The sequence below is a fragment of the Joostella atrarenae genome, from assembly GCF_021764745.1.
GTDB lineage: Bacteria > Bacteroidota > Bacteroidia > Flavobacteriales > Flavobacteriaceae > Galbibacter > Galbibacter atrarenae.
The window spans coordinates 980,413-1,037,898 of sequence record NZ_JAETXX010000001.1; the positions used below are offsets into that span (position 1 = coordinate 980,413).

The window sequence follows — 57,486 nt, forward strand, 5'->3', positions numbered from 1 at the left end:
ATACAACCTATGCTGTTTATTTATATCAGCCGGAAACAAATACTTTTATTAAGACTCCTGCTTTTACAGGCCCTTCAATGGCGCCATATATATTAATAGATAAAGATAACAGATCTGCTATTTATACTTCTAGTACAGGAAATAATAATTACAGTGCACGAATTATAAGAATAGGAGACAAAGGTGAAATTTTGTACAAAGAAACTTATTGGAGTACAAATTCAAATGATAAAATTTCTATCCATTATCAAAAAACACAGAATAGTGCCGTCGTTGAAAAAAGTGATGATATTGCAAAAGGTAAAGTTTGGAATAAGGGCGACTTTAAGAACGAATTTTTAAGCTGGATTAGAGAGCAAATTATAAAATAAAATGCTTGCCATATTAATAGCTAATATGACAAGCATTAACACAAAACAGCTTATATTCACATTTATTATAGACCCTATAAATGGAGTTTCATAAAAGAAACTATTATTAATTTCTTCTGATTTTTATTTTAAGCTATTAGCAATAATATAAGACGCTAACGTCCAACCAAAGACCTTATCTTTTCCGTCGCTAATAGGAGTTCCAGTTTCAATATTATATGAAAACGCTATGATTTCACTCTTATGGAATGCTGTTTCAATCATTTTATTCCATTTTTCTGATTCTTTTTCTAATAGACTTCGATATGCAAAGTTTTTAAGCCCTAATAGATAAATAATTTGCTCAGGAGCTTTTACAATAAAGCTATTAAGATCATAATGCAATCCGTTTTTACTAAGATGCTCTTTTTCTAATTTCTTAACAATTACATCAGCACGATTCTCATCTACAGCTTTTGCCCATAAAGCATAAATATTATCTGCCCTTCCAGGATTCAAATATTCATTCTTATATTCATCATAATCACAATAAGATTGTTTTTCATCGTTCCATAGATAACGATCCATTTCTTCTTTTCTCTGTCTAGCTTTAGCTCTCCATTTTTCTGGCGTATGTTCAACATCTTCGACAGTAACCAATCCTTTTTCAGTATGAGCTTCAATAAAATGAGCTATATCCATTTCTGTTTTATATAACATCATATTTAGGCGTACTTCAATAACATGCGGTAATTGAAGTGAGAAACTTAACGATTGCTTGTCTGCAGAATCAATATTAGGGTAAGTGTTTAAGTGACTAGTTTCACATAAGCATTCAATAGTTTGCCACCTACGGTCATATTCTAAAATAGAACGTTGGATATGAATTTTCAGGAAGTTTCTGCGTTCTTCTTCACTTTCCATACGTTCTGCAATAGCTCTTACCATAGAAGTGTAAAGAGGCAAGGCAGGAATGTGTTGGTGGTAGCTTCTATTGGTTGCTTTTAGTGAATGTACATGTCCAATCATGTAAGAAATATTGCTCAATATTTGCTTGGCAAGTGTGAAGTTACCTTCTTCAACTAATGCTAGGATATGAAAATATGAAGCCGATACATCAAGCTCTGTGTAAGGGCCACCAAGAGAAATATATGGAGTTCCGCTAACACCTTTATCATTATTAATTAATACAGAACCTACAATACCTGGTTTGTTTTTAACCGAAGCTACAAATGAAGCTGTAGGATTGATAGGCATTTTTTCAACATGAAAGTTCAATTCTGTCTCTTGAGATTCTTTTTTATAGAAATCATAGGCAAAATTGTCATTTTCTTCTATATATATAGTATTGGTTTTGTCTTTTACTTTCGTGTCTTTAAATAGATTTAAATACCCATTTTTATCCGTAGTAACTGTTAATTCGTTCCAAAGGGATGCTATTATCTTTTTTGAAATTCCCGAGCTTTTTTCCATTTCTTATTATTGAATTAAATTCGATGTAAAATAGAAAATAAACTCTTTATAAAAAAGTTAGTTGAGTTAAATTAAAATGTGGGGTAGAATTTACCTGAATAAAATGGTGATAAAGAATACAACAAAATTATTGAATGAGTGAAAAAGGACGCTATACCAAAATCCATTTTTAATACGAATATATCCTAAAACTATTCCGTCTAAGAATTGAGGAAAAACAATAAGTGGGATGAAAAATAGATCGGAGTTCGATAATTCATAATTAAAAACATGAAGGAATGCAAATAGTACTACAGAGGCGTAATAAATCCATTTAAAGTGTAGCTTCCAATATTTTTCAATAGCTGTTTTACGGATAATAAAATAGAATATAACTCCAATAATAAGACTTATCCCAATGGAAATGTATATAGAATTGCTATCATCTAAAAAAGAAATTTTAGAGCGTAATGCTCTTAAAATATAATAGGAAAAAAAGCTTATGGAGGTTGATAAAAATAGTGGATTGTATCTTAATGATAATCTAAAAATAAGTTCTTCAACCAAAGGCCCAAATAGAACGATAAGAAAAAATATTTCTGTTTTAGAATGCGTTGCTATTAATTCCTGAATGGAATCATTTTTTATAGTGAGAACAAGACTTAAAAAGAATAAAACTGTAAAAGCCAAAATCATTTTAATAGCATACAATGCTGCTAATTCTTTTATTATTACAAAGAAGCTCTTTCCGTGTTCTTTTTTAAGATTAGGATCTTTAATAAAATTCCAAAGATTAAGAAATAAATTTTCTGAAGCGATTGAATCTGAGACTTCCGTATTGTTTTCCATTTAGAAATCTTCTATTTAATTCTTTATCGTCTGTAATTCTTCGGTAGTATTTATCACCTCTTTATTATAAACTAACTTCCAACCCAATGTATTTGTTAGCACATAAAACCTCGATAATTCGCTCATCAATCGGTTTTCTGCATTGCTTTTTAGATTAGAATTATCAACTCTTTTTCCGATAGCTATATTCACCTGATTTTTAATTTTATTAAAATCGTTCGCATTAAACGGATTTAAATAATCTCCAGAAATGTCGTAGTATTTTAAATCTGGATTAATTTTAATTTCAGGCTCAGGAATGTCAGTAATAAAAAGGGTTTTATTTTCTTGATCTACATTGAAATTTATCTTGCTAAGATCGTAGGCAACAGTTACATCTGCGTTTACTACAACCAATGCTTTTTTTTCAGTAGTTAATAAATTAGCAAATATTTTTTCTGACTGTTTGTAATTAAAAACTTGAGAGAAATGTCCTTCCGTAACAACCAACTTGCTTACATTTTTTATCTCTTGCTGAATTAAAGCAGTGTTCTCTTTTAGGTATTTAGAACGTTCATCATACCTTTTGTAAAGTTGATACGTCCATAAAATGAGTAAGGTGATGATAATTCCGAAAAGAACCTTTCGCATGTTAGAATTTTATATGTGGATGTTTTTCTGAAAGATACATAATTTTCTGTTGAAGCTTTTCCTGAAACTTTTTAAATTCTTCACTTTCAGGATTAAAAGGACGATGCGATAATCCACTTTGAATTTTTTCAACTTCTTTCATAGTGCTTTCAGAAGCATTAGAAATCCAAGTCTGCTGAAACTTATCCCAAATATAGTTAATCGCTGTATTATTGGGGTGAATCATGTCTTCCGCATAAAAGCGATAATCGCGTAGTTCGTCCATCATAATCTCGTAAGACGGAAAGTAGGCAATAGAATTCTCTCGAGCTATTGTTTGATGAATTGCAGTTATTAAGTGCGATTTGCTTCGCTGATTCTCTATAAAACCATCTTTTAAATGCCGAACAGGGGAGACTGTAAATACAACTGTTGCTTTGGAGTTTATTTCTTTTAAAAGACTAATAATTCTTTCAAGGCTATCTTCAATTTCAGCTACTCCAAGAAGTTCTTTAGTAAAGTTTTTTTGAGGAACTTTATGGCAATTGGCAACTAATTTTTTTGATTTTTCATAGCGATATCCCCAAGCAGTTCCAAGCGTGAAAATGATATGCGATGCTTGCTTAAGAAATGTATGAGTATTCTTTAAAAGGGAGTTGAGGTCGTTTAATATATTCTCTTTGGAAGGATTGCTTAATATAGAATGCACTTCAAAGCAATGCCAGCGCTCATTAAAGAAAAATATGTCTTCTTTTGTAAATTCGTTACTGCTAACAATTCTAGTAATTAAATTTTCTATCGCTTTCGGATGAAAAATTATTCCAAACGGATTTATAAGCGAATCGAATTTATAATAATCGAGTTTACTTCCTATGTTTTCCACAAAACAAGACCCCATTAAAAACACTTTAGCCTTATAATCTATAGCGTCTTTCTGTGGCTTTAATGGGATCTGAGTTTGTAGTTTCATGTAATTATTTCTTTTCAATAAGTCCAGCTCTCCTTAAAAGAGCATCTGGTTGTGGCTCTTTTCCTCTAAAGCGTTTGTATAATTCCATAGGATTGTCTGTTCCTCCTTGTGAAAGTACATTGTCTTTAAACTTACGCGCTACTTCTTTGCTAAAAATTCCTTTTTCCTTAAAGAATTCAAAAGCATCGGCATCTAAAACTTCCGCCCATTTATAGCTGTAATATCCTGCAGAATATCCTCCTTGGAAAATATGAGAAAATGCGGTGCTCATACATGTTTCTGGAGTCTCTGGATACAGGCTTGTAATTTCAAAAACTTTATTTTCATGAGTTTTTATATCCTCAATATCGCTAGGATCAATACCGTGCCAGCTCATATCTAGCATTCCGAAACTTAATTGGCGTAGGGTTTGCATCCCCTCCATAAAAGTGGCAGATTCTTTTATTTTTTCTACATATTCCATCGGAATCACTTCATTAGTTTCGTAGTGTCTAGCAAAAATCTCTAGCGCTTCTTTTTCATAACACCAGTTTTCTAATACCTGACTAGGTAATTCTACAAAATCCCAATAAACACTCGTTCCGCTCAAGCTTGGGTATGTTGTATTAGCTAGCATGCCATGTAATGCATGTCCAAATTCATGGAATAACGTGGTCACCTCGTTAAAAGTTAATAAAGATGGTTTTGATCCAGTTGGTTTGGTGAAGTTACATACAATAGAAATATGTGGTCTAGAATTGTCTCCATTTCTCTGCCATTGCGATTTGTAAACAGTCATCCAAGCGCCATTTCTTTTTCCTGGGCGAGGGTGGAAATCGGCATAAAAAATAGCAGTTAATTCACCATTTTCATCCAATACTTTATACGTTTTTACATCTTTATGGTATTTATCGATCTCTTGAGTTTGTTCGAATTGTAAACCATATAATCTTTCTGCAATAGTAAAAACACCACCGATAACATTTTCCAATTTAAAGTATGGTTTTAGCTTTTCATCATCTAAGTTAAAAAGCTTTTGCTTTAATTTTTCAGTATAAAAAGCACTATCCCATTTTTGAAGTTTATCAAGGTTATCTTCTTCTTTAGCAAAACTTTCTAGTTGCTTAAATTCTCTTTCAGCAGCAGGCTTTGCTTTCTCTAAAAGTTCTTCTAAAAAGGAATTTACTTTTTCTGGTGTTTTTGCCATGCGCTCTTCCAAAATAAAATGAGCATGAGTTTTATAGTCTAATAATTCTGCTCTCTGTTGGCGCAAACGAACAATTTGTTTTACATGCTCACGATTGTCGTGTTCATTTCCTTGAAAAGCTCTACTTCCAAAGGCAAGTGACATTTTTTTACGCAACTCACGATTTTCTGCATAAGTCATTAAAGGAATGTAGCTAGGATAATTTAATGTAAAAACCCATCCTTCTTTTTCACGAGATTTTGCTTCATCGGCAGCAGCTTCTAAAGCACTTTCTGGAAGCCCTTTTAACTCTTCTTTGTCCGTTATATGAAGTTCAAACGCATTAGTCTCTGCAAGAACATTCTCTCCAAATTTTAAGCTCAGTTGCGATAATTTCTTGTCGATATCTCTTAAAATTGCTTTTTTATCTTCAGGGAGATTTGCTCCATTTCTAGAAAAACTTTTGTAGTTTTTCTCTAAAAGCATTTTCTGTTCTTTATTTAGCGAAAGGTTTTCTCTATTATCCCAAACTGATTTTACTCTTTTAAAAAGAGCTTCGTTTAAACGGATGTCATTTCCGAATTCTGATAATAGCGGAGATATTTCTTGTGCTAATTTCTGAATCTCATCATTAGTTTCTGCGCTATTCAGATTAAAAAAGATTGATGTAATTCTGTCCAATTGAGCTCCCGAAAATTCCAAAGCTTCAATTGTATTTTGAAAATCAGGAGCATTTTTATCTGCTGTTATAGCATCAATTTCTTCTTTTGTTTTTTTTATCTCCTCTTTAATTGCAGGAAGGAAATCTTCATTTTTAATAGAAGAAAAGGGTGCTGTTTGATAAGGGGTATTAAATGTATGTGTAAGCAAATTTGCCATGTTTTATTTTTTATAATGTAATTGAATTACAAAGTAAGAAACTTTCTCTAGAATAGAGAAAGCGCTTAAAGAATGATTAACATTTTTAAGCGCTTTTTATAATGTAATGTTTTTATTAGTGCTTTATTGTTTTACACTTTCTGCACCTTTAATAACTTTCTCTTTTAAAGATTCTTTATAAGCGACAATCTTATCTTGAATAGATAAATCTGCGGATCCTATAATCTGAGCAGCTAAAATACCTGCATTTTTTGCGCCATTTAATGCAACTGTAGCTACAGGAACACCGCCAGGCATTTGCAAGATAGAAAGTACAGAATCCCATCCGTCGATAGAATTACTACTTTTTACAGGAACTCCAATTACAGGAAGAGGCGATAGAGAAGCCACCATTCCTGGAAGATGTGCAGCACCACCAGCACCTGCAATAATTGCAGAAATACCATTTTTATGTGCATTTTTTCCAAATTCGTACATTTTTTCTGGCGTACGGTGCGCAGAAACAATATCTACAGTTACTTCAACTCCTAATTCTTTTAAAACGTCTATTGCGTCTTGCATTACTGGGAGGTCGCTTGTGCTTCCCATGATAACTGCTACTTTTGCCATGCTTTTGTTATATGAAATTATTAAAAATACTCTTGATTTCTGTTTTAATATTATGATTGGCTAAACTAAAAGTAGCTAGATTATAAAGTTTAAACAGGGTATCAAAAATATATTATTCGCTTATTACCTTAATACTTTTCTTTACTTCTTCCGCAATAACTCTTGCTTTAGTCACATCTTCATTTACAATAGTTACGTGTCCCATTTTTCGGAATGGACGTGTTTCACGTTTTCCGTAAATATGAGGTGTTACACCTTCCATCGCCATTATTTTTTCAATATTCTTATAGACAACGGCACCAGTATAATTTTCATCGCCAACTAAATTTACCATTATTCCAGCAACCTTACTTTCTGTGTTTCCTAAAGGAAGACCTAGAATAGCACGAATTTGTTGTTCAAATTGATTAGTGTAGCTAGCTTCGATGCTATAATGACCGCTATTGTGTGGTCTTGGAGCTACTTCGTTTACAAGAATTTTATCATCCTCAGTTTGGAACATCTCTACTGCAAGAAGTCCAACATGTTCGTATGCTTCAGAAACTTTTAATGCAATTTCTTGTGCTTTATCAGCTACCTTTTTATCAATCCTTGCTGGGCAGATTACATATTCAACCTGATTGGCTTCTGGATGAAATTCCATCTCTACAACTGGATATGTTTTTACATTTCCATGAGGATCACGAGCAACAATAACAGCCAACTCATTTTTAAAAGGAATCATCTTTTCTGCAATGCATTCTCCATTTGGTAATCCTTCTATATCAGCAAAAGATCTAATTACTTTTACCCCTTGTCCGTCATAACCAAAACGAGCACTTTTCCATACAAAAGGAAAGGATAACGACTCATTTTTTATAGCATTCTCCATTTCATCAGAATAAGCAAAACGAGTAAACTCTGCGGTTGGAATATTATGATCTATGTAAAATAATTTTTGCGTTGCCTTATTGTTTATAGTCTTAAGGGTTTTTGCAGATGGATAAACGGTAATCCCTTCTTTTTCTAACTGCTGAAGGGCATCAACGTTTACATTTTCAATTTCAAAAGTAAGCACATCAACTTTTTTACCGAATTCATATACGGTATCATAATCCATTAAATCCCCTTGAAAAAACTCATTACATGCAATCTTACATGGAGCTTCATTACTTGGATCCAGCACAATAGTTTGAATATCGTACTTACGAGTTTCATAAAGCATCATTTTACCAAGTTGACCTCCGCCTAAAATACCGAGTTTAAAATCAGATGAAAAATAGTTCATGTTGTAATTTTTTTAAAACTGAATGTTTCTGCTTCCAATTGCAAATACTACAATTTGATTTTGCAAAAGTATGGCTAAATATGAAATCTACATAATAAATCAAAGTTCAGGATGACTATTTATCTATTCAAAAGGAAATCAATTGGAATACTTTTAGCCTTCAGGATAAATAGATTCAAAATTAATAATTAGTTTAAAGGGAAGTGGACTTGTTTGTAGCGTAAAAATTACAGCAATTTGAAACTAATTATTTGTTTGTTAACGTACAAAAGGAGGTTTTTTTTGTGAAAATTGCTTATTTATTGCCGAAAACGACTAAATTTAAAGGAAAACAAAAATCTAAATGGTATCTTTGCCTCTTTAAAATTTTTTAGAATTGATTAAGCTTCACGATAAATATTTTGAACCTTTTATTTCTGCTGAAGAAATAGATGCAGCCATTAAAAAAATGGTAGAAAAGGTAAAGGCGGACTTTAAGGATGAGACACCTATTTTTATATGTGTTCTTAATGGAGCTTTTATGTTTGCTTCTGATTTTATTAAGAAATATGACCAAGACTGTGAGATTTCATTTGTAAAAATGAGTTCTTATCAAGGGATGTCTTCAACAGGAATTGTGAAAACACTTATTGATGTTCCTGATACAGTAGAAAATCGTAGTGTTGTAATTTTAGAAGACGTTATCGATACAGGAAATACGGTGAAAGAATTAGTGTCGATATTTTCAAGAATAAATGTGAAGAGGTTTAAAATTGCATCAATGTTTTACAAGCCAGAAATATATAGTGGTGAGTATAATATTGATTATGTTGGAATTGAAATTCCAGACAAGTTTATTGTGGGTTATGGGCTTGATTATGATGAATTAGGAAGAAATTTACCAGAAGTATATAAAATAAAAGAATAACTATATGATCAATTTAGTGCTGTTCGGAAAACCAGGAGCAGGTAAGGGTACACAAGCTAATTTTTTAAAAGAGAAATACAACTTAAAGCATATATCTACCGGCGATGTTTTCAGATTCAACATCAAAAATGGTACTGAATTAGGTACATTGGCAAAATCTTATATTGACAAAGGGGAATTGGTTCCCGATGAAGTAACCATTAATATGCTTAAAGCTGAAGTGGAGAAAAACCCAGAAGCTAGTGGTTTTATTTTTGATGGCTTTCCTAGAACAAATGCTCAAGCAGAAGCTTTGGATCATTTGATGGAAGAGAAAGACATGAAAATACATGCTACTATTGCTTTAGAAGCAGATGATGAAGTGCTTATAAAACGTTTATTAGAGCGTGGAAAAGTAAGCGGAAGAAGTGATGATCAAGACGAGAGTAAAATTAGAAATCGTTTTGATGAGTACAATGAAAAAACAGCTCCTTTAATGGAGTATTATAAGGAACAAAATAAGTTTCATAGCGTAAACGGAATTGGAACTATTGAAGACATAACAGAGCGATTGAGTAAAGTTATTGCAACTCTTTAAGCGGGTTGATTTGTTTTTAAATAATTTATTACATCAAAAATAAACTCTAATTGGGTTTATAAAGCTTTATAAATAATAAGCGCTCTCTGAATTTAAGAATGATGGGAGCGTATTTTTTTGAAAAAGAATGTTGGAGGATTTTCAGAGTATAATTATTCAACAATAAAAAACATATTTAAATGACAGAAGGAAATTTTACAGATTATGTAAAGATTAAGGTGACATCTGGAAAAGGAGGGCAAGGTTCTGCTCACCTACGCAGGGAAAAATATGTAGCCTTTGGAGGGCCAGATGGAGGAGATGGAGGCCGTGGAGGTCACGTTATTATTATTGGTGATAAAAACCTATGGACTCTTTTTCATTTTAAATTTAAAAGACATTATCAAGCTGGTCATGGCGAACATGGTAGTAAGCAAACAAGTACAGGAGCAGATGGTGCAGATGTTTATATGCGCGTGCCTCTAGGAACTCAGGTTAAAGACCCTGAAACCAATGAAGTATTGTTTGAAATTACCGAAGATGGAGAAGAAAAAGTTGTAGCCAAAGGAGGTAAAGGAGGTTTAGGAAATTCACATTTTAAATCTTCTACCAATCAGACGCCACGTTATGCTCAACCTGGAATGCCAGGAGAAGAAGTAGAGGTTCTATTAGAATTAAAACTTCTTGCTGATGTTGGTTTAGTAGGATTTCCTAATGCTGGGAAATCTACACTACTTTCTGTAATTACTTCAGCAAAACCAAAAATTGCTAACTACGAGTTTACAACATTAAAACCTAATCTAGGGATTGTAGAATATCGTGATTATAGAACCTTTGTAATGGCAGATATTCCTGGTATTATTGAAGGAGCAGCAGAAGGAAAAGGTTTGGGGCATTATTTTTTACGTCATATAGAACGTAATTCTACATTGCTTTTTCTAATTCCTGCGGATGCTAAAGATATTTATAAGGAGTATGAAATTCTTTTAAATGAATTGCAAAAATATAATCCAGAACTGCTAGATAAAGAGCGACTTGTTGCGATTTCTAAATCTGATATGTTGGATGAGGAGTTAAAAGCGGAAATGAAAGTTGAGCTTGATAAAATATTCGTAGATGTTGAGTATATGTTTATCTCTTCGGTAGCCCAACAGGGAATCCAACCGCTTAAAGATAAACTTTGGGATATGTTGAATAAAAATGAGGATGCTTAATAATGATTTATTTTGCTTAATTTTAGCAAAAAATAAACATTATGTATCCCAAATATATAAGCCTTCTTTGTTGTTTACTTCTTGTTTCTTGCACAAGCGTGCAGGTTGCTTATGATTACGACAAGAAGGTTGATTTCTCTCAATTTAAAAGTTATGACTATTTTCCAAATATGGAAAGTGGCTTAAGTGATTTAGATACCAAAAGATTGTTTCGTAACATAGATAGTTTGTTGCAATCTCGTGGTTATAAATATTCTTCAACACCAGATATTTATATCAATATAAAAACTTCAAATAGACCGAAGCCAAGCAATAGCTCTGTAGGTATAGGAATTGGGGGAACTGGTAGGAATATTGGCGGAGGTGTTTCTGTTGGGGTTCCTTTAGGAGGAAACGAATCGTATCGTGAAATAATTTTTGATATCGTAGATGCCGATGAAGATGAACTGGTATGGCAAGCGGTAAGTGAAGGTACAGTCTCAGAGCAAATGACTCCAGAAATGCGTAATGCAAAGCTAAAAGAGGTTGTAGAAAAAGTATTTTCTAGCTATCCTCCGAAACAGAAATAATCAGTTTTAATGAATGCTTTTTGTAAACCTATTATTACTATTTTAATGTTGATTGGTTATTGCCTTTCAGCACAGAATATAGCTTTAGAGCAGGCAAATACTTTCATCAAAGAAAATAAGATTACAGAAGCGGAACAAGTTCTTCTTTCAGCCTATAAAAAAAAACCTACTCCAATTATTACAGAACGTTTAGGAGATGTTTATGGAATAGAAAAGAAATGGGATGATGCTGCTACCTATTATAAGATACTTGTAGATGAGTATCCTAAAAAGGCAAATTACCATTATAAGTATGGGGGAGTGCTCGGAATGATTTCCTTAGAAAATAAAATAAGAGCATTGTCTCTTTTGGGAGATGTTAAAAAGCATTTCGAAATTGCTGCTAATTTAGATGATGAGCATCTTGGTGTCCGTTGGGCATCGATCGATTTATATTTAAAGCTTCCAGGGATTTTGGGTGGCAGTAACGATAAAGCCTATAAATACTCCAAAGAATTGGAAGCTATTGCGCCTATAGAAGGATATCTTTCTCGAGGGTTTATAGAAGAAGAACGCAATAATAAAGAGCTCGCTGCAACTTATTATAAAAGAGGCTTGGATGTTGTTTCTCAAAATACGTATCCTGATAAAAATTACAGGAGACAAGATATCCATTATCAAATCGGAAAATTAGCTGCTCAATATAACTACAAAGTGAATAGTGGAATCTCACATTTATTAATCTTTGAGAATTTATATACACCAGAGAGTACGATTCCTTTGGAGGATGTATATTATCAATTGGCAGTTTTATATAGATATCAGAAAAATAAAGAGAAGGCAAATTATTATATCGACAAAGCCATTAAAATACATCCAAATTCAAAAGATTTTAATTCAGAAAAGGAAAACATTAATGGCCTTTAGTTCTTTTATTTACGATTGATGGTTCAATTAATATATTCCTAAGAAGGTTTGTCTATAGCAAATTGTCCTTTTATCTTTACAGTCTGAATACGTTTTAAAAATTACAACATTGAAAATACATTTCATTGCCATTGGCGGAAGTGCGATGCACAACCTGGCACTTGCTTTACATAATAAAGGATATATCATTACAGGAAGTGACGATGTAATATTTGAGCCTTCTAAATCGCGATTAGAAGCTAAAAATATCGCTCCTGAAACTTTTGGGTGGTTTCCAGAAAAGATAACAGCAGATTTAGATGCCGTTATTTTGGGAATGCATGCAAAGGCAGATAATCCTGAGTTGGCTAAAGCAAAGGAAATGGGCTTAAAAATATATTCTTATCCTGAGTTTATCTTTGAGCAAAGTAAGTATAAAACCAGAGTTGTAATTGGAGGAAGTCATGGGAAAACAACCATAACTTCTATGATTCTTCATGTTTTACATTATCATGATATTGATGTAGATTATATGGTGGGCGCACAGCTTGAAGGTTTTGATACGATGGTGAAGTTGACTGAAGAGAATGATTTTATTGTCTTAGAAGGTGATGAATATTTATCTTCTCCAATTGATAGACGTCCTAAATTTCATTTATATCAGCCAAATATTGCATTATTAAGTGGGATAGCTTGGGATCATATTAATGTATTTCCAACGTTCGAAAACTATGTGGAACAGTTTAAGATTTTTATTGATTCTATTGTTGAAGGTGGAAGCGTTACCTATAATGAAGAAGATGCAGAGGTGGTGAAAGTTGTAGAAGCTTCTGAAAATCAGATTCGTAAGATCTCGTATGCAACACCTGAATATACGGTTGAAGACGGTCAAACTTATCTGGAAACTCCAGAGGGAGCAATGCCGATTGAAGTATTTGGGAAACATAATTTAAACAACTTAGCGGGAGCAAAATGGATTTGCCAACATATGGGAGTCGATGAAGATGATTTCTATGAAGCTATTGCAAGTTTTAAAGGAGCTTCAAAACGCTTAGATAAGTTGGCAGAAAATGGTAACCGTGTTATTTATAAAGATTTTGCGCATGCGCCAAGTAAGGTTGGAGCTACATTAACAGCGGTTCGAGAACAATTTCCAACCCGTAAAGTTATTGCTTGCCTTGAGCTACATACTTACAGTAGTTTAAATGCTACTTTTTTGAAGGAATATAAAGGGACTTTAGATAATGCAGATGAAGCCGTGGTTTTTTTCTCTCCAGAAGCAGTGAAAATTAAGCAGCTAGAAGCGGTTTCTGCTTCTCAAATCGAAGACGCTTTTAATCGTGAAGATCTTATTGTTTACACCAATCCAGATGAGTTTAAAGAGTATTTATTTAAGCTGAAGTTAGATAATTCTGCATTGCTATTAATGAGTAGTGGGAATTATGGTGGTCTTGACTTTGAGGAAGTTAAAAGTTTAGTGGATTAGAGGTTTTTTATTTCTGAACTTCTTAAGTTCGGTTTTTATTATAGTTTCTTTTCTGTAGCGTTCTAATTTGCTAAAAGTAACGTTGTCTATTATAATTCGTTATATTTAGATGATGAAAGAAAAATCCACTTCATTTTCGATTAAAAACTGGAGCATAACAGATCGTCCTCGAGAAAAATTACTTGCAACAGGTAAACAAATTCTGTCTGATGCTGAGTTAATAGCTATATTAATAGGGAGTGGAAGTAGAGATGAAAGTGCTGTCCAATTATCCAAACGGATATTAGCTTCCGTAGATAATAATCTAAATAAATTGGGGAGGCTTAGCGTAGGTCAACTTATAAAGTTTAAAGGCATTGGAGAAGCTAAAGCCATTAGTATTGTTGCTTGTTTAGAATTGGGAAGGAGAAGACGGGGAGAGGATATTCCAGAAATAAAGAAGATAAAAAGTAGTAAGCATGTTTTTGAATTGATGCAACCAAAAATAGGGGAGCTTGAACATGAAGAATTTTGGATTTTATATGTGAATAATTCAAATTCTGTTATCAAAACACTACAACTTAGTAAAGGTGGAATTACAGGAACCTTAGTCGATGTAAGATTAGCACTTAAGCAAGCCTTAGAGCTTAATGCAACTGCTATGATATTGGCACATAATCATCCTTCTGGTGGATTGAAACCAAGTAATGCCGATAAAGAAATAACGAATAAAATTAAAAATGCTGGAGCGGGGATGGATATTAAGCTCTTAGACCATCTTATTGTAACTGAAAAATCTTACTTTAGCTTTGCAGACGAAGGAATTTTATAAAAATGCTATTAGTTTACACGTATAAAATTACACCTAGGTTAACATATATCATGCGGCACATTTTTTCCAAAATGATGCTGATAGATATTAGTATGACAACCAAAGTAGAGGATTTTATTGCTCATAAAGGGCCTAAGATTACCTATACAAAACAACCACTACAAAGTGAGTTTTTTGTAAAGAGTAATGAGTTGCTTTTTGAGCAAGGAATTTCTGATGTAGAAATTAATATTCAGAAGTGGGATGGTGTTCCATGCTTTTTTCCTACCAACGATAAATGTGCATTACCATTCGATATATTTGCTGCTAGTTTTTATTTATTAAGTAGGTACGAAGAGTACCTACCTCATGTAAAAGATGAACATGGGAGGTTTCCTGTGGAAGAGAGTTTGGCATATCAAGAGAATTTTTTAGAAATTCCTGTAATAGATATTTGGGTAAAGAAATTAAAAGAGGCTTTACAGGAGCGTTATCCAGAAATGCATTTTCCTAAAAAGAGTTATAAGCAAACTTCAATCATGGATATTTCGGTTGCTTATGCCTATTTAAAAAAAGGGTTTGTACGTACTCTTGGAGGTACTTTATTAGACTTATTTCATTTTAGAATTAGAAGAGTTGTAGAAAGATATTTAGTTCTTTTACGTTTTAGAAGAGATCCTTTAGATTTTTTTGATCAAGTAACAGCGCTTCATAAGAAATATGATGTGCCAGCAATATTTTTCTTTTTGATGGCAGATTATTCTGCTTACGATAAGAACATATCGGTTATAAATCCTCAATTCCGATCCCTTGTAAAATCAGTAGCAGATTATAGTATAGTTTCCCTAATGGCTTCTTATAAATCGTTAAGCAATCTTTCTAGTCTTAAAAAAGAACGAAAGCGACTTATAGATTATATCAACAGACCAGTAAAAAGAGTACGTCAGCGCTATAATAGGTTAAATATTCCAGATGCATACCGATTAATGGTTGATGCTGGTTTTAATGAAGACTATACAATGGGATACACTGGGCAGACTGGATTTAGAGCTGGAACTTGTAGTCCTTTTTATTTTTATGATATCAGCTTTGAAGAGCAAATACCGATTCAGATTAATTCTTTTTGTATTCAATACACCGCATTGTATCAATATAAAAGTATTAAGCAGGCAGAAGATAAAATCCTAGAATTATCAAATCGAATTAAAGAGGTAGATGGCGATTTTAATATTGTTTTTTCTAATGAAGTTTTAAATCTGAATGATAGTAGTGAGTGGGAAAAACTATATGTTAATTATTTGAAAATGAGTAGTACTAATGAAATTGAATAATGAAGTAATAACCGATGTTTTTTTTGATTTAGATCATACGTTATGGGACTTTGAAAAAAATTCTGAACTTACATACAACAAAATATTTGAAGAGAATAATATCGATGTTAACCTTGTGGAGTTTTTTGATTTCTATATTCCTTATAATTTCAAGTTGTGGAAATATTATCAAGAGGATAAGATTACAAAAGAAGATCTTCGTTATAAACGTTTAAAAACGACTTTCAATGCCTTAAATGTAGATGTTGCTGAGGATATGATTTTTAAACTTAGCGATGATTATATTAAAAATCTTTCTACATTCAATCACCTTTTTATAGATACAATAGAAATCCTCGATTACCTGTCTCCAAAATATAAACTCCACATTATTACTAATGGTTTTGCTGAAGTCCAAACCGGAAAACTTAAGAATTCTAAAATTGATCATTATTTTCAAGTGGTTATGAATTCTGAGACTGCTGGCGTAAAAAAACCAAATCCATTGATATTCGAAATCGCATTAAAAGAAGCAAATGCGAAACCTCAAAATTCTGTTATGATTGGCGATAGTTATGAGGCTGATATTCTAGGAGCTCAAAATGTTGGGATGCATACACTTTTTTATAAGCCTAGCGATGAAAATATAAATGTTAATACACATAAAATTAGTGAGTTAAAGCAAATAAAAAACTATCTTTAAAGAACAATACAATTTTCTTTATTACGTTTTTATATTAATGCTACCACCAACCAAAACATACTACCACTATTGTCTTCTTATTTTAAGTAGCTTTTTGCTGTTCTCATGTGTTAAAGATGTTGATTTTAATCAAGCTGAAGAGTTAGAAATTGAGCCTTCTGTTGCAGTGAGTTTACTCTATTTTGATTTACAGGCTTCAAGAATAGGACTTATCCCAAATAATGATGTAAATAGGCGGACAGTACAAGATACTACGAAATTAGATATTTTTTCAGAACCTTTTTTAGAAGAAAATTTAGAAGAAGCAACCCTAACTTTTGAATTCACAAATTCGATACCTCGTGATTTTGAGGCTGAAATTGTTTTGTATGATGACGCTATGACTCCTTTGGATGTGATTTCAATTCCTATAGATATGAAATTAGTTACACATATAAGACATTACGATCTAACTGAAATTGATAAATTGAAAGGGATGGCATATATGGGAATTGAGTTAGAATTAATTCCTGGAAGTCCTTTACTTACTCCTAATTCTACAGGAGAATTACTTTTAAAATCTTCTGGAACCTTCTTTATGTCTATAGATGCAGATTAGGCAAGTGTTTCTATACTTGTTTTTCTTTATCAGCGTTTTCGTAAATGCTCAGAATAAACAATTGCTTTATAATTTTACAGATATCCCACAATCTTTGATGGTAAACCCAGGTGCTGAAATTCAAAACAGTGCTTATTTTGGAATTCCTGCTTTGTCTGGAATTTATGCTGGAGCTGGATCTAGTGAGATTTCCATATATGATCTTTTTTCTGATAATGGTGTTGATTTTAATATTAAGGTGAAAAATGCTATTTATAGCTTAAATAAAAGTGATATCCAGCGGGTAAATGAAGAATTGGAGATTTTAAATGTGGGTTTTAAACTGGGAGGTCTTTTTAACAAAGATTACATTAGCTTTGGGATTTATCAGGAGCTTAATTTTTTTAATTACTGGCCAGAGGACCTTGCTATTTTAGCTTACGAAGGAAATGCTCCAAATATTGGTCGTCCTTTTGATCTCTCTCATTTAAGTGCTAAAGGAGAATTATTAACCGTTTTTCATGTTGGGTTTCATAGAAAAGTAGATGATCACTTTAGTTTTGGAGTGAGAGGGAAGTTATATTCTGGGGTTATAGATGTTTCTTCAAGAAGCAATAGTGGTAGTTTCATTACTTCTTTAGGAACGGATAATACTTATAGACATACGCTAATATCTGATGTTGAAATACGAACTTCTGGAATCGCTAGCTTGAGAGAAGATGATGTTGATGGAGCTACAGATGTACTGAATATATTAAAGAATAAGGCTCTTTTAGGAGGTAATCTTGGTGTAGGTTTTGATTTTGGAGTCACTTACAAACCTAGTAAAGAATGGACGCACACAGCAAGTATCCAAGATTTAGGTTTTATAAGACAAAGTAAAGATATTGAAACCTATACTTTAAAAGGGGCATACTCCTTGGAAGGGATTAACCTTCCGTTTAATAATATCATAACAGGAGGTGGTTTGTCTGATAACTGGCAAGAATTAATTGATGATATTGAAGAGGCGTTGCCTTATGAAATTGTGAATAGCTCTTATACAACAATGCGACCTTTGAAACTTAATTTAGCATCTATTTATAATTTTGGAGAGCGAAGGAGTAGTAAAGAATGTAATTGTGCTACAGATGATAATTCATATATCAATTCTGTAGGAATCCAGTTTTTTGCTGAAACGCATTCGCGATATCCACAAGCAGCATTAACTGCTTTTTATTACACAAGAATAGGGGAATGGCTGAAGTTAAAAACGACGTATACAGTTGATAAATTCTCGAAAACAAACATAGGACTTGGATTATCAACACATTTTGCTAACTTTAACTTCTATTTGCTAGCTGATAATTTAATAGAATATTATAATTTAGCAAATATGAATAATGCATCTTTACAATTTGGATTTAATTATATATTTCCATTAAGACACTAAAACTTTTATTCAATGAAAAAATTACTATTTCTAGGATTGTTTTTGGTAACAATTGCTATGAGTGCCCAAGAGAATGTTAACAACTATAAATATATTGTTGTCCCTAAAAAGTTTGATTTTCTTAAAGAGGAGAATCAGTATCGTGTAAATACTTACACTAAGTTTTTATTCGAAAAAGCAGGATTTAATGCAATTTATGATGATCAGAAACCAGCAGATCTTCAAGCAAATCCATGTTTAGGGTTGAAGGCAGAAATTGTGGACGACTCAAATCTATTTACTACCAAATTAAGAGTCTCTTTGGAGAACTGTCAAGGTAATATCGTTTATACTTCCGATGAAGGTAAAAGTAAAGAGAAAGATTACGAAGAGGCATACCAAGATGCAATAGAGAATGCTTTTGTATCAGTAAAAGAATTAAATTATAAATATGAGCCTGGGTCTACTAATACTAAATTTGTATTGGGAAGAGCTGTGGTTGAAGAGCCTGCTCCAGTATCTACAGCAGCTATAGCATTAGGAGGAGTTACTTCAGTGTCAAATGAAACACAGCAAGTAGCAACACAGACTGCTGCTCCAGTAGCAGCTGTATCTACTACAGTAGAAGATAATGGAACAACATTATTTGCACAACCTACAGCTACAGGATTTCAATTAGTAGATATGAGTCCTAAAGTTGTGTTTAAAATCACAAAAACTACACAGCCTAATTATTTTATTATCAAGGATAAAAATGGCTTCCTTTACCAAAAAGATGGAAAATGGATTGCAGAATATTATGAAGGAGATGTTTTAAAACAAGAAGTTTTAAATATCAAGTTCTAAGAAAAATTAGAATATAAAAGAAAAGCTTACTCATTTAATTTGAGTAAGCTTTTTCTTTTTTATAAATGTCCCGTCCTAAAATAAGTAGTTAATCTTTAATAATCTTATAAGATTTAATCCTATTCTCACCTTCAACGATTTCAACAAAATATATTCCTCTAGAAACATTGAAAGCAAAACTGTAAATGTCATTTTCAACTTTAGGTTTATTATGTACAATTTTACCACCACTATCATATATGTTTATAGTTAATTGAGCCTCATGAGAGCCAAGATATATATTTAAATTACCCTTGGTAGGATTAGGATATATTAAAATTTCATCATAAAAACCAGCTATTATCGAAGAGTCAGAAATTGTAAAGTCAATACATTCTGAAACTTCTTTACAGTTATTCGTCGTAACTTCTAATGCATAAACACCACTTGTTGTAGGTGTAAAAGTTTGATTCGTTTCCCCTGAAATAGGAGTGTTACCCTCGTTACAATTAATCCATTGATATGATGCTCCGTTATAGTTTGCAACCATCGTGTTTTCTGTAACGGTAACACTTGCGTTAATTTCTACGATTGAGATAGTAAACGAACTTGAAGTGTTGCATGAGTCTTGTGTGGTATAGGTTATTATGTGTTCTCCAACTTTTGAAGCTGAAATATTAACGACACCTGTTTGTTCATTAATAATTAATCCTTCAGAACCAGAGAACGTACCGTTTGCGTTTCCTGTAATTGAAGGAGAGGCATTGTTATCACTAGAACAATAGCTTTCAGAATTATATGAAATGAACGTTTCTTGAGAGTTATTAATACTTGCTGTTACAGCAAGTCTTTCTGTACTTTCACAATCATCAACAATTTGAGCTGCATAGTAAGTTGAGCCGTCTATTAAGCTAGTGTTTTCTTGGATTAGGTTTCCTCCAGTTGGACTGTTATACCAAACGATGTTAGTTTCATTTAGTTGAAGGTCAGCAATCGTAGCATTTGTACAGAAACTTTGCGTTGTCATTCCTGTAGGTGTTGTAACTCTTCCAATACTAACTGTTACGGCAAGCCTTTCTGTACTTTCACAAGTACCATCTGTTTGAGCTGCATAGTAAGTTGAACTGTCTATTAAGCTAGTGTTTTCTTGGATTAGGTTTCCTCCAGTTGGACTGTTATACCAAACGATATTAGTTTCATTTAGTTGTAAGTCAGCAATCGTAGCATTTGTACAGAAACTTTGACTCGTCATTCCTGTAGGCGCTAGAATCTCTCCAATACTTACCGTTACTGCTAGTCTATCTGTACTTTCACAATCATCAATAATTTGAGCTGCGTAGTAAGTTGTTCCGTCTACTAAACTAGTATCTTCTTGGATTAGGTTTCCGTTAGTTGGGCTGTCATACCAAACGATGTTAGTTTCATTTAGTTGTAGGTCAGCAATCGTAGCATTTGTACAGAAATTTTGACTTGTCATTCCCGTAGGTGCTAGAATATCACTAATACTAACTGTTACCGCTAGTCTCTCGGTACTTTCACAATCATCAATAATTTGAGCTGCATAGTAAGTTGTTCCGTTTACTAAGCTAGTGTTTTCTTGAATTTGATTTCCACCAGTTGGACTGTCATACCAAACGATGTTTGCTTCATTTAGTTGTAAGTCAGCAATTGAAACATCTGTATCTGTACAGAAACTTTGCGTTGTCATTCCTGTAGGAACTATAATATCACTAATACTAACTGTTATGGCAAGTCTTTCTGTACTTTCACAAGTACCATCTGTTTGAGCTGCGTAGTAAGTTGTTCCGTCTACTAAACTTGTATTTTCTTGGATTAGGTTTCCGTTAGTTGGGCTGTCATACCAAACGACGTTTGTTTCATTTAGTTGTAAGTCAGCAATCGTAGCATTTGTACAGAAACTTTGATTCGTTATTCCTGTAGGCGCTAGAATCTCTCCGATACTTACCGTTACTGCTAGTCTATCTGTACTTTCACAATCATCAATAATTTGAGCTGCATAGTAAGTTGAGTCGTCTATTAAGCTAGTGTTTTCTTGGATTTGGCTTCCGTTAGTTGGGCTGTCATACCAAATGATGTTTGTTTCATTTAGTTGTAATTCAGCAATCGTAGCATTTGTACAGAAACTCTGATTCGTTATTCCTGTAGGCGCTAGAATCTCTCCAATACTTACCGTTACAGCAAGTCTATCTGTACTTTCACAATCATCAATAATTTGAGCTGCATAGTAAGTTGAGTCGTCTATTAAGCTAGTGTTTTCTTGGATTTGGCTTCCGTTAGTTGGACTGTCATACCAAACGACGTTTGTTTCATTTAGTTGTAATTCAGCAATCGTAGCATCTGTGCAGAAACTCTGATTCGTTATTCCTGTAGGCGCTAGAATCTCTCCAATACTTACCGTTACTGCTAGTCTATCTGTACTTTCACAATCATCAATAATTTGAGCTGCATAGTAAGTTGAGCCGTCTATTAAACTAGTATTTTCTTGAATTTGATTTTCATCAGTTGGACTGTTATACCAAATGATGTTAGTTTCATTTAGTTGTAGGTCAGCAATCGTAGCCTCTGTACAGAAACTTTGATTCGTCATTCCTGTAGGAGCTAGGATATCACTAATACTAACTGTTACGGCAAGTCTATCTGTACTTTCACAATCATCAATAATTTGAGCTGCATAATAATTTGAACCGTCTGCTAAGCTAGTATCTTCTTGTATTTGGTTTCCGTTAGTTGGACTGTCATACCAAACAATGTTAGTTTCATTAAGTTGTAAGTCAGCAATTGTAGCGTCTGTACAGAAACTTTGAGTCGTCATTCCCGTAGGAGCTAGAATCTCACCAATACTTACCGTTACCGCTAGTCTTTCGCTTTCGCAGTTATTAATCGTTTGTGTGGCATAATAGATAGCCTCGTTCGTTAGTGTTAGGTCGCTATTTAATGATTCGTTACTTGTTTCAGTTTCGTACCAATTTATGTTTTCACCTGTAACAATAATATCTGCAATGGTTGCAGCGTTGCAAAAGTCTTGTGTAGTCTCAGCTGTTGGAGCGTCAACCTCTTGAATTGTTGTGGTAACAGCAAGTCGTTCTACACTTTCTACTCCATTTATTGCTTGTGAAGCATAGTATGTAGTTCCATTTTCTACAGCAGTATCAATTGGTAATACATCAGTGTCAGTTTCTGTAGTATACCACTTGATATCATTACCGTCAATAATGATATCTTCTAGTGTAGCAGTATTACAGAAAGATTGAGCAACTTCTCCAGTGGGAGCAGGAACATCACTTTCAATTGAAAAATTATCAATAGCGATGTCATTTCTAAATGTGCTTCCTCGAATTACTCTAAAACGAATATTCACAATCATATCTGTATATGCTGATAAGTTTACTTCAGCATCAATATATACTTCATCAGAACTGCTATTTTGCGGTGGTCCATCGATTACTAACAAATCTTCAATAAAGGAGTTTCCGTTGTCTATACTGATGTCAACACGAAGTGATCCAATAAGACTTTGACTTGTATCAAAACGATGATATTTAAATTTAAGTTTAGGATTTTCGCCTAATTGAATACAGGGGGAAATAAGTTGTGTTACATCTCCTTCTGAAAAAGTTTGCCCAGATCCCTCACTCCCTTCTGTAAACGCATAATTAGAAGTGGTGCTTCCATCACCATCCATAGAAGGACCTGTATTAGGAGTTGGAGTGCCTCCGGAGTTTGTAGCCCATGTAAAGCCACTTGCTGCTGGGATAGTAGTCCAGCTATCTTCGTTAATTACGCTTCCCGCAGCGAAGTTATTGAAGTTTTCCTCGTAAGGAGCAGTTTTTTCTGCACCAACAATTATTGGTGTTTCAGTAAATGTTTTTGAAAGTGATTCATTAGCATTAGAAACAGTTAATTTTACGACATATGTGCCGCTACTTGTATAACTAAATGTTGGGTTTTGCTCAGTACTATCAGTAGTTCCATCTCCATTAAAATCCCATTCCCATGATGTAACAGGGCCAGATAATAAGATACTTTGATCCGTGAATGTTACATTTTCTAGAGCGGGCGCACAAGATGAGGAGTAGCTACTTGCATTGAATTTAACTTCTGAAATATCTTCAAATGTAATGTTATCTATAGCGATATCAGAAAGGCGAGTATCTCTAATTGCTCTAAAACGGATTATAGCAGTTTCACTTGCATATGCAGAAAGGTCAACTTCTTGTGTTTTATAGGCTTCATCAGCACTACTTTGTTGACCATCTTTAAGAGGAGGTGTGATGTCTTCTGTGAATGTTTGCCCATTATCTATGGAAATATCTATGTGTAGTTCTCCTTGCCAACTAGGGGTGCTGGCAAACATGTGATATGAGAAATTCAGCTTTGTATTAAGACCTATGGGGATGCATGGTGAAAGAAGTTGCGCTTCATCTCCAGTGTTAAAAGGTAGGCTGCCTGTAGGATCTCCTTCTGTGTAAAAATATACGCCACCTCCGTCTGCATCATCCGTAGGACCTCCAGAATCAGAATCATCTGATGATCGTGTAGGGCCAGTCATGCTGTTCCATGAATAGCCAGAAGCAGCGGGGATAGATTGCCAACCTCCGTCATTAGCAGATGCGTATGTATCTAAATTATCGTTAATAGGAAGTGAAAGTTGTACCCCAACATTAACTGGAATCTTATAAAATGTTTTTGAAATACTTTCACTTCCATTAGAAATAGTTAGTGTAGGTGTGTAATTTCCACTTTGGTATGTGTGTGTCGGGTTTTGTTCATTACTATCGATCGTTCCATCAGTGTCAAAATCCCATTCCCAAGTTGTAGCACCCGTACTTAGATCTGTAAATGTTACCTGAAGCGTATTGTTACATGTATTAGTAGTAGAGGTTGCTATGTCAATACTAAGATTAGGACAAGTAAAATCACCTCTTAACGTTTTTAATATCGCATAGGAGCGGGCTAATTGTTCTACTGAAAATTTATCTCTACAGTCACGTGTAGCGTAAGACATGAGGTTTGTAACATCGGGATTGTAAAAATCCCCATTAGGATCTTGAACAGTGCCTGTATATTCGCATCCGCTCATTTTTCCTGTTAAATCGGGGTCTGCAGGAGTGTCGCAAATTTTATCTCCAGCTGTGCTACAATTACTTCCGTCAACAAGCTCTATGGTTTCAGGACCGTCTTCTCCATCAGCATTTTCGTGAGTGTGGAGAAGTCCGTAAAAGTGACCCATTTCGTGAACAATAGTGGTGCCGTTAGCAGCAACACTATTTCTCATAACGATTAAATCTTTTCCGCCAGGGTAATATGCATATCCGTTAAGAGGCTGTAAGTCTGTAAACACTAAATTCACAATATTATCCTTTATGTATCCTCCATCATAAAGTAGTACTTCATCATCATCTTCTTCAGCATCCTCTCTAAAGGTATATAAGTCATCGTCATCGATTACTGTGTTGTTTCCACAAACAAAAAAATCAATGTTAATTTGATTGAAATAAAAATTTAAAGATTCAATAGCAGTATTGATATCTTCTTGAGAAATGCCACCAGAGCCATCAGATTTTCTAATGGTAATAATATTTATTGGGACAGATGTTTTTTCATTAGGATTACGTGACCTATTCCTAGTATTAATACGATTTTTAATTTCCTCTTCATACGAAGTTATTATCTCTTTATTTTGCTGAAGAAGTTTTTGGTATTCATTTAGGCCATAGGCATCTGTTTTATTTTTTTCTTGTGCATGGCTGCTAAGGTGGAAGAAAAATAAGCTAAAGAGTATTAATGTTTTTATGTAGGCGTATTTTCTTACCATAACAATTAGTTGAAATATAGGTGTTTACAGTAAAAATACGCTTTATAATGATTATTTCATATAAATATTTAATATTGATATTTATTTTGCCATCTATTTTTTAAAAAGTCCCGCAAAGCATTTTCTCGTTGATTATTTCCTGGATTATAGAAAGTTGTATTTTCTAATTCCCTAGGGAGATATTCTTGTGGGGCAAAATTATTCTGATATGCATGCGAATATTTATAATCCTCTCCATAGCCAAGTTCTTTCATTAATTTCGTGGGAGCATTTCTTAGATGGATTGGAACTGTTAAATTTCCAGTTTGTTTTACTGCTGTAATCGCTTTATTTATTGCTTCGTAAGAGGCATTGCTTTTTGCCGATGTTGCTAAATAAATTGCGCATTGACTTAATACGATTCGAGCCTCTGGATATCCGATTGTTGTAACGGATTGAAAGGTATTATTCGCGATAACTAGCGCTGTTGGATTTGCATTACCAATATCCTCTGATGCAGAGATAAGCATTCTCCTTGCTATAAACTTAACATCTTCACCGCCTTCTATCATTCTAGCTAACCAATAAACTGCTCCATTAGGATCGCTGCCTCGTATAGATTTTATAAATGCCGAGATGATATCATAATGTTGTTCTCCCGTTTTGTCATAGAGAATTGTATTTTTCTGAACTTTTTTCATCACTAAATCATTAGTAATGGTTACTTTTTCTGTCGCTTCAGAATTAATTACAAGCTCAAAAATATTTAATAATTTTCTTCCATCACCACCAGATAATCTTAGCAATGCTTCCGTTTCTTTTAATTCGATGTCTTTTTTAGAAAGGTAAGTATCTTCAACTAAAGCTCTTTTTAATAGCGACTCTAAGTCTTCTTTGTCAAAGGGATTCAATACATAAACTTGGCATCTAGAAAGTAGTGCAGGGATAACCTCAAAACTTGGATTTTCAGTAGTAGCCCCAACCAATGTTATCCATCCTTTCTCTACAGCGGCAAGAAGTGAATCTTGCTGAGACTTGCTGAATCTATGAATTTCATCAATAAATAAAATAGGGTTTTTTGTTGTGAATAGACCACCACTTTGCTTTGCTTTTTCGATAACCTCACGGATATCTTTCACACCACTATTTATGGCACTAAGAACATAGAATGGACGCTTACTCTCATTGGCAATAATATTAGCCAATGTAGTTTTTCCAGTTCCGGGAGGACCCCATAAGATTAATGAGGGAATAGTTCCTCTTTTAATCTGTTCAGTCAGAGAGCCATCATCACCAATTAAATGCTTTTGACTGATGTATTGTTCTAAATTTTTCGGACGTATTCTTTCTGCTAACGGTTCATTCATAATTCAAAATTACAATTTTCATCGTAAGTAGTTTGATGCATTTCTGACAAATTATCAGTAAATTGAAATTGGAGCTATATTTGTTAGTTTAGTCTTATGAGAAAAGATGAGTCGCTTGATTTTTCCCTTTGGATGCTTATTTATCCTTTGTTTTTTGGGTTAACCATATGGACTGTATATTGGTTTGAGCTTACTTTTGGATTTGATTTTACACATTATGGAGTGTATCCTAGAACATTAAGTGGATTAAGAGGTGTTGTTTTAAGTCCTTTTATTCATAGTTCTGTAGAACATCTCTATAGCAACACATTACCATTAATGATTTTGAGTTCAGCCCTTTTTTATTTTTATAATAAGATAAGTTGGAAGGTGTTGCTGTTAGGAGTTTTGTTAAGTGGATTCTTTACTTGGTTAATAGGTAGACCTGCATATCATATTGGAGCAAGTGGACTTATTTATGTACTAGTCAGTTTTATTTTTTTTAAAGGTATTTTTGCTAAAAATCGTAGACTAATAGCACTTTCCTTAGTAACCGTCTTTGTTTATGGTAGTATGTTTTGGTTTATTTTTCCTGTTGAAAATAAGATTTCTTGGGAAGGACATTTATCGGGTTTTCTTGTAGGTCTTTTCCTTGCGATTATATTTAAGAGTGAAGTTTTAAGGAAAGAAAAATACGATTGGGAACGTGATGATTATAACGAAGATGAAGACCAATTTTTAAAACATTTTGATGCTGATGGTAATTTTATAGAACAGTTAGAAGACGATCTTCCTATAGATGATGAAGTTCCTACCCTTGAAATAAAATATCATTATGTGGAAAATGATAAATCTATAAATTGATTATTTTAGAAAAATTAGAATTTAAAGTATAAAGTTTCTTGCTAATTATCAATATTCTTCAATTAACATGCATAAAAAATGTATTTATTTAGCGAGCTACTAATCTATATAAAAATAGTGCTGTAAATAATCCATAATGACCTAAAATTATAGTGAAAGACTGTAATTACAGACGTTGTCTTACAGCTTCATATAAAAAAGCACCACAAGCAACAGAAACATTAAGCGACTGTATTTCACCTAAAAGGGGAAGCTTTGCTTTTTGATCAACTAATTTTAAGATAGAAGGTGAGATTCCTACATCTTCAGATCCCATAATTATAGCTGTTGGACCACTAAAATCTGCATCATAAACAGTATTATCGGTTTTTTCTGTAGCAGCGACCACTTGAATTCCTGAGGCCTGCATATGAAAAACAGCATCTTTTATATGATCTACTTTGCAAATAGGTACTTTAAAGGCAGCTCCAGCTGAAGTTTTTACAGTATCTGCAGTAACAGGAGCAGCTCCTTTTTTCTGAATAATTATTCCGCTTACACCAGTACATTCTGCAGTTCTAATTATTGCTCCGAAATTTCTTACATCAGAAAGTTGGTCTAATAATAGAAAAAGGGGAGTAGTATCAGATTCTAAGGAATTAGAAATAAGTGTTTCAATTTCATGGAATTCAATAGGAGAAATATTTGCAACAACTCCCTGGTGATTGTTTTTTGTAAGTCTATTAAGTTTTTCAACAGGAACATAAGATGTGTTTATTTGCTCCTTTCTTAATAAGGTATCTAGTTCTTTGAATAAGCTTCCTGATAATCCTTTTTGGATAAATACTTTATCTATCGTTTTTCCTGCTTGTATCGCCTCAATAATAGAACGAATTCCAAATATCTGGTAGTTGTTTTCCATGGTGACAAAGGTACATAAAAAAACCACCTCAAAATGAGGTGGTTCTTTATAAAAATAAGATTTATTCTTTTTAGGAATTAGTTAACGTCCCAGAAAATCTTAGAGTACATTACGTCTCCTTCACTTAGAGAACTTTGCGCTTCATCCCAATTATCACTATTTAGAAGTTGCTCATTTTGTGGATAAGTAACTCTACTAGGAATTTCATCTAACCCAGCGATTTTAGTTGTGAATGTAGCTGTAACAGTTGTTGTAGTACCATCTTCATTTTCTACTTCATAGTCATATGTATCTCCAGGGATAGAAAGTGTGTTAGGGAATCCAGTTCTTCTGTATTCTGTCCATCCTTCTAATCCATCCATATATAAGCTAATATATTTTTGAGTTAAAACAGTTTCTTCAGAAGCAGCTGGAAGCGAAGCTACATACGCAGAAACATCTCCTGCAGCAACACCCCATCTATCTAGAGAAGCTTTAACACCGTTTTCGTAATTTGCTTGACTCCAACCTTCAAATTCAGATCTAATAAATTCTATTTCTGAGAATTCAATTATAGGTTGTACGAAATCAGGCTTAATGATTTCAGCATCAGGTAGACTTTCATCTATGATGTTTCTAGCAGCAGCATCACCAAAACCATATGGTACTCCTACAATTTCTGGAGTTTCATTTCTTGGGTCAAAAAACATATTAACTCTTGGATCTTCAGTTCCAGCAGAAGTAAAAGGACCAACTCTGTTGTAAAGTAGATCTACAAAAGATTGCGCTGGAGCAAAATCTCTTCTAGCTCCAACTGTGAAAGCTTGATGCCAAGGACCTCCTGTTATATCGTTTGTACCAAAAGTAAAATCAATATTGTCAGCGTTGCTTGCTAAAGCTTTTGGTTCAGACTCATTATATACCTCTTGAGCAAGTGTTGGGTCAACATTTTTAATGTGGGCAGCCAATCTTAATCTAAGAGAATGAGCGAATTTAATCCACTCTGATGCATTTCCGTTGCAATAACTATCTCCTTGTGTAAATACAACTTCGGAAGTGTTTAGCATATTAGCAGCTTCTTTTAACTCATTAAGCATGTCTGTATAAATAACCATATCGTTAGTATATTTAGGGTTATTTATTCCTTCATCCAAACGTAATGCTTGGAAATCTTGGTTGTCTTTCTGTCCATAACTCCAGTAAGGAACTGGACCGAAAGTATCAACAAGTTTAGAGAATGCATATGTCATAAGGATTCTTGTTGCCTGAATTTGGTTGTTGTTACTACCATAAGCAGACATTAAACCACTTGTTTCTGGGTCTTCATTTAGATCGATAATAGCCTTTAAGTCTGTTAAAGCTCTATATGGTTCATTCCAAAAATCATTGATTTGGCTAGGCCTCAATTGATACTGATTTTCATCAGTATAAAAAGTTTGTCCCCAATATTGAGAAAATCCTAAAGTACCACGTCCTGCTGTCCATTGATCGTTTAGTTGAAAAGCAATGTCAAATTCAGCATTATTAATTAGGTGAGTTGACGGAGCAACTTCAGGGTTATCGGGATCAGCTATATAGTCAGTATCACAAGATGTGATAGTGAAACAAGCAGCTGTAAGTGCTAGTAAATTATATTTTAATATTTTCATTTTCATTTTTTTTTAGAATGATACTTGTAAACTCATACCGTAAGATCTAGTAGATGGTTGTAAGCCTCCTTCAAGACCTTGAATATTTCCTGAACCAGCAGAAGTAGTTTCAGGATCGATTCCGTCATAATCTAATCCCCAAGTGTATAAGTTTCTTCCGAATATGCTTAATCTTAAATTGTCGAAAGCTGGAATTTGGTCACCTTTGAATGTGTATCCTAATGTCATCTCTCTTAATTTAAAGTAATCTGCATCAAACACATTAAGTGCATCTACAGTTCCATAATGCATTTTACCGTAGCTATAACCTGAAATATTTGTTGTGTTTTCGCTTGTGTTAGAAACTTCATATGTTCCGTCAGCATTGTAAGTAACATCTCCTGTAACACCATCAAGTACGATTCCGTCTTCTCTAATGTTGTTATCTACTGTTTCTTGTAGCATACCAGAGTACATTCCCCATTGGTGAGAAGTAGAGTAGTATTTACCACCTTGCCTTACATCGATTAAGAAACTTAAGTCTAGATTTTTGTATCTAAAAGTATTGTTTAAACCAGCAGTCCATTCAGGTAAAACTGATCCTAGATTAACTAAACCGTTTGTAGCGGCATAAGTTCCGTCACTGTTGATTACTTTGTTTCCTTGATCATCATAGATGAAATCAGTCCCCATGATTGTACCGTATTGCTGACCAGCAAAGGCTACTAATTGTGCACGGAAAGGAGCGTTGCTAAGTAATAAAGTTTCAAGTCCATCTGCTAGTTCAACTAGTTCATTTTCGTTTTTAGCAAAATTTAGGTTAATGTCCCAAGAGAAATTATCGTTTCTTACAGGAGTTAATCCTAAACCAACTTCGATACCTTTATTACTCATTTCACCAGAGTTGATCCATTTAGCTCCGTAACCGGTTGCGTAAGATAAATCAACAGGAATAATTTGGTCAGTTGTTTTGTTGTTATAGTATGTGAAGTCTAAGTTTACTCTTCTATTAAAGAAGCTTAGTTCGGTACCGATTTCCCATGTCTCAGTAGTTTCACTCATAAGATCAGGGTTTAATCTAGTATTAGGTAAAGTTACTCTTCCGTTTCCGTCAAATGGATTTTGAATAAGCATAGTTGTAACTACTCTATAAGGATCAGTATCATTTCCGATTTGAGCCCAACCGAATCTCAATTTACCAAACCAACTTGAGTTATCAGAGAATGCTTCTGAGAAAGACCATGCAGCTGAAGCAGATGGATAAAAATATGAGTTATTGTCATCAGGTAAAGTTGAAGACCAGTCGTTTCTAGCTGTGAAATCTAAAAATAATTGATCTGCAATAGATACACCAAAGCTTCCAAATACACTGTTTGTTTTTCTGACACTAGTGTATGCAGGCAATCCATTTGGTTGATTGTCAATTGGTCCAAGACCATTATTGATGTTGTATATTCCAGGAATAGATAGACCTCCAGTAGTAGAAACACCAATGTATGTTTTCTTGCTATCTCTTTTGTTGGCACCTGCTAAGGCTGTAATTTCAATTAAGTCACTTAATCTCTTTTGATAATTAGCGATGAATTCATAGTTAAATTCATAGAAATTATAGTTTCTTTCTAAGTAGTAAGATTGTGCTTGTGATCCAACAGCAGCTCTTTCAGTATTTTTAAATGAGTATACATCTCCGTATACAGATCCTTTTACACTGAAGTCATCTGTAATTTGATAATTTAAGCTAAAGTTTCCAAATACACGATCTCTTTCGTCAGTTGGAAAATTTTCATAAACTGTCCAATAAGGGTTATCCGAGTAATTTGGAGTTGGGTCATCCCAAGCAACTCTATTCCATGTTCTTTGACTACCATCTATGTTCTTGTAATCTTTTAAACGTTCATAGTCCAAATTTCTTTGTCCAAACTGGAAGAATTTCTGTGTAACACTATTATCTCCATATCCAACTACAGGCCTTTGACCTTGAGTTCTCACATAATTTAAAACACTTGAAGCAGTCAATTTATCAGAAAGATTCTGATTAATGCTAACCTTCATGTTGTATTTATCGATGGAAGTATTAGGTAAGGTACCTGTTGTGCTAGTGTTCCCAAATGAAAACAGGTAGTTTCCAGTTTCGCCAGAAGTACCGATTGAGATATTGTTTGAGTTTGTTATTCCAGTATTAAAAAAAGACTCTACGTCATTTGCTGGAGCAACCCAAGGACGTGCATTTAAATATTGGTCAGGAAAGCTTTCTTTGTCAAAGGCATCCCAATGTAGTACGTTTGTATTAGCATCATACTTCGGGCCCCAGCTTTCATCAGTAGCATACTCTACTAATTTATAGTCTCTTCCTTCAATATTCTGAGTTTCAAAAGTAGGATTGCTTCCTCCACCATATTCTCTTTGAAGGTCTGGTAAAATAGCTACCTGATCAAAAGAAACTGACGTATTAATAGTAATACCTAATTTGTTTTTGTTTCTACCTTTCTTTGTAGTTACTAAAATAACACCATTGGCAGCTCTTGAACCGTATAAAGCTGCAGCAGCTCCTTTTAATACCGTCATGCTTTCAATGTCTTGAGGATTGATATCATTAATAGCACTTCCCCAGTCAACTCCTCCACTACCTCTTTGTGTGTCAGTAGTATTAAAGTTAGAGTTGTCCATTGGGATACCATCAATAACAAATAAAGGTTGGTTGTTACCTGTAACAGAGTTTACACCTCGAATCAAAATACGTTGTGATCCTCCTAGGTTACCTGAAGGAGAGTTAACGCTAACACCTGCAACTTTACCAGATAAAGCACTAACTGCATTATCGTTTTGTGCATTGTTAAGACCTTCTGAATCTACTTTTGGGGCTGAAAATGCTAATGCTTTCTCTTTTTTAGATATCCCCAATGCTGTTACAACAACTTCATCTAATGCTTGCGCATCTTGTTGTAAAGAAACGTTTATAGAGTTAGAAGCGCCTACAGTACGCTCTTCTGTTTTTTGCCCTACAAAAGAAAATGTTAAGACATCTCCTGTATTGGCTTTAATGGAATAATTACCATCAAAATCTGTTTGAGTACCATTATTAGTACCTTTTACTACGACACTCGCACCAGGTAGCGGTAGACCATCTTGGTCAGTAATCACACCTGTTACGGTCTTTTCTTGTGCAAAAGTAATTTGCACAATTAACGCTAGTATTAGCGTCAAAAATCCACTAAACTTTGTTCTCATTTTATCAATATATTTGAATTAGCTGCTGCGAAAGTGGTAAATTCATGTTAAATCTGCAACTTTTCTCATGTTAAATATGAAGAAAATCACAAATTACTTTAGTTTTTTACATATTTATTAGTGTTATTTATTCGTGTTTAATAATACCTTAATTTTAAGGTATTATTTTTTTGTCTTTTTTAAAAAATTAGTAATTTATCGAATAAATATTCTTTTTTATCGATATTTTGTTAATTATTAATTTCTTGTTTTTTTTACTGTCTTTATTATGCCTTTGCTACTATGTTGTTATAGTATGTAATTTTAACTTCAAAATCCTATCTTAGTGATTTAGAGGTAATTTTATTGAAAATTAATTGATTATGATTTGATTAATTAATATTAATTCTTACCTTTGCCACCCTTTTAAACGAGAGGTCTGCTTATTTATGAGCTGAATTTCAAAGATTTAAAAGGAAATTTTAATTAATAAAACATAATTATTGTTTAGTAGATTATGCCAACAATTTCACAATTAGTACGAAAAGGAAGAGCCACAATTACTAAGAAGAGTAAATCGGCTGCTTTAGATTCGTGTCCTCAAAGAAGAGGGGTTTGTACGCGTGTTTATACTACGACGCCTAAGAAGCCTAACTCTGCTATGCGTAAAGTAGCAAGGGTTCGTCTTACGAACGGAAAAGAAGTAAATGCTTACATCCCTGGAGAAGGTCACAATTTGCAAGAGCACTCGATAGTATTAGTAAGAGGCGGAAGGGTAAAAGACTTACCAGGAGTTAGGTATCACATTGTTCGTGGTGCTTTAGATACTGCTGGAGTTCAAGGAAGAACGCAACGTAGATCAAAATACGGAGCAAAACGCCCTAAAAAGTAAATTAACACTTACAACAAGAAGAAATGAGAAAAAGACAGGCTAAAAAGAGACCTCTTTTACCAGATCCAAGATTTAATGATCAGTTAGTGACGCGTTTCGTTAACATGATGATGTGGGATGGTAAGAAGTCCGTAGCGTTTAAAGTATTTTACGATGCGATTGATATCGTAGAAGAGAAGAAACAAGACGATGAAAAAACTGGTTTAGAGTTATGGAAGGATGCATTATCTAATGTTATGCCACACGTAGAGGTGAGAAGCCGTCGTGTAGGTGGGGCTACTTTCCAAATTCCTATGCAAATTAGACCAGATAGAAAAGTATCTATGGCTATGAAGTGGTTGATTAGTTATTCTCGTAAGAGAAATGAAAAATCAATGGCTCAGAAATTAGCTGGCGAAGTTCTTGCTGCTGCTAAAGAAGAAGGTGCAGCTGTTAAGAAAAGAGTTGATACTCATAAAATGGCTGAAGCAAATAAAGCATTCTCTCACTTTAGATTTTAGTAAAAAAATAAAATGGCACAAAGAGATTTAAAATATACAAGAAATATAGGAATTGCGGCTCATATTGATGCTGGTAAAACAACAACAACTGAGCGTATCCTTTTTTATACAGGAGTTTCTCATAAAATAGGAGAAGTGCATGATGGTGCTGCTACTATGGACTGGATGGAGCAAGAGCAAGAAAGAGGTATTACAATTACTTCTGCGGCTACAACTTGTACATGGCAGTTTCCTATGGAAAATGCAGAACCAACTCCAGATACTAAAGGATATCACTTTAATATTATTGATACTCCTGGGCACGTTGATTTTACTGTAGAGGTAAATCGTTCTTTACGTGTTCTTGATGGTTTGGTATTCTTATTTAGTGCAGTTGATGGTGTTGAGCCTCAGTCTGAAACTAACTGGAGATTAGCTGATAATTACGGAGTTCCAAGAATTGGTTTTGTTAATAAGATGGACCGTCAAGGGTCTAATTTCTTAGCTGTTTCAAACCAAGTTAAAGAGATGTTAGGTTCTAATGCAGTTCCAATTGTATTACCTATTGGTGATGAGGCTGACTTTAGAGGTATCGTTGATTTAGTTAAGAATAGAGCAATCGAATGGCACGAAGATAACTTTGGTTCTACTTTTGATGTAGTAGATATTCCTGAAGAAATGAAGGATGAAGTTCGTGAGTATCGTGCGAAACTTATAGAAGAAGTTGCTGAGTATGATGAAAATCTACTTGAGAAATTCTTCGAAGATGAGAATTCTATTACAGAAGAAGAAGTACATGCGGCTCTTAGAGCAGCGGTTATGGATAGAGCAATCATTCCTATGATTTGTGGTTCTTCATTCAAAAATAAAGGTGTTCAGTTCTTATTAGATGCTGTATGTCGTTACTTACCTTCTCCAATTGATAAAGATGGTGTTGTGGGTACTAATCCTGATACAGGATTGGAAGAGCGTCGTAAGCCAGATGTAGATGCGCCTTTTTCTGCTTTAGCATTTAAAATTGCTACAGATCCTTTCGTAGGTCGTTTAGCATTTTTCCGTGCATATTCAGGAAGATTAGATGCTGGATCTTATGTGTTGAACAATAGATCAGGTAAGAAAGAAAGAATTTCTCGTATATATCAAATGCATTCTAATAAACAAAATGCAATTGAGTATATAGAGGCTGGAGATATTGGAGCGGCTGTTGGATTTAAAGATATTAAGACTGGTGATACGTTGTCAGCTGAAAAATCTCCAATCGTTCTTGAGAGTATGGATTTCCCAGATCCAGTAATTGGTATTGCTGTGGAGCCTAAAACAAAAGCAGATGTTGATAAAATGGGTATGGCTTTAGCTAAATTAGCTGAAGAGGATCCTACTTTTACAGCTAGAACTGATGAGGCTTCAGGTCAAACAATTATTTCTGGAATGGGTGAGCTTCACTTAGATATTATTGTAGATCGTCTTAAGCGTGAGTTTAAGGTAGAAGTTAATCAAGGTCAACCACAAGTAGAGTACAAAGAGTCTGTTACGCAAAGCGCTAACCATAGAGAAGTTTATAAGAAACAATCTGGTGGACGTGGTAAATTTGCGGATATCGTATTTACTCTTGAGCCTGCTGAAGAAGGTAAATTAGGTCTTGAGTTTATTTCTACAATTAAAGGTGGTAACGTTCCTAAAGAATTTATTCCATCTATTGAAAAAGGTTTCAAAGAAGCAATGAAAAATGGTCCTTTAGCGGGTTATGAAGTAGATGCTATGAAAGTTACTTTAACAGATGGTTCTTATCATGATGTGGATTCTGATCAGCTTTCTTTCGAGTTGGCTGCGAAAATGGGATTCAAAGCTGCTGCAAAAGCTGCAAAAGCTGTAATTATGGAGCCTATCATGAAATTAGAAGCATTAACTCCAGAAGAGTACATGGGGGATATAGTAGGTGACCTTAACCGTCGCCGTGGTCAAGTTACTAATATGAGTGACAGGGCTGGTTCTAAAGTGATAAAAGCAACTGTACCATTATCAGAAATGTTTGGTTATGTTACATCATTGCGTACATTGTCCTCTGGTAGAGCAACTTCTACTATGGAATTTTCACATTATGCTGAAACACCTTCAAATATATCTGAAGCGGTGATAAAAGAAGCAAAAGGAGTTGAAGCTTAAATCTTAAGAAAATGAGTCAAAAAATTAGAATAAAACTTAAATCATACGATTATAATTTAGTAGATAAATCTGCTGAGAAAATCGTAAAGACAGTAAAAACAACTGGAGCTGTAGTAACTGGACCGATTCCGTTACCAACTCATAAAAAAATATTTACTGTTCTTCGTTCTCCACACGTAAACAAAAAGTCTAGAGAGCAATTTCAATTGAGTTCTTACAAAAGACTTCTTGATATTTACAGTTCTTCATCAAAAACAATTGATGCTTTGATGAAACTGGAATTACCAAGTGGAGTAGAAGTAGAGATCAAGGTTTAATTTCCTTGAACCTGTTGTAGATTTATAATGGGTAACATGTCCTGAGCTTTATGCGAAGGAAAAACGGAAAAATACATTCAGGGTTGGAAGTGTTTTTTCAGCCCTGAAGTTTTTTAAATAAATAGTATTAATAACAATTAGGTGGAAGGTTTGTAGTAGTTACAAATTGTACATCGTAAATTAAATTAGAATGTCTGGGTTAATAGGAAAAAAGATTGGCATGACCAGCATCTTCGACGAGAATGGGAAAAACATCCCATGTACAGTAATCGAAGCTGGACCATGCGTGGTTACCCAAGTCAGAACCACTGAGGTTGACGGGTATGAAGCTCTTCAGCTTGGTTTCGATGACAAGGCAGAAAAACATGCTAACAAGGCCGAATTAGGTCATGCTAAGAAAGCAGGTGGATCTCCTAAAAAGAAAGTCGTTGAATTCCAAGATTTTAAAGGAGAGTACAAATTAGGTGATGCTGTTACAGTAGAACAATTTGTAGAAGGTGAATTTATAGATGTTTCAGGAACATCAAAAGGTAAAGGATTCCAAGGGGTTGTTAAGCGTCATGGTTTTGCCGGTGTAGGTCAGTCTACTCACGGTCAGCATAACCGTTTAAGAGCGCCAGGTTCTATTGGTGCTGCATCTTATCCTGCACGTGTATTTAAAGGTATGCGTATGGCTGGACAAATGGGGGCAGAAAAAGTAACAGTACAAAACTTAAGAGTGTTGAAAGTAGTTCCGGAGAAAAATCTTTTAGTAGTTAAAGGATGTGTTCCTGGGCACAAGAATGCTTATGTAATCGTTCAGAAGTAATGGAAGTAGCAGTTTTAGATATCAACGGAAAAGAAACTGGAAGAAAGGTAAGCCTTTCAAAATCAGTTTTTGGTGTAGAGCCTAGTACTCATGCTGTTTATTTAGATGTTAAGCAGTATTTGGCGAATCAACGTCAAGGTACGCATAAAGCTAAAGAAAGAGCAGAGATCTCTGGTAGTACACGTAAGATAAAGAAGCAAAAAGGTACTGGTACTGCGAGAGCAGGTAGTATTAAATCTCCTGTTTTTAGAGGAGGAGGTAGAATTTTTGGTCCTAGACCAAAAGATTATACTCAAAAGCTTAACAAAAACGTAAAGCGTCTTGCAAGAAGATCTGCGTTAACAATTAAAGCAGAAGAGAAATCAATTATTGTTTTAGAGGACTTCAATTTTGAAGCTCCAAAAACAAAAAATTTCACTAATGTTTTGAAAGCTTTAGGGTTAGAAAATAAAAAATCCCTCTTTGTCTTGGGTGATTCAAATAATAATGTATATTTGTCGTCACGCAATTTAAAGACTTCTGAAGTTATAACTAGCTCAGAATTAAGTACTTACAAAATTGTTAATGCAACAAGTATAGTGCTTTTAGAGGGGTCTATTGAAGGAATTGAGTCGAATTTAAGTAAATAAGAAACAATGAGTGTATTAATAAAACCTATTATTACCGAAAAAGCAACCGCTGATAGCGAGTTGAATAATCGATATGGTTTCATTGTAGATACTAAGGCAAACAAGTTACAAATAAAGGATGCCGTTGAAGCAACTTATGGAGTTTCTGTTGAAAAAGTTCGTACAATGAATTATGGTCCTAAAAGAAGTACTCGCTACACGAAGACTGGTATTCAGCATGGTAAAACCAATGCAATTAAGAAAGCCATCATTCAGGTAGCTGAAGGGGATATTATTGATTTTTATAATAATATATAAGCTAAAGACAAGAAATGTCAGTAAGAAAATTAAAACCAGTAACTCCTGGACAGCGATTTAGAGTAGTAAACGGATTTGACGCGATTACTACTGACAAGCCGGAGAAGAGCTTGCTCTCTTCGTTAAAAAAGTCGGGAGGAAGAAACGGTCAAGGAAAAATGACTATGCGCTACTTAGGTGGTGGTCATAAGAAGAGATATCGTATGATTGATTTTAAAAGAGCTCAAGCTAATGTGGAGGCTACTGTAGAATCAATACAATACGATCCAAACAGAACTGCGTTTATTGCATTAATTACTTATAAAGGTGGAGAGAAGAGTTATATTATAGCTCAAAATGGTTTGCAAGTTGGTCAAACTGTTGTCTCTGGATCTGGAGTAGCTCCTGAAATAGGAAATGCAATGCCTTTAAGTGAGGTTCCATTAGGTACTATTATATCTTGTATTGAATTACGTCCTGGTCAAGGAGCTGTTATGGCTCGTTCGGCTGGTGCTTTTGCTCAGTTAATGGCAAGAGAAGGTAAGTATGCTACCGTGAAGCTTCCTTCTGGTGAAACAAGATTAGTGTTAGCAGGTTGTTTAGCTACAATCGGAGCTGTATCTAATTCAGATCATCAGTTAGTGGTTTCTGGTAAAGCGGGTAGAAAACGTTGGTTAGGAAGAAGACCTAGAACAAGACCAGTAGTAATGAACCCTGTCGATCACCCAATGGGAGGTGGAGAAGGTAAATCTTCTGGAGGTCATCCAAGATCAAGAAACGGAATACCTGCTAAAGGATTTAGAACAAGAGCTAAATCTAAAGCGAGTAATAAGTATATTATAGAACGTAGAAAGAAATAAAGTATTAAGAGATGGCACGTTCACTAAAAAAAGGACCTTACGTTCACTATAGTTTAGAGAAAAAAGTTCAACAAAATGTTGAGTCTGGTAAGAAGACAGTTATTAAGACCTGGTCTAGAGCATCTATGATTACTCCAGATTTTGTTGGTCAGACAATAGCTGTACATAATGGTCGCCAATTTGTTCCTGTTTATGTAACAGAGAATATGGTAGGGCATAAGTTAGGAGAATTTTCACCAACAAGATCTTTTAGAGGTCATGCAGGTGCAAAAAATAAAGGAAAAAAATAATAAGTAGCCATGGGAGTTCGTAAAAGAGAAAGAGCAGAGCAAATAAAAGAAGCTAAGAAGAATCTAGCGTTTGCAAAGTTGAATAACTGCCCAACTTCACCTAGAAAAATGAGGCTAGTAGCTGATTTAGTTCGAGGGGAGAAAGTTGAGAAGGCGCTTGCTATTTTGAAATTTAACCAAAAAGAAGCATCTCGTCGTTTAGAGAAGTTGTTAGTTTCTGCAATAGCAAACTGGCAGTCTAAAAACGAAGAAGCAAGCTTAGAGGAGGCAGATTTATTTGTACAAGAGATTCGTGTGGATAGCGGAAGTATGTTGAAAAGACTACGTCCTGCACCACAAGGTCGCGCACACAGAATAAGAAAACGTTCAAATCACGTTACAATAGTGGTTGGAGCTAAAAATAATACACAAAGTTAAGATAGAGTATGGGACAGAAAACAAATCCGATCGGAAATCGCCTTGGTATCATTAGAGGATGGGAATCCAACTGGTATGGAGGTAATGACTATGGAGATAAACTTGCTGAAGATGATAAAATCAGAAAGTATATCCATGCTCGTTTATCTAAAGCTAGTGTATCTAGAGTAATTATTGAGCGTACGCTTAAACTTGTAACCGTTACTATCACTACGGCTCGCCCAGGTATCATTATTGGTAAGGGTGGTCAAGAGGTAGACAAGTTAAAAGAAGAGCTTAAGAAAATTACAGACAAAGAGGTTCAAATTAACATCTTTGAGATTAAGAGACCTGAATTAGATGCTAACCTTGTTGCTGCAAGTGTAGCTCGTCAGATTGAGAATAGAATTTCTTATAGACGTGCTATTAAGATGGCTATTGCCGCTGCAATGAGAATGAATGCTGAAGGTATTAAAATTCAAATCTCAGGACGTTTAAATGGGGCAGAGATGGCTCGTTCAGAATCGTATAAAGATGGTAGAATTCCTTTGTCTACATTTAGAGCTGACATTGATTACGCACTACATGAAGCTCATACTACTTATGGTAGATTGGGAATAAAAGTGTGGATCATGAAAGGCGAGGTATATGGTAAAAGAGAGCTTTCTCCGCTTGTTGGAATGTCTAAGAAGCAAGGGAAAGGCGGCAATAACAATGCCGGTGGTGGAGCTAGAAAATCTCGTCGTAGAAAGTAATTTTTTAAAGAAAAAGAAAAATGTTACAGCCGAAAAGAACAAAATACCGTAAGCAGCAGAAAGGCCGTATGAAAGGTCTTTCTCAAAGAGGGCATGAACTTTCAAATGGTATGTTTGGTATAAAATCAATGGATTCATCATTTATCACAGCGCGTCAAATTGAAGCTGCTCGTGTTGCTGCCACTCGTTTTATGAAAAGAGAAGGTCAGTTATGGATCAAAATATTTCCAGACAAGCCTATTACAAAGAAACCTCTTGAGGTGCGTATGGGTAAAGGAAAAGGTGCTCCAGAATATTGGGCAGCTGTGGTTAAGCCAGGTAGAATTATGTTTGAAATAGGTGGTGTACCTATGGATGTTGCTAAAGAAGCTTTAAGGCTTGCGGCACAGAAACTACCTGTTAAAACAAAGTTTATTGTAGCTAGAGATTATTCAGCTTAATTAATTAAGAAGATTATGAAACAATCAGAAATTAGAGAATTTTCTACTGCTGAGCTACAAGAACAGCTTGGTATTGTTAAGAAACAATATGCAGATTTAAAATTAGCTCATGCCATTACACCATTGGAAAATCCACTTCAGTTGAGACATACTAGAAGAACGGTGGCTAGAGTGGCGACGGAGCTTACTAAAAGAGAATTACAATAATTCGATTCTGCTAGAAATGGAAAATAGAAATTTAAGAAAAGAGAGAATAGGAGTTGTTACTAGTAACAAAATGCAGAAATCAATTGTGGTTTCTGAGGTAAAACGAGTAAAGCACCCTATGTACGGTAAGTTCGTGTTAAAAACTAAGAAATATGTTGCGCACGACGAAAAAGACGATTGCAATATTGGTGATACAGTAAAGATCATGGAAACAAGACCTTTAAGTAAAACTAAATGTTGGAGATTAGTTGAAATCATTGAAAGAGCTAAGTAATTATGGTACAACAAGAATCAAGATTAAAAGTAGCAGATAACACGGGAGCTAAAGAAGTTTTAACTATCCGTGTACTGGGAGGTACTAAACGAAGATATGCTTCAGTAGGGGACAAAATTGTTGTTACCGTTAAAGATTCTACTCCTAACGGAAACGTTAAGAAGGGTCAGGTATCTACAGCAGTTGTTGTTCGTACTAGAAAAGAAGTAAGAAGACCAGATGGTTCTTACATTCGTTTTGATGATAATGCTTGTGTGCTTCTTAACCCTGCAGGTGAAATGCGCGGAACTCGTGTGTTTGGACCAGTAGCAAGAGAATTGCGTGATAAGCAGTTTATGAAAATTGTATCATTAGCTCCAGAGGTGCTTTAATACATTAAGAGATGATAAAACTAAAGATAAAATCAGGAGATACTGTAAGAGTAATAGCTGGAGAACATAAAGGTTCAGAAGGTCAAGTACTTAAAGTAAATCGTGAAAAGAACAAAGCGATAGTTGAGGGAGTTAATCTTGTGTCTAAACATGAGAAGCCAAGTGCTAAAAACCCTCAAGGTGGTATCGTTAAGAAAGAAGCGCTTATTCATATATCTAATTTGTCGTTAATTGATCCTAAATCAGGAGAAACTACAAGAGTAGGTTACGAGGAAAGAGATGGTAAGAAAGTGAGATTTTCGAAAAAATCTAATGAAGTAATTTAATTATGGCTTACATTCCAAGATTAAAACAAGAGTATAAAGAAAGAATAGTTTCTGCTCTTACAGAAGAGTTTAGTTACACTAACATTATGCAAGTGCCTAAACTGGAAAAGATTGTTATTAGCCGTGGAGTTGGTGCAGCTGTTGCAGATAAGAAGCTAATCGACTACGCAGTAGATGAGTTATCTAGAATTTCTGGACAGAAAGCAGTATCAACAATGTCTAAAAAAGATGTCGCGTCTTTTAAATTACGTAAAGGTATGCCAATTGGGGCTAAAGTTACTTTACGTGGAGAAAGAATGTACGAATTCTTAGATAGATTGATTACTTCTGCATTGCCAAGAGTAAGAGATTTTAATGGTATCAAGGCTAATGGTTTTGATGGTCGTGGAAATTATAACCTTGGAGTTACCGAGCAGATTATTTTTCCAGAGATCAATATCGATAAAGTTAACAAAGTAGCAGGTATGGATATTACCTTTGTTACTACTGCTGACACCGATAAGGAAGCAAAATCATTATTAAGCGAATTAGGATTACCTTTTAAAAAGAACTAGTATGGCTAAAGAATCAATGAAAGCCCGTGAGGTGAAAAGACAAAAAATGGTAGATAAGTATGCTGAGAAAAGAAAAGCTTTGAAAGAAGCTGGAGATTACGAAGCATTACAAAAATTACCAAAAAATGCTTCTCCAGTACGTTTACACAACCGTTGTAAATTAACTGGAAGACCTAGAGGGTACATGCGTACTTTTGGGATTTCTCGTGTAACATTTAGAGAAATGGCAAATAACGGTCTGATCCCAGGGGTTAAAAAAGCAAGTTGGTAAAAATTTAACTGGTGATAAGTTCAGTTTTACTGAAAACTATTACCGCAAATAAATATAGATGTATACAGATCCTATAGCAGATTATTTAACAAGAATTAGAAACGCTAACAGCGCTGGTCACAGAGTGGTAGAAATACCTTCTTCTAATTTGAAAAAAGACATGACTAAAATATTATTCGAACAAGGATATATTTTAAGTTATAAATTTGAAGAGAATTCAGTTCAAGGAAGTATTAAGATAGCTTTGAAATATGATAAGCTAACTAAAGAGCCTGTGATTAAAAAGCTGAAGCGTGTGAGTACACCCGGATTACGTAAGTATGTCGGTAAAGATGAACTTCCTAGAGTTTTAAACGGACTTGGTATTGCTATTATCTCTACTTCTCACGGAGTTATGACGAGTAAGCAAGCTAAGCTTGAGAGTGTAGGTGGTGAAGTTTTATGTTTCGTTTACTAATTTATAAAGACAAGAAGAAATGTCAAGAATAGGTAATAGTCCAATAGCAATTCCTGAGGGAGTTACTATAGATATAAAAGAAGACGAAGTTACCGTAAAAGGTAAACTTGGAGAATTAAAACAAACTTTTACTTCTGATATAACTATCAAGATAGAAGAAGGAAATGTTATTTTAGAACGTTCTTCAGATTTAAAAAACGTTAAAGCCAAACACGGTCTATATAGATCATTAATCAACAATATGGTTGAGGGTGTTTCAAATGGTTTTACTAAAGAGTTAGAATTAGTTGGAGTTGGATATAGAGCTAGCAACCAAGGTCAGAGATTAGATTTGGCAGTTGGTTTTTCGCATAACATTGTTATCGATTTAGCTCCTGAGGTTAAAGTGGAAACTGTCTCAGAGAAAGGTAAAAATCCAATCGTTAAACTAACATCGTTCGATAAGCAATTAGTTGGTCAAGTAGCAGCTAAGATCCGTTCTTTCCGTAAGCCAGAGCCTTACAAAGGAAAAGGAATCAAGTTTGTTGGAGAGCAATTAAGAAGAAAAGCAGGTAAATCAGCTTAATAATTAGCAGTATGGCATTATCAAAGACTGAAAGAAGACAAAGGATTAAAAACAGAATCCGTAAGGTTGTTTCTGGAACAGAAGCAAGACCTAGATTGGCTGTTTTTAGAAGTAATAAAGAAATTTATGCTCAATTGATAGATGACGTAACAGGGAAAACTTTGTTAGCAGCATCATCAAGAGATAAAGAAATTAGTTCTGCAAAAGGTACTAACACTGAAATAGCTGCTCTTGTAGGGAAAGCTATTGCAGAGAAAGCAAAAAGCGCTGGATTTGAAGCTGTCTCTTTTGATAGAGGTGGTTACTTATATCACGGTAGAGTAAAATCATTAGCAGATGGTGCTAGAGAAGCAGGACTTAAATTCTAAGAAATTATGTATCAAGATTATAAAAACGTAGAATTAGTAAAACCTGGTGGACTTGATTTGAAAGATCGTCTAGTAGGAGTACAAAGAGTTACTAAAGTTACTAAGGGAGGTAGAGCTTTCGGATTTTCTGCAATTGTTGTTGTAGGAGATGAGAATGGTGTTGTAGGTCATGGATTAGGAAAATCTAAAGATGTAGCTAGCGCTATTTCTAAGGCTGTTGAAGATGCTAAGAAAAATCTAGTTCGTATCCCTCTTAACAAAGGTACATTGCCTCATGAGCAAAAAGGGAAATACGGTGGTGCAAGAGTTTACATTCAACCAGCTTCACATGGTACCGGAGTAATTGCAGGTGGTGCATTACGTGCGGTATTAGAGGCAGTTGGAGTACAAGACGTACTATCTAAATCTCAAGGTTCTTCTAACCCTCATAACGTTGTTAAAGCAACTTTTGATGCTTTATTACGTTTAAGAGATGCTAGAACAATCGCAAAGCAAAGAGGAATTTCTTTAGAAAAAGTTTTTAAAGGATAAATCAAGGATATCATGGAAAAAATAAAAGTTACACAAGTAAAGAGCAGCATAAAACGCCCTGAGAGACAAAAAAGAACTTTAACGGCTCTAGGTCTTAAAGGAATTGGTCAAGTAGTGGAACATGATGCGACGCCAAACATCCTTGGTATGGTAAAAAAAGTAGAACACTTAGTTTCTTATGAAGAAGCTTAATAACAATATCGTTATGAATTTAAGTAACTTACAACCAGCTGAAGGTTCAGTACATAGAGACGGAAAAAGAGTAGGACGTGGTCAAGGTTCTGGTAAAGGTGGTACTGCCACTAGAGGACATAAAGGAGCTAAATCCCGTTCAGGATACTCTAAGAAAATTGGTTTCGAAGGAGGGCAAATGCCACTTCAAAGACGTGTACCTAAGTTTGGTTTTACTAACATCAACAGAAAGGAATACACAGGGATCAATTTAAACAAGTTACAGGAGTTGGTTGATAAAGGTGTTATAAAAGACACTGTAGATTTAGAAGTTTTAGTTAGCAACAATGTTGTTAAACCTTCATCATTAGTTAAAATATTAGGTGGTGGAGAACTAAAAGCTAAATTAAAAATATCAGTACATAAATTTACCGCCAGTGCAAAAGCAGCTATCGAAGCAGCAGGAGGTGAAGCAGTAAGTTTATAACCAACAAGTAACCATGAAGAAATTTATTGAGACATTAAGCAATATTTGGAAAATTGAAGAACTAAAGGGTAGGATTTTAATTACCCTTGGTCTTCTATTAGTATACCGTTTCGGTGCACAAGTTGTTTTACCAGGTATTGATACACAACAATTAGCAGAATTATCGTCTAGAACAGATGGTGGAGGACTATTAGGTATCTTAAATGCATTTACTGGAGGAGCGTTTGCTAATGCTTCTTTCTTTGCTTTAGGAATTATGCCTTATATTTCTGCATCTATTGTGGTGCAGTTAATGGGATTGGCTATTCCTTACCTTCAGAAATTACAAAAAGAAGGTGAGAGTGGTCGTAAAACATTAAACCAGATTACAAGATGGCTAACAATCGGAATTTGTTTGGTACAAGCACCAGCTTACCTATATTCATTAGGTTCTTTAGGTGTTCCAGACAGTGCTTTTATGTTAGGTAAAGGTCTAGACTTTATGATACCTGCAGTTTTAATCTTAGTTACAGGAACGATTTTCGCAATGTGGTTAGGAGAAAAAATTACAGATAAAGGTATTGGTAACGGTATTTCTCTACTTATTATGGTTGGGATTATCGCTAGAATGCCACAATCATTTGTACAAGAGTTTGTCTCTAGAACAGCAGGTTCGAACGGAGGATTAATGTTGATATTGATTGAATTGATTTTATGGTTTGTTGTAATTCTAGCATGTATCATGTTGGTAATGGCAACTAGACAAATTCCAGTTCAATATGCAAGAAGAACAGCTTCTGGAGGCTATGAAAAGAATGTTTTTGGGTCTAGACAGTACATTCCATTAAAATTAAATGCCTCTGGTGTTATGCCAATTATATTCGCGCAAGCAATTATGTTTGCTCCTGCATATGTAGGTAGAATAGGGGCTTTGAAGGATACTGGTGCTGGTCAATGGTTGCAAACGGAGTTTAGTAATATCTTTGGATTTTGGTACAATTTAGTTTTTGCGCTATTAATCATAATATTTACGTATTTTTACACCGCAATTACAGTACCGACAAATAAAATGGCTGATGATCTAAAGAGAAGTGGTGGATTTATTCCAGGGATTCGTCCAGGAAAAGAAACCTCAGATTATTTAGATAAGATAATGTCTCTAATTACGTTTCCAGGTTCTTTATTCTTAGCAGTAATAGCAGTATTACCAGCTATAGTTGTTAAAGTAATGGGAGTGCAACAAGGTTGGGCATTGTTTTATGGTGGTACATCATTACTAATTTTAGTAGGTGTGGCTATCGATACAATGCAACAAGTTAATTCATACTTGTTGAACAGGCATTATGATGGCTTGATGAAAACAGGTAAAAATAGAAAAGTTGTAGCTTAATTATGGCAAAACAGCCCGCAATAGAACAAGATGGAAGTATAATCGAAGCATTGTCTAATGCAATGTTTCGTGTAGAATTAGAGAATGGTCACGTCGTGACGGCTCATATTTCTGGTAAAATGCGTATGCATTATATTAAGTTGTTACCAGGAGACAAGGTTAAACTTGAGATGAGTCCTTATGACTTAACTAAAGCAAGAATTACTTATAGATATTAAATAGAGATATGAAAGTAAGAGCATCAATAAAAAAGAGAAGTCCCGAGTGCAAGATTGTACGTAGAAAGGGAAGATTGTATGTAATTAATAAAAAGAATCCTAGATTTAAACAAAGACAAGGATAAGTTATGGCTAGAATCGCAGGAGTAGATTTACCAAAGCACAAAAGAGGAGTTATAGGTTTAACTTATATCTTTGGTATTGGGAAAAGTAGAGCTAAAGAGATCTTAGAGAAAGCTCAAGTTAGTGAGGACAAAAAAGTTAACGAGTGGGTTGACGAAGATATCGCTGGAATTAGAGAGGCAATTGCTTCTTATAAAATTGAAGGTGAATTACGCTCAGAAGTTCAGTTGAACATTAAGCGTTTAATGGACATAGGTTGTCAAAGAGGTATTCGTCATAGAGCTGGTCTTCCATTAAGAGGACAACGCACTAAGAATAACTCTAGAACAAGAAAAGGTAAAAGAAAAACTGTTGCTAACAAGAAGAAAGCAACTAAATAATTCGTAGCTTAATTATGGCAAAGTCAAATACAAAAACTGCTAAGAAACGCAAGGTTATAGTAGAATCTGTAGGTGAAGCTCATATCGCTGCATCATTTAATAACGTTATTATTTCCTTGACTAATAAAAAGGGAGATGTTATTTCTTGGTCTTCAGCAGGAAAAATGGGATTCAGAGGTTCTAAGAAAAATACACCTTATGCTGCACAAATCGCAGCAGAAGATTGTGCAAAAGTAGCACAAGAAGCAGGTCTTAGAAAAGTAAAGGTTTACGTTAAAGGTCCAGGATCAGGTAGAGAATCTGCAATCCGTTCTATCCATAATTCAGGGATTGAAGTAACAGAGATTATCGATGTTACTCCATTACCTCACAATGGATGTCGTCCACCAAAAAGAAGAAGAGTTTAATTAATTTTAATGTTTAAACGAGGATTTTTACGATTATCGAAGGATTAGCCTTAATTCATAATCATCCTCAAAATTTAACAACATGGCAAGATATACAGGTCCAAAGACTAAGATAGCCCGTAAATTCGGCGAAGCAATTTTCGGAGACGATAAATCTTTTGAAAAAAGAAATTATCCTCCAGGACAACACGGTAACAACCGTAGAAGAGGTAAGAAATCTGAGTATGCAATCCAGTTAATGGAGAAGCAAAAAGCTAAATATTCTTACGGTATTCTAGAAAAACAATTTAGAAACTTATTTGAAAAAGCTAACCGTAGCAAAGGTGTTACAGGTGAGGTTCTTTTACAACTTTGTGAGTCTCGTTTAGATAACGTAGTTTACAGAATGGGAATTTCTCCTTCTAGAAGAGGAGCAAGACAATTGGTTTCACACCGTCACATTACAGTAAACGGAGAATTAGTAAACATTCCATCTTACCAGTTAAAAGCAGGTGATGTAGTAGGAGTAAGAGAGAAATCAAAATCTTTAGAAGCGATCGCTAGATCACTTTCTAACAATAGTAATGTTTACGAATGGATTACTTGGAATAACGAAACTAAACAAGGAACTTTTGTTACTGTTCCAGAACGTTTACAAATTCCAGAAAATATTAAAGAGCAATTAATCGTCGAGTTATACTCTAAATAATAATTAGACAGCAGTCGTACTATGGCAATACTAAATTTTCAGAAGCCCGATAAAGTTATAATGATCGATTCTACCGATTTCGAAGGTAAGTTTGAATTCAGACCTTTGGAACCAGGATATGGATTGACCGTTGGTAACGCACTACGAAGAGTTCTTTTATCTTCATTAGAAGGTTTTGCAATCACATCAACTAGAATTGATAAAGTAGAACATGAGTTTTCTACTATTGAAGGTGTAGTTGAGGACGTTACAGAAATCATTTTGAGTTTGAAACAAGTTCGTTTCAAAAGACAAATTGAAGACATCGATAACGAAACCGTATCTATTTCAATTTCAGGTAAAGAACAAATCACTGCTGGAGATTTCCAAAAGTTTATATCAGGTTTTCAAGTTCTAAATCCAGATTTAGTTATCTGTAATTTAGACCCTAAGATTACCATAAACATGGAAATTACAATCGAAAAAGGTAGAGGATATGTACCTGCTGAAGAGAACAAGAAAGCTAACGCACCTCTTGGGACAATTTTCACGGATGCAATCTATACACCAATCAAGAATGTTAAGTTTAGCATCGAAAACTTTCGTGTAGAACAAAAAACAGATTATGAAAAACTAGTTTTCGAAATAATCTCAGACGGTTCTATACATCCAAAAGATGCTTTAACTGAAGCTGCTAAAATTCTAATTCACCACTTCATGTTGTTCTCTGATGAGCGCATCACTTTAGAAGCTGATGAAATAGCACAAACAGAAACTTATGATGAGGAATCTCTTCATATGCGTCAATTACTTAAGACCAAATTAGTAGATATGGATCTTTCAGTAAGAGCATTAAACTGTTTGAAAGCTGCTGAAGTAGATACTTTAGGAGACTTAGTTTCTTTTAACAAGAACGATTTGATGAAATTCAGAAACTTTGGTAAAAAATCACTTACTGAGCTTGAAGAACTTGTAAACAACAAGGGATTAAACTTCGGAATGGATTTGTCAAAGTATAAATTAGATAAAGACTAATAATATAAAATCCGCATAATTTGCCCCTCGAAGGAGTAGAGCAAGATGTTGATTAAAACTAAATGTCATGAGACACGGAAAGAAATTTAACCATTTAAGTAGAAAAACAGCTCATAGAAAAGCTATGCTAGCTAATATGGCTTGTTCTTTAATAGAGCACAAGCGTATTAATACAACATTAGCTAAAGCTAAAGCTTTAAAGCAGTTTGTTGAGCCTTTAGTAACAAAATCTAAAGCAGATACTACACATAACAGACGTATTGTTTTTAGTAAACTTAGAGACAAATACGCAGTTACAGAGCTTTTTAGAGATGTAGCGGTTAAGGTTGGTGATAGACCAGGAGGTTACACTAGAATTATTAAACTAGGAAACAGACTTGGAGATAACGCTGATATGGCAATGATAGAACTAGTTGATTACAACGAAATCTACAATGCTGCAGATAAACCAGCTAAGAAGAAATCTACTAGAAGAGGTAAATCTAAGAAGTCTGCTGACGCTGCTGCTACTGAAGCACCAGCTGCAACAGCTACAAAAGAAGGATCTGATAGTGAAAAACCAGAAACTTCACAAGAATAGTGTTTAATGTTATCATAACATATCGAAAAGGATAAACGTTTTAGTTTATCCTTTTTTTTGTGTTATTTTGTAAAAATTTTGCAACGTACAATAATGAAGTATCAATCTAGAAAACAAGCAATGATCTTATTGGCAGACGGAACCATTTTTTATGGTAAAGCCGTTGCAAATAAAGAGGGTAGTGCTTTTGGCGAAGTCTGTTTCAATACTGGAATGACAGGCTATCAAGAAATCTTTACAGATCCATCTTACTTTGGACAATTAATGGTGACAACTAATGCCCATATTGGGAATTATGGTGTTAAGAATGACGAAGAGGAGTCGGATTCAGTAAAAATAGCAGGTCTTATATGTAAGAACTTTAGCTATGTTCCATCGAGAGTTGGTAAAACTGATTCTCTTGAAAATTTTTTAAATAAAAATAATATTATAGCCATCTCTGATGTCGATACAAGAGCTTTAGTTAGCTATATTCGAGATCATGGAGCTATGAATGCGGTAATTTCTACTGAAGTAGATAAGATTGATGAGCTTAAAAAGCAGCTTGCAGAAACACCAGACATGGTTGGTTTAGAGCTTGCTTCAGCTGTATCTACTAAAGAGCCTTATTTTTATGGGGACGAAAATGCTACTTATAAAATTGCTGCATTAGATTTAGGGATAAAGAAAAATATCCTTAGAAATTTAGCTAAAAGAGATTGTTACATCAAAGTATATCCATACAATGCTACCTTCAAAGAAATGGCAGCATTTAATCCAGATGGATATTTCCTATCTAACGGACCTGGAGATCCAGAACCTTTAGAAGATGTAATAGCATTAGCTAAAGAAATAATAGATAAAGACCTTCCGTTATTTGGAATTTGTTTAGGACATCAAATTATAGCACTTTCACAAGGAGTGTCTACTTTTAAGATGTACAATGGTCATAGAGGGATTAACCATCCGGTTATAAATCATTTAACTGGAAAAGGTGAAATCACTTCTCAAAATCACGGTTTTGCTATCAATAGAAAAGAAGCAGAAAGTAACACGAATGTAGAAATTACACATTCTCATTTAAATGATAATGAAGTAATGGGAATTCGCCTTACTAATAAAAACTGTTTCTCTGTGCAGTATCACCCTGAGGCAGGCCCAGGACCAAATGATGCTACATATTTATTCGATCAATTTATAGATAATATTAAACAACAAAAACTAGAAACAGTATGAGTATAATTATAAGTGTACATGCACGTCAAATATTAGATTCAAGAGGAAACCCAACCGTAGAGGTAGATGTAGTAACAGAAAATGGTATCTTAGGGAGAGCAGCCGTTCCATCGGGAGCATCCACAGGAGAACATGAAGCTGTTGAATTACGTGATGGAGGAGATGCATACATGGGAAAAGGTGTTTCTCAAGCTGTTACTAATGTAAATACTTTAATTGCCGAAGAGCTTTTAGGTACTTCTGTTTTTGAACAAAATTTAATCGATCAAATGATGATCGAATTAGATGGTACTCCAAATAAATCTAAGTTAGGAGCAAATGCAATTTTAGGAGTTTCTCTTGCGGTTGCTAAAGCTGCTGCAAACGAATTAGGGATGCCATTATACCGTTACGTAGGTGGAGTTAGCGCTAATACGCTTCCTGTTCCTATGATGAATATTATAAATGGAGGTTCGCATTCTGATGCTCCTATTGCTTTCCAAGAATTTATGGTAATGCCTGTTAAAGCGAAAAACTTTACACATGCAATGCAAATGGGAACTGAGATTTTCCACAATTTAAAGAAAGTATTACACGATAGAGGTTTAAGTACAGCTGTTGGAGATGAAGGAGGTTTTGCGCCAACTTTAGATGGAACAGAAGATGCGTTAGATACTATTTCTAAAGCAGTTGAAAAGGCTGGATATAAAATGGGAGACGAAGTGATGATCGCTTTGGATTGTGCTGCTGCAGAATTTTATGTTGATGGTAAATACGACTATACTAAGTTTGAAGGAGATAAAGGAGCTGTTAGAACTTCTGAAGAGCAAGCTCAATACTTGGCAGACCTTTCTGCTAAATATCCAATTATATCTATTGAAGATGGTATGGATGAAAATGACTGGGATGGATGGAAAGCTCTTACTGATAAAGTAGGAGATAAAGTTCAGTTAGTTGGAGATGATTTATTTGTAACTAATGTAGAGCGTCTTTCTAAAGGTATTGAAAATGGTATTGCAAATTCAATCCTTATTAAAGTAAACCAAATTGGTACACTTACAGAAACAATAGCAGCTGTTAATATGGCTAAAAATGCAGGATATACTTCGGTAATGTCTCACCGTTCTGGAGAGACTGAAGATAATACTATTGCAGATTTAGCTGTAGCATTAAATACTGGTCAGATAAAAACAGGTTCTGCTTCTCGTAGTGATCGTATGGCAAAATACAATCAATTACTTCGTATCGAAGAAGAATTAGGAAGTGTAGCTTATTACCCTAAGCAAAATGCTTTCAAAATAAAATAATATTTTTCATATTATATTTAAAAAGCTCCTCGTTTTGAGGAGCTTTTTTTGTTTTTACATAATTGTTGCTAATTAACAATGATTTAATGATGATTATTTTCAGTATGTCATTATAATTAATTAATTTAAAGGTAATTATATGACGATAGTAATTTAACCACCAAAATTATTTTGCTTGTGAAAACTAATTTTCTTTTTGTTTGTGCCGAAAATGATGGAATTTATAACTGTAAAGCCGGGGGAATGGGCGATGTTGTTCGAGATGTACCTAGGCAAATAGCTAGTTATGAAGATACATGCCATGTAATTACACCTTCTTATGGAAGGCTTCATCAGAACGGTACAAAGATTACTTCATTGGTATTTAATTATCGTGGACAAAGTGAGGAAGCTAGCTTATATGAAGTTCCAGGAAAAAAAGAGAATCCATTTATAAAGCATTATGTTATAGATCATCCGGCAATTACTTCTGGTGATATAGCTCATATTTATTTTAACGATCCTGACCAGCCATTTTATACAGATGCATGCATGTTTTCTTTATTTTGTACAGCGGTAGCTCAGGCAGTAAAGCAAGACTTGTTTGGAGAGCTTCAGGTAATTCATTTGCACGATTGGCATACAAGTCTATTATTGTTTTTAAGAGAGTATCATTCTTCGTTTACGGTGCTCAAGAATATTAGATTTGTGTATTCGATTCATAATTTGGCTATTCAAGGAATTAGGCCGTTTAGAGATAACTATTCGTCATTAAAAGCCTTTTATCCTGAAATTATTATTGATGAAGAGCAATTAAAAGATCCTAGATACCACGATTGTATAAATTTAATGACATTGGGAATCCGTTTAGCTGATGCTGTGCATACAGTTTCTCCATCCTATAAAGAAGATATAAAAAGTCCGAGTAGACCTCCTGCATTTATTGGTGGAGAGGGTTTGGAAAACGATTTAATAAAAGCCGATGATGAAGGTCGATTATTTGGGATATTAAATGGTTGCAACTATAAAAATATAAATAAAGCTAAAAGGAATGAGCTTTATAGAAATAGTTTGTACGCTATTTTTAAATGGCTTCAAGAGCCTAATAAAAAGTATAAGTCAGACTTTTTAGCGCATACAGGAAATAAAATATTTAAGCTTTCAGAGAATAAGCCCGATTTTATTTGCGCTAGTGTAGCAAGGCTCACAGAACAGAAGTTTTTCTTCTATAAAAATAATCCTGATTTGCTGAGAAATTTATTAGATATTTTGGCTGCTAGAAATGGAGTTTATATTGTTTTGGGAACTGGAGCTCCAGAGTATGAAGATGGTTTTAGGCAGATTAGCTACGAAAAGGAGAATTTTATTTTTATAAATGGTCAGTCAGAAGAGATTATTGATTCTTTATATTTTGAGTCGAATTTATATTTAATGCCGAGTTTGTTTGAACCATGCGGAATCAGTCAGATGTTGGCTATGAGAAATGGACAGCCTTGTTTGGTTCATGCCACGGGTGGATTAATAGATACTGTTGATCATTTAAAATCTGGCTTTAGTTTTTCTGGAGATACTTTAGAGCAAAAAGGTCAAAACTTTTTACAAGTTTTTGAGAATACCGTAGATCTATTTTTTGAAGATAAAGAAATATGGAAGCATATTTGTAAAACTGCAAAAGGGAAAAGATTTAGTTGGGAAAAATCTGTAAAAGAGTATTATCAAGATTTATATCTTCAAGAAATTAAGTTAGAAAGTAAGTTTAAACCAAAAAAAAAGGGCAGTAAAAGCGTGTCTGATATTTACAATTATAACAAATAGCAGCAATTTAGAAAAGAACTGACAATTTCGCATTATTTTAACTTCTGAATGCCTTAAAAAGAGCTCGGGTTAGGAGTAAATTAACAGTTTATTTCGTATTTTCGCAAGACTTGAAATAAAATAAAAAATTAAATTATATTATGTCAGATACGGCTACTATTGAGTATAAAGGTAAGAAAATAGAATTTCCAGTTGTTGAAGGTACAGAGAATGAGTTGGCGATAGATATTAAATCGCTACGAGCTTCAGCAGGTATCATTACTTTGGATCCAGGATATAAGAATACAGGTTCTTGTGAGAGTGCAATAACTTATTTAGATGGGGAAAAAGGAATTTTGAGGTACAGAGGATATGCTATTGAAGACCTGGCCGAAAAAGCTGATTTCTTAGAAGTTGCATATTTGTTGATCTTTGGAGAACTTCCTAATAAAGCGCAATTAGATAAGTTTCATAGCGATATAAAAGCGAACTCTGAAGTAGATGAGGACGTTAAGAAGATTGTAGATAGTTTCCCAAGAACAGCACACCCAATGGGAGTGTTATCTTCATTAACTAGTGCTTTAACAGCTTTTAATCCTTCTTGTGTTGATATAGATTCTGAAGAGGATATGTATCAAGCTATTGTTAAGATAATGGGGAAATTCCCAGTTTTAGCAGCTTGGACTTTACGTAGAAGAAATGCAAAACCTTATGATTACGGTAATGCTTCTCTTGGTTATGTAGAGAACATGTTATATATGATGTTTAAGAAACCAAATGAAGAGTATAAGTTAAATCCAATTGTAGTTGATGCTTTGGATAAGTTATTAATTCTTCATGCGGATCATGAGCAAAACTGTTCTACTTCAACAGTAAGAATTGTAGGTTCTTCTCATGCTGGTTTATTTGCATCGTTATCTGCAGGTGTTTCTGCTCTTTGGGGACCTCTTCATGGAGGAGCTAACCAAGCAGTAATTGAAATGCTTGAAAGTATTAAAGAAGATGGTGGAGACACTGCAAAATATATGGAAAAGGCGAAAGATAAAGAGGATCCTTTCCGTTTAATGGGCTTTGGACATAGAGTTTATAAAAACTTTGATCCACGTGCTAAGATCATTAAAAAATCTGCTGATGAAGTATTAAGTGATTTAGGAGTTGAAGATCCAGTTTTATCTATCGCTACAGGCTTAGAAAAACAAGCATTAGAAGATGATTATTTCGTAAAAAGAAAATTATATCCTAATGTAGATTTTTACTCAGGAATTATATACAGAGCTTTAGGAATTCCTACCGAAATGTTTACAGTGATGTTTGCTTTAGGTAGATTACCAGGTTGGATTGCACAATGGAGAGAAATGAGAATGAAGAAAGAGCCAATCGGTAGACCAAGACAGGTTTATGTTGGTGAGACATTAAGACCTTTTGTTGATGTAAGTAAAAGATAATTATTACGACATATTAAAAACGGGGAATATTATTAATAATGTTCCCCGTTTTTTTATATTTATTTTTAATAAATTGTCATTCAATTATTCAGATTCTATCGATGTTATCAGAATTTGATATTATAAAATCAAGGTATTTCTATGTTGAAATTAAATGTTAATAATGAAACTTCTAAGTTAAAAGCCGTTGTTTTAGGAACAGCAAAAAGTAATGGTCCAACACCTGCAATTGAAGATGCTTACGATCCTAAATCGGCAGAACACATAAAAGCGGGTACTTATCCGAAAGAGGAAGATATGGTGCCAGAGATGGAAGCTTTCAATAACGTTTTTAAAAAACACGGTGTTACAGTTTACAGACCAGAACTCATTGAAGATTGTAATCAGATATTTTCTAGGGATATTGCCTTTGTTATCGATAGTTTTTTAATTAAATCAAACATTCTTCCAGATAGGGAGAAAGAGTTGGATGCAATAAAGTATGTCATAGATCAAATAGCTCCTGATAAAATAATTACACCTCCAGAAGAAGTTCATATTGAGGGAGGAGATGTAATGTTATGGAACGATTATATTTTTATAGGAACCTATAAAGGGAGTGATTATGCTGATTATATTACTGCTCGAACAAATATGCATGGTGTTAATTTTATCAAGGAAATGTTTCCTAATAAAATAGTAAAAGAGTTCGACCTTAATAAATCTAATACAATAGCAAGGGATAATGCTCTGCATTTGGACTGTTGCTTTCAGCCAGTTGGTCATGATAAGGCAATAATCCATAAAGAAGGATTTAGAGATGAAGCAGATTATAATTATCTAGTTGATCTTTTTGGAGCTGAAAACTTATTTCATATTTCTAAAGATGAAATGTATCATATGTTTAGTAATGTATTTTCAATTAGTCCAGAGGTTGTAGTTTCAGAAAAAAACTTTACAAGACTTAATAAGTGGTTAAGAGAAAAGGGGTTTACTGTT

Annotated in this window: 63 protein-coding genes (2 of these 63 cut by a window edge); 51 read left to right on the top strand and 12 right to left on the bottom strand. The window is 34.3% G+C overall.

Annotated features, from left to right (window positions below):
* On the top strand, nt 1-371 hold the 3' end of the coding sequence (locus tag JM658_RS04175; protein WP_236957971.1) for an XAC2610-related protein. The gene continues 1,315 nt to the left of window position 1, outside the view; only the last 371 of its 1,686 coding nucleotides appear in the window; its start codon lies beyond the left edge, outside the window; it ends in the stop codon at nt 369-371.
* A 123-nt stretch (nt 372-494) separates the two neighbouring features.
* Here JM658_RS04175 and JM658_RS04180 read toward each other — a convergent pair whose 3' ends face one another.
* The 7 genes from JM658_RS04180 to JM658_RS04210 form a co-directional block, all read right to left on the bottom strand.
* A complete protein-coding gene (locus JM658_RS04180) occupies nt 495-1,823 on the bottom strand; it encodes an alpha,alpha-trehalase (RefSeq protein WP_236957972.1) in 1,329 nt (442 codons plus the stop codon).
* A gap of 90 nt (nt 1,824-1,913) precedes the next feature.
* Complete coding sequence (locus JM658_RS04185; RefSeq protein ID WP_236957973.1) at nt 1,914-2,651, bottom strand: CPBP family glutamic-type intramembrane protease; 738 nt, start codon at nt 2,649-2,651, stop codon at nt 1,914-1,916.
* 15 nt (nt 2,652-2,666) lie between these two features.
* Entirely contained in the window at nt 2,667-3,281 is a 615-nt protein-coding gene (locus tag JM658_RS04190) for a DUF4230 domain-containing protein (RefSeq protein ID WP_236957974.1), read from the bottom strand.
* Nucleotide 3,282: 1 nt separating this feature from the next.
* Nucleotides 3,283-4,230, bottom strand: a complete 948-nt coding sequence (locus JM658_RS04195; protein WP_236957975.1) for a GSCFA domain-containing protein — start codon at nt 4,228-4,230, stop codon at nt 3,283-3,285.
* 4 nt (nt 4,231-4,234) lie between these two features.
* The gene (locus tag JM658_RS04200; protein ID WP_236957976.1) at nt 4,235-6,274 is read right to left on the bottom strand and encodes a M3 family metallopeptidase; all 2,040 of its coding nucleotides are present in this window, start codon (nt 6,272-6,274) and stop codon (nt 4,235-4,237) included.
* A gap of 123 nt (nt 6,275-6,397) precedes the next feature.
* Complete coding sequence (gene purE / locus JM658_RS04205) at nt 6,398-6,883, bottom strand: 5-(carboxyamino)imidazole ribonucleotide mutase (RefSeq protein ID WP_236957977.1); 486 nt, start codon at nt 6,881-6,883, stop codon at nt 6,398-6,400.
* A gap of 112 nt (nt 6,884-6,995) precedes the next feature.
* Nucleotides 6,996-8,150: a 5-(carboxyamino)imidazole ribonucleotide synthase gene (locus JM658_RS04210; protein ID WP_236957978.1), complete on the bottom strand. Its 1,155-nt coding sequence runs from the start codon at nt 8,148-8,150 to the stop codon at nt 6,996-6,998.
* 376 nt (nt 8,151-8,526) lie between these two features.
* Between JM658_RS04210 and hpt the strand changes: the two genes are divergently transcribed.
* The 12 genes from hpt (at nt 8,527) to JM658_RS04265 (ending at nt 19,404) form a co-directional block, all read left to right on the top strand.
* Complete coding sequence (gene hpt / locus JM658_RS17170) at nt 8,527-9,057, top strand: hypoxanthine phosphoribosyltransferase (protein ID WP_317207849.1); 531 nt, start codon at nt 8,527-8,529, stop codon at nt 9,055-9,057.
* 4 nt (nt 9,058-9,061) lie between these two features.
* Nucleotides 9,062-9,634: an adenylate kinase gene (locus JM658_RS17175; RefSeq protein ID WP_317207850.1), complete on the top strand. Its 573-nt coding sequence runs from the start codon at nt 9,062-9,064 to the stop codon at nt 9,632-9,634.
* 179 nt (nt 9,635-9,813) lie between these two features.
* Nucleotides 9,814-10,827 (top strand): GTPase ObgE, encoded by a 1,014-nt coding sequence (gene obgE, locus JM658_RS04220; protein WP_236957979.1) that lies wholly within the window; start codon nt 9,814-9,816, stop codon nt 10,825-10,827.
* 41 nt (nt 10,828-10,868) lie between these two features.
* Nucleotides 10,869-11,396, top strand: coding sequence for a DUF4136 domain-containing protein (locus tag JM658_RS04225; RefSeq protein ID WP_236957980.1), 528 nt, complete (start codon nt 10,869-10,871; stop codon nt 11,394-11,396).
* Between the two features lie 9 nt (nt 11,397-11,405).
* Nucleotides 11,406-12,302 (top strand): tetratricopeptide repeat protein, encoded by an 897-nt coding sequence (locus tag JM658_RS04230; protein WP_236957981.1) that lies wholly within the window; start codon nt 11,406-11,408, stop codon nt 12,300-12,302.
* 109 nt (nt 12,303-12,411) lie between these two features.
* Nucleotides 12,412-13,767, top strand: a complete 1,356-nt coding sequence (locus JM658_RS04235; protein ID WP_236957982.1) for a UDP-N-acetylmuramate--L-alanine ligase — start codon at nt 12,412-12,414, stop codon at nt 13,765-13,767.
* 112 nt (nt 13,768-13,879) lie between these two features.
* Nucleotides 13,880-14,578, top strand: coding sequence for a RadC family protein (radC, locus tag JM658_RS04240; RefSeq protein ID WP_236958065.1), 699 nt, complete (start codon nt 13,880-13,882; stop codon nt 14,576-14,578).
* Nucleotides 14,579-14,649: 71 nt separating this feature from the next.
* Nucleotides 14,650-15,888 (top strand): polysaccharide deacetylase family protein, encoded by a 1,239-nt coding sequence (locus JM658_RS04245; protein WP_236957983.1) that lies wholly within the window; start codon nt 14,650-14,652, stop codon nt 15,886-15,888.
* Nucleotides 15,875-16,570: a YjjG family noncanonical pyrimidine nucleotidase gene (locus JM658_RS04250; protein ID WP_317207851.1), complete on the top strand. Its 696-nt coding sequence runs from the start codon at nt 15,875-15,877 to the stop codon at nt 16,568-16,570. The genes JM658_RS04245 and JM658_RS04250 overlap by 14 nt, the downstream gene beginning before the upstream one ends.
* Before the next feature lie 37 nt (nt 16,571-16,607).
* Nucleotides 16,608-17,168 carry a hypothetical protein gene (locus JM658_RS04255; RefSeq protein ID WP_236957984.1) on the top strand — a complete coding sequence of 187 codons (561 nt, stop codon included), beginning with the start codon at nt 16,608-16,610 and terminating at the stop codon, nt 17,166-17,168.
* Nucleotides 17,158-18,579 (top strand): DUF5723 family protein, encoded by a 1,422-nt coding sequence (locus JM658_RS04260; protein ID WP_236957985.1) that lies wholly within the window; start codon nt 17,158-17,160, stop codon nt 18,577-18,579. The genes JM658_RS04255 and JM658_RS04260 overlap by 11 nt, the downstream gene beginning before the upstream one ends.
* 12 nt (nt 18,580-18,591) lie before the next feature.
* The gene (locus JM658_RS04265; protein WP_236957986.1) at nt 18,592-19,404 is read left to right on the top strand and encodes a hypothetical protein; all 813 of its coding nucleotides are present in this window, start codon (nt 18,592-18,594) and stop codon (nt 19,402-19,404) included.
* Between the two features lie 88 nt (nt 19,405-19,492).
* Here JM658_RS04265 and JM658_RS04270 read toward each other — a convergent pair whose 3' ends face one another.
* Together JM658_RS04270 and JM658_RS04275 are read right to left on the bottom strand one after the other, a co-directional pair.
* Nucleotides 19,493-25,219, bottom strand: coding sequence for an Ig-like domain-containing protein (locus JM658_RS04270; RefSeq protein ID WP_236957987.1), 5,727 nt, complete (start codon nt 25,217-25,219; stop codon nt 19,493-19,495).
* Nucleotides 25,220-25,287: 68 nt separating this feature from the next.
* Nucleotides 25,288-26,565 (bottom strand): replication-associated recombination protein A, encoded by a 1,278-nt coding sequence (locus JM658_RS04275; protein ID WP_236957988.1) that lies wholly within the window; start codon nt 26,563-26,565, stop codon nt 25,288-25,290.
* Nucleotides 26,566-26,661: 96 nt separating this feature from the next.
* Here JM658_RS04275 and JM658_RS04280 point away from each other — a divergent pair, with 96 nt between their 5' ends.
* Nucleotides 26,662-27,408, top strand: a complete 747-nt coding sequence (locus JM658_RS04280; RefSeq protein WP_236957989.1) for a rhomboid family intramembrane serine protease — start codon at nt 26,662-26,664, stop codon at nt 27,406-27,408.
* A gap of 166 nt (nt 27,409-27,574) precedes the next feature.
* On the opposite strand, the gene rlmB is transcribed toward JM658_RS04280, so the two are convergent.
* From rlmB to JM658_RS04295, 3 genes are all read right to left on the bottom strand, one after another.
* On the bottom strand, nt 27,575-28,309 hold the full coding sequence (gene rlmB / locus JM658_RS04285; RefSeq protein ID WP_236957990.1) for a 23S rRNA (guanosine(2251)-2'-O)-methyltransferase RlmB: 735 nt from the start codon (nt 28,307-28,309) through the stop codon (nt 27,575-27,577).
* 77 nt (nt 28,310-28,386) lie between these two features.
* Nucleotides 28,387-29,937, bottom strand: a complete 1,551-nt coding sequence (locus JM658_RS04290) for a SusD/RagB family nutrient-binding outer membrane lipoprotein (protein ID WP_236957991.1) — start codon at nt 29,935-29,937, stop codon at nt 28,387-28,389.
* 12 nt (nt 29,938-29,949) lie between these two features.
* Nucleotides 29,950-33,144 carry a SusC/RagA family TonB-linked outer membrane protein gene (locus JM658_RS04295; RefSeq protein ID WP_236957992.1) on the bottom strand — a complete coding sequence of 1,065 codons (3,195 nt, stop codon included), beginning with the start codon at nt 33,142-33,144 and terminating at the stop codon, nt 29,950-29,952.
* 496 nt (nt 33,145-33,640) lie between these two features.
* On the opposite strand from JM658_RS04295, the gene rpsL reads away from it, so the two are divergent.
* The 37 genes from rpsL to JM658_RS04480 form a co-directional block, all read left to right on the top strand.
* Nucleotides 33,641-34,015: a 30S ribosomal protein S12 gene (gene rpsL, locus JM658_RS04300; protein ID WP_143954394.1), complete on the top strand. Its 375-nt coding sequence runs from the start codon at nt 33,641-33,643 to the stop codon at nt 34,013-34,015.
* A gap of 23 nt (nt 34,016-34,038) precedes the next feature.
* A complete protein-coding gene (rpsG, locus tag JM658_RS04305) occupies nt 34,039-34,515 on the top strand; it encodes a 30S ribosomal protein S7 (RefSeq protein WP_236957993.1) in 477 nt (158 codons plus the stop codon).
* Nucleotides 34,516-34,527: 12 nt separating this feature from the next.
* Nucleotides 34,528-36,657 carry an elongation factor G gene (gene fusA / locus JM658_RS04310; protein ID WP_236957994.1) on the top strand — a complete coding sequence of 710 codons (2,130 nt, stop codon included), beginning with the start codon at nt 34,528-34,530 and terminating at the stop codon, nt 36,655-36,657.
* 11 nt (nt 36,658-36,668) lie between these two features.
* Nucleotides 36,669-36,974, top strand: a complete 306-nt coding sequence (gene rpsJ, locus JM658_RS04315) for a 30S ribosomal protein S10 (protein WP_008613600.1) — start codon at nt 36,669-36,671, stop codon at nt 36,972-36,974.
* A 190-nt stretch (nt 36,975-37,164) separates the two neighbouring features.
* On the top strand, nt 37,165-37,782 hold the full coding sequence (rplC, locus tag JM658_RS04320; RefSeq protein WP_236957995.1) for a 50S ribosomal protein L3: 618 nt from the start codon (nt 37,165-37,167) through the stop codon (nt 37,780-37,782).
* Nucleotides 37,782-38,411 (top strand): 50S ribosomal protein L4, encoded by a 630-nt coding sequence (rplD, locus tag JM658_RS04325; RefSeq protein WP_236957996.1) that lies wholly within the window; start codon nt 37,782-37,784, stop codon nt 38,409-38,411. Before rplC ends, rplD begins: the two co-directional genes overlap by 1 nt.
* 6 nt (nt 38,412-38,417) lie before the next feature.
* Nucleotides 38,418-38,708: a 50S ribosomal protein L23 gene (gene rplW, locus JM658_RS04330; RefSeq protein WP_236957997.1), complete on the top strand. Its 291-nt coding sequence runs from the start codon at nt 38,418-38,420 to the stop codon at nt 38,706-38,708.
* A gap of 14 nt (nt 38,709-38,722) precedes the next feature.
* On the top strand, nt 38,723-39,547 hold the full coding sequence (gene rplB, locus JM658_RS04335; RefSeq protein WP_236957998.1) for a 50S ribosomal protein L2: 825 nt from the start codon (nt 38,723-38,725) through the stop codon (nt 39,545-39,547).
* Between the two features lie 11 nt (nt 39,548-39,558).
* The gene (gene rpsS, locus JM658_RS04340) at nt 39,559-39,837 is read left to right on the top strand and encodes a 30S ribosomal protein S19 (protein ID WP_008613595.1); all 279 of its coding nucleotides are present in this window, start codon (nt 39,559-39,561) and stop codon (nt 39,835-39,837) included.
* A 9-nt stretch (nt 39,838-39,846) separates the two neighbouring features.
* Complete coding sequence (gene rplV / locus JM658_RS04345) at nt 39,847-40,254, top strand: 50S ribosomal protein L22 (protein WP_236957999.1); 408 nt, start codon at nt 39,847-39,849, stop codon at nt 40,252-40,254.
* An 8-nt stretch (nt 40,255-40,262) separates the two neighbouring features.
* Nucleotides 40,263-40,988: a 30S ribosomal protein S3 gene (gene rpsC, locus JM658_RS04350; RefSeq protein ID WP_236958000.1), complete on the top strand. Its 726-nt coding sequence runs from the start codon at nt 40,263-40,265 to the stop codon at nt 40,986-40,988.
* A gap of 20 nt (nt 40,989-41,008) precedes the next feature.
* On the top strand, nt 41,009-41,428 hold the full coding sequence (gene rplP / locus JM658_RS04355) for a 50S ribosomal protein L16 (RefSeq protein ID WP_008613592.1): 420 nt from the start codon (nt 41,009-41,011) through the stop codon (nt 41,426-41,428).
* A 15-nt stretch (nt 41,429-41,443) separates the two neighbouring features.
* Entirely contained in the window at nt 41,444-41,635 is a 192-nt protein-coding gene (gene rpmC, locus JM658_RS04360; protein ID WP_236958001.1) for a 50S ribosomal protein L29, read from the top strand.
* 16 nt (nt 41,636-41,651) lie between these two features.
* Nucleotides 41,652-41,909, top strand: a complete 258-nt coding sequence (gene rpsQ / locus JM658_RS04365; protein WP_008613590.1) for a 30S ribosomal protein S17 — start codon at nt 41,652-41,654, stop codon at nt 41,907-41,909.
* A gap of 2 nt (nt 41,910-41,911) precedes the next feature.
* Nucleotides 41,912-42,280 (top strand): 50S ribosomal protein L14, encoded by a 369-nt coding sequence (gene rplN / locus JM658_RS04370; RefSeq protein WP_236958002.1) that lies wholly within the window; start codon nt 41,912-41,914, stop codon nt 42,278-42,280.
* 11 nt (nt 42,281-42,291) lie between these two features.
* Complete coding sequence (rplX, locus tag JM658_RS04375) at nt 42,292-42,606, top strand: 50S ribosomal protein L24 (protein ID WP_008613587.1); 315 nt, start codon at nt 42,292-42,294, stop codon at nt 42,604-42,606.
* 2 nt (nt 42,607-42,608) lie between these two features.
* On the top strand, nt 42,609-43,160 hold the full coding sequence (rplE, locus tag JM658_RS04380; RefSeq protein ID WP_236958003.1) for a 50S ribosomal protein L5: 552 nt from the start codon (nt 42,609-42,611) through the stop codon (nt 43,158-43,160).
* A gap of 1 nt (nt 43,161) precedes the next feature.
* Nucleotides 43,162-43,431, top strand: a complete 270-nt coding sequence (gene rpsN / locus JM658_RS04385) for a 30S ribosomal protein S14 (RefSeq protein WP_236958004.1) — start codon at nt 43,162-43,164, stop codon at nt 43,429-43,431.
* A gap of 58 nt (nt 43,432-43,489) precedes the next feature.
* The gene (gene rpsH / locus JM658_RS04390) at nt 43,490-43,888 is read left to right on the top strand and encodes a 30S ribosomal protein S8 (protein WP_236958005.1); all 399 of its coding nucleotides are present in this window, start codon (nt 43,490-43,492) and stop codon (nt 43,886-43,888) included.
* Nucleotides 43,889-43,907: 19 nt separating this feature from the next.
* A complete protein-coding gene (rplF, locus tag JM658_RS04395; RefSeq protein WP_236958006.1) occupies nt 43,908-44,453 on the top strand; it encodes a 50S ribosomal protein L6 in 546 nt (181 codons plus the stop codon).
* A gap of 11 nt (nt 44,454-44,464) precedes the next feature.
* Nucleotides 44,465-44,821, top strand: a complete 357-nt coding sequence (gene rplR, locus JM658_RS04400) for a 50S ribosomal protein L18 (RefSeq protein ID WP_236958007.1) — start codon at nt 44,465-44,467, stop codon at nt 44,819-44,821.
* A 6-nt stretch (nt 44,822-44,827) separates the two neighbouring features.
* The gene (rpsE, locus tag JM658_RS04405; RefSeq protein WP_236958008.1) at nt 44,828-45,352 is read left to right on the top strand and encodes a 30S ribosomal protein S5; all 525 of its coding nucleotides are present in this window, start codon (nt 44,828-44,830) and stop codon (nt 45,350-45,352) included.
* Nucleotides 45,353-45,364: 12 nt separating this feature from the next.
* Nucleotides 45,365-45,544 (top strand): 50S ribosomal protein L30, encoded by a 180-nt coding sequence (rpmD, locus tag JM658_RS04410; protein WP_236958009.1) that lies wholly within the window; start codon nt 45,365-45,367, stop codon nt 45,542-45,544.
* A 13-nt stretch (nt 45,545-45,557) separates the two neighbouring features.
* Complete coding sequence (rplO, locus tag JM658_RS04415) at nt 45,558-46,010, top strand: 50S ribosomal protein L15 (protein WP_236958010.1); 453 nt, start codon at nt 45,558-45,560, stop codon at nt 46,008-46,010.
* 13 nt (nt 46,011-46,023) lie between these two features.
* Nucleotides 46,024-47,379, top strand: a complete 1,356-nt coding sequence (gene secY / locus JM658_RS04420; protein ID WP_236958011.1) for a preprotein translocase subunit SecY — start codon at nt 46,024-46,026, stop codon at nt 47,377-47,379.
* Between the two features lie 2 nt (nt 47,380-47,381).
* On the top strand, nt 47,382-47,597 hold the full coding sequence (gene infA / locus JM658_RS04425; RefSeq protein WP_008613577.1) for a translation initiation factor IF-1: 216 nt from the start codon (nt 47,382-47,384) through the stop codon (nt 47,595-47,597).
* A gap of 8 nt (nt 47,598-47,605) precedes the next feature.
* On the top strand, nt 47,606-47,722 hold the full coding sequence (gene ykgO, locus JM658_RS04430; protein ID WP_007094966.1) for a type B 50S ribosomal protein L36: 117 nt from the start codon (nt 47,606-47,608) through the stop codon (nt 47,720-47,722).
* A 3-nt stretch (nt 47,723-47,725) separates the two neighbouring features.
* Nucleotides 47,726-48,100 carry a 30S ribosomal protein S13 gene (gene rpsM, locus JM658_RS04435; RefSeq protein WP_236958012.1) on the top strand — a complete coding sequence of 125 codons (375 nt, stop codon included), beginning with the start codon at nt 47,726-47,728 and terminating at the stop codon, nt 48,098-48,100.
* A gap of 14 nt (nt 48,101-48,114) precedes the next feature.
* On the top strand, nt 48,115-48,507 hold the full coding sequence (rpsK, locus tag JM658_RS04440; protein WP_236958013.1) for a 30S ribosomal protein S11: 393 nt from the start codon (nt 48,115-48,117) through the stop codon (nt 48,505-48,507).
* An 82-nt stretch (nt 48,508-48,589) separates the two neighbouring features.
* Nucleotides 48,590-49,195, top strand: a complete 606-nt coding sequence (rpsD, locus tag JM658_RS04445; protein ID WP_236958014.1) for a 30S ribosomal protein S4 — start codon at nt 48,590-48,592, stop codon at nt 49,193-49,195.
* A 21-nt stretch (nt 49,196-49,216) separates the two neighbouring features.
* A complete protein-coding gene (locus JM658_RS04450) occupies nt 49,217-50,209 on the top strand; it encodes a DNA-directed RNA polymerase subunit alpha (RefSeq protein ID WP_236958015.1) in 993 nt (330 codons plus the stop codon).
* 67 nt (nt 50,210-50,276) lie between these two features.
* Nucleotides 50,277-50,789, top strand: coding sequence for a 50S ribosomal protein L17 (gene rplQ / locus JM658_RS04455; RefSeq protein ID WP_236958016.1), 513 nt, complete (start codon nt 50,277-50,279; stop codon nt 50,787-50,789).
* Between the two features lie 93 nt (nt 50,790-50,882).
* Nucleotides 50,883-52,004 (top strand): glutamine-hydrolyzing carbamoyl-phosphate synthase small subunit, encoded by a 1,122-nt coding sequence (carA, locus tag JM658_RS04460; protein WP_236958017.1) that lies wholly within the window; start codon nt 50,883-50,885, stop codon nt 52,002-52,004.
* A complete protein-coding gene (eno, locus tag JM658_RS04465; protein WP_236958018.1) occupies nt 52,001-53,290 on the top strand; it encodes a phosphopyruvate hydratase in 1,290 nt (429 codons plus the stop codon). Before carA ends, eno begins: the two co-directional genes overlap by 4 nt.
* Nucleotides 53,291-53,467: 177 nt before the next feature.
* The gene (locus JM658_RS04470) at nt 53,468-55,084 is read left to right on the top strand and encodes a glycogen synthase (protein WP_236958019.1); all 1,617 of its coding nucleotides are present in this window, start codon (nt 53,468-53,470) and stop codon (nt 55,082-55,084) included.
* Nucleotides 55,085-55,224: 140 nt separating this feature from the next.
* A complete protein-coding gene (locus JM658_RS04475) occupies nt 55,225-56,508 on the top strand; it encodes a citrate synthase (RefSeq protein WP_236958020.1) in 1,284 nt (427 codons plus the stop codon).
* A gap of 141 nt (nt 56,509-56,649) precedes the next feature.
* A protein-coding gene (locus tag JM658_RS04480) for a dimethylarginine dimethylaminohydrolase family protein (RefSeq protein WP_236958021.1) crosses the window boundary here: on the top strand, nt 56,650-57,486 show its 5' portion. Its footprint extends 78 nt past the window's final position; the window shows 837 of its 915 coding nt (coding positions 1-837); its start codon is at nt 56,650-56,652; the stop codon falls past the right edge of the window.

What these genes read in the sequence shown, in the direction of transcription:
- rplB (WP_236957998.1), top strand. Translation starts at nt 38,723, where the DNA reads ATGTCAGTAAGAAAATTAAAACCAGTAACTCCTGGACAGCGATTTAGA.
- rpsQ (WP_008613590.1), top strand. Translation starts at nt 41,652, where the DNA reads ATGGAAAATAGAAATTTAAGAAAAGAGAGAATAGGAGTTGTTACTAGT.
- rpsJ (WP_008613600.1), top strand. Translation starts at nt 36,669, where the DNA reads ATGAGTCAAAAAATTAGAATAAAACTTAAATCATACGATTATAATTTA.
- JM658_RS04195 (WP_236957975.1), bottom strand. Translation starts at nt 4,230, where the DNA reads ATGAAACTACAAACTCAGATCCCATTAAAGCCACAGAAAGACGCTATA.
- rlmB (WP_236957990.1), bottom strand. Translation starts at nt 28,309, where the DNA reads ATGGAAAACAACTACCAGATATTTGGAATTCGTTCTATTATTGAGGCG.
- rplW (WP_236957997.1), top strand. Translation starts at nt 38,418, where the DNA reads ATGAGTGTATTAATAAAACCTATTATTACCGAAAAAGCAACCGCTGAT.
- rpsD (WP_236958014.1), top strand. Translation starts at nt 48,590, where the DNA reads ATGGCAAGATATACAGGTCCAAAGACTAAGATAGCCCGTAAATTCGGC.
- JM658_RS04280 (WP_236957989.1), top strand. Translation starts at nt 26,662, where the DNA reads ATGAGAAAAGATGAGTCGCTTGATTTTTCCCTTTGGATGCTTATTTAT.
- rplR (WP_236958007.1), top strand. Translation starts at nt 44,465, where the DNA reads ATGGCATTATCAAAGACTGAAAGAAGACAAAGGATTAAAAACAGAATC.
- JM658_RS04450 (WP_236958015.1), top strand. Translation starts at nt 49,217, where the DNA reads ATGGCAATACTAAATTTTCAGAAGCCCGATAAAGTTATAATGATCGAT.
- JM658_RS04270 (WP_236957987.1), bottom strand. Translation starts at nt 25,219, where the DNA reads ATGGTAAGAAAATACGCCTACATAAAAACATTAATACTCTTTAGCTTA.
- rplC (WP_236957995.1), top strand. Translation starts at nt 37,165, where the DNA reads ATGTCTGGGTTAATAGGAAAAAAGATTGGCATGACCAGCATCTTCGAC.
- rplX (WP_008613587.1), top strand. Translation starts at nt 42,292, where the DNA reads ATGATAAAACTAAAGATAAAATCAGGAGATACTGTAAGAGTAATAGCT.
- rpsK (WP_236958013.1), top strand. Translation starts at nt 48,115, where the DNA reads ATGGCAAAGTCAAATACAAAAACTGCTAAGAAACGCAAGGTTATAGTA.
- rpsS (WP_008613595.1), top strand. Translation starts at nt 39,559, where the DNA reads ATGGCACGTTCACTAAAAAAAGGACCTTACGTTCACTATAGTTTAGAG.
- radC (WP_236958065.1), top strand. Translation starts at nt 13,880, where the DNA reads ATGAAAGAAAAATCCACTTCATTTTCGATTAAAAACTGGAGCATAACA.
- infA (WP_008613577.1), top strand. Translation starts at nt 47,382, where the DNA reads ATGGCAAAACAGCCCGCAATAGAACAAGATGGAAGTATAATCGAAGCA.
- JM658_RS04180 (WP_236957972.1), bottom strand. Translation starts at nt 1,823, where the DNA reads ATGGAAAAAAGCTCGGGAATTTCAAAAAAGATAATAGCATCCCTTTGG.
- obgE (WP_236957979.1), top strand. Translation starts at nt 9,814, where the DNA reads ATGACAGAAGGAAATTTTACAGATTATGTAAAGATTAAGGTGACATCT.
- JM658_RS04250 (WP_317207851.1), top strand. Translation starts at nt 15,875, where the DNA reads ATGAAATTGAATAATGAAGTAATAACCGATGTTTTTTTTGATTTAGAT.
- rplE (WP_236958003.1), top strand. Translation starts at nt 42,609, where the DNA reads ATGGCTTACATTCCAAGATTAAAACAAGAGTATAAAGAAAGAATAGTT.
- rplQ (WP_236958016.1), top strand. Translation starts at nt 50,277, where the DNA reads ATGAGACACGGAAAGAAATTTAACCATTTAAGTAGAAAAACAGCTCAT.
- JM658_RS04275 (WP_236957988.1), bottom strand. Translation starts at nt 26,565, where the DNA reads ATGAATGAACCGTTAGCAGAAAGAATACGTCCGAAAAATTTAGAACAA.
- JM658_RS04230 (WP_236957981.1), top strand. Translation starts at nt 11,406, where the DNA reads ATGAATGCTTTTTGTAAACCTATTATTACTATTTTAATGTTGATTGGT.
- rplD (WP_236957996.1), top strand. Translation starts at nt 37,782, where the DNA reads ATGGAAGTAGCAGTTTTAGATATCAACGGAAAAGAAACTGGAAGAAAG.
- JM658_RS04210 (WP_236957978.1), bottom strand. Translation starts at nt 8,150, where the DNA reads ATGAACTATTTTTCATCTGATTTTAAACTCGGTATTTTAGGCGGAGGT.
- JM658_RS04225 (WP_236957980.1), top strand. Translation starts at nt 10,869, where the DNA reads ATGTATCCCAAATATATAAGCCTTCTTTGTTGTTTACTTCTTGTTTCT.
- rplO (WP_236958010.1), top strand. Translation starts at nt 45,558, where the DNA reads ATGAATTTAAGTAACTTACAACCAGCTGAAGGTTCAGTACATAGAGAC.
- JM658_RS04190 (WP_236957974.1), bottom strand. Translation starts at nt 3,281, where the DNA reads ATGCGAAAGGTTCTTTTCGGAATTATCATCACCTTACTCATTTTATGG.
- rpsN (WP_236958004.1), top strand. Translation starts at nt 43,162, where the DNA reads ATGGCTAAAGAATCAATGAAAGCCCGTGAGGTGAAAAGACAAAAAATG.
- rpmC (WP_236958001.1), top strand. Translation starts at nt 41,444, where the DNA reads ATGAAACAATCAGAAATTAGAGAATTTTCTACTGCTGAGCTACAAGAA.
- rpsE (WP_236958008.1), top strand. Translation starts at nt 44,828, where the DNA reads ATGTATCAAGATTATAAAAACGTAGAATTAGTAAAACCTGGTGGACTT.
- JM658_RS04245 (WP_236957983.1), top strand. Translation starts at nt 14,650, where the DNA reads ATGATGCTGATAGATATTAGTATGACAACCAAAGTAGAGGATTTTATT.
- carA (WP_236958017.1), top strand. Translation starts at nt 50,883, where the DNA reads ATGAAGTATCAATCTAGAAAACAAGCAATGATCTTATTGGCAGACGGA.
- rpsM (WP_236958012.1), top strand. Translation starts at nt 47,726, where the DNA reads ATGGCTAGAATCGCAGGAGTAGATTTACCAAAGCACAAAAGAGGAGTT.
- JM658_RS04255 (WP_236957984.1), top strand. Translation starts at nt 16,608, where the DNA reads ATGCTACCACCAACCAAAACATACTACCACTATTGTCTTCTTATTTTA.
- eno (WP_236958018.1), top strand. Translation starts at nt 52,001, where the DNA reads ATGAGTATAATTATAAGTGTACATGCACGTCAAATATTAGATTCAAGA.
- secY (WP_236958011.1), top strand. Translation starts at nt 46,024, where the DNA reads ATGAAGAAATTTATTGAGACATTAAGCAATATTTGGAAAATTGAAGAA.
- purE (WP_236957977.1), bottom strand. Translation starts at nt 6,883, where the DNA reads ATGGCAAAAGTAGCAGTTATCATGGGAAGCACAAGCGACCTCCCAGTA.
- JM658_RS04290 (WP_236957991.1), bottom strand. Translation starts at nt 29,937, where the DNA reads ATGAAAATATTAAAATATAATTTACTAGCACTTACAGCTGCTTGTTTC.
- JM658_RS04185 (WP_236957973.1), bottom strand. Translation starts at nt 2,651, where the DNA reads ATGGAAAACAATACGGAAGTCTCAGATTCAATCGCTTCAGAAAATTTA.
- rplN (WP_236958002.1), top strand. Translation starts at nt 41,912, where the DNA reads ATGGTACAACAAGAATCAAGATTAAAAGTAGCAGATAACACGGGAGCT.
- rplF (WP_236958006.1), top strand. Translation starts at nt 43,908, where the DNA reads ATGTCAAGAATAGGTAATAGTCCAATAGCAATTCCTGAGGGAGTTACT.
- JM658_RS04260 (WP_236957985.1), top strand. Translation starts at nt 17,158, where the DNA reads ATGCAGATTAGGCAAGTGTTTCTATACTTGTTTTTCTTTATCAGCGTT.
- JM658_RS04475 (WP_236958020.1), top strand. Translation starts at nt 55,225, where the DNA reads ATGTCAGATACGGCTACTATTGAGTATAAAGGTAAGAAAATAGAATTT.
- rpsG (WP_236957993.1), top strand. Translation starts at nt 34,039, where the DNA reads ATGAGAAAAAGACAGGCTAAAAAGAGACCTCTTTTACCAGATCCAAGA.
- rpsH (WP_236958005.1), top strand. Translation starts at nt 43,490, where the DNA reads ATGTATACAGATCCTATAGCAGATTATTTAACAAGAATTAGAAACGCT.
- JM658_RS17175 (WP_317207850.1), top strand. Translation starts at nt 9,062, where the DNA reads ATGATCAATTTAGTGCTGTTCGGAAAACCAGGAGCAGGTAAGGGTACA.
- JM658_RS04295 (WP_236957992.1), bottom strand. Translation starts at nt 33,144, where the DNA reads ATGAGAACAAAGTTTAGTGGATTTTTGACGCTAATACTAGCGTTAATT.
- rpmD (WP_236958009.1), top strand. Translation starts at nt 45,365, where the DNA reads ATGGAAAAAATAAAAGTTACACAAGTAAAGAGCAGCATAAAACGCCCT.
- rpsC (WP_236958000.1), top strand. Translation starts at nt 40,263, where the DNA reads ATGGGACAGAAAACAAATCCGATCGGAAATCGCCTTGGTATCATTAGA.
- JM658_RS04265 (WP_236957986.1), top strand. Translation starts at nt 18,592, where the DNA reads ATGAAAAAATTACTATTTCTAGGATTGTTTTTGGTAACAATTGCTATG.
- JM658_RS04200 (WP_236957976.1), bottom strand. Translation starts at nt 6,274, where the DNA reads ATGGCAAATTTGCTTACACATACATTTAATACCCCTTATCAAACAGCA.
- ykgO (WP_007094966.1), top strand. Translation starts at nt 47,606, where the DNA reads ATGAAAGTAAGAGCATCAATAAAAAAGAGAAGTCCCGAGTGCAAGATT.
- rpsL (WP_143954394.1), top strand. Translation starts at nt 33,641, where the DNA reads ATGCCAACAATTTCACAATTAGTACGAAAAGGAAGAGCCACAATTACT.
- rplP (WP_008613592.1), top strand. Translation starts at nt 41,009, where the DNA reads ATGTTACAGCCGAAAAGAACAAAATACCGTAAGCAGCAGAAAGGCCGT.
- fusA (WP_236957994.1), top strand. Translation starts at nt 34,528, where the DNA reads ATGGCACAAAGAGATTTAAAATATACAAGAAATATAGGAATTGCGGCT.
- rplV (WP_236957999.1), top strand. Translation starts at nt 39,847, where the DNA reads ATGGGAGTTCGTAAAAGAGAAAGAGCAGAGCAAATAAAAGAAGCTAAG.